The sequence below is a fragment of the Methylobacterium currus genome (assembly GCF_003058325.1).
Lineage (GTDB): Bacteria > Pseudomonadota > Alphaproteobacteria > Rhizobiales > Beijerinckiaceae > Methylobacterium > Methylobacterium currus.
In genome coordinates, this window is sequence record NZ_CP028844.1 from 57,672 (window position 1) to 114,297 (window position 56,626).

Sequence of the window (56,626 nt, forward strand, 5' to 3'; positions counted from 1 at the left end):
TGGGCGTGAAGCAGCCGGCTGACCGCGAGGTCGGCCTCGGTCAGGGCCTGCCCGAGATCGCCGTCCTTGTGCGTGACCGAGACGCCCTGGTCCCGATGGGTGAGCGCGAGAGCGCCGGCTTCCTCCGCGAAGGCGAGGAGACGCTTAAGGATGGGACAGGGGACGATCATCGGCGATCCAAGTTGGGGCTCCTCCACGGCAGGCTCTTCTGAGGTTGCGGCGCCGGCCGGTGCCCTCGTCGCCGGGACCAACGTCGTTCCGCGAGGCCGAGCGCTGGCGCCGGCCGAATGCGCCGTCAAGCTCCGCCGAGAGAGGGTGGCCCCGGCCCGGCGGCCGGGGAATGAGACCTCGTGGCGGCCATGGACGGGTGGGCCGCGATCTCGTCGGGCGACGAAGCCTCCCCGCCGCCCGACCCGCGCTTGCGCCACGGTTATGGCGGCAAGCCCGTATCCTGCGCCCGACCTGTCTTCGGACCGATCAGGCGAACCGCGTCACGCCTGCGCGCCGGCGAGCTTGTCCTGCGTCTTCGTGTCGAAGTCGCTCGCGTCGTGGCGCTCGTGAAGCTGGTCGGCCGGATCGCCGGTGAGGCGGTTGACCTTGCGCCCGCGCTGCACCGCCGGCCGCGCGAGGAGCTGGTCGGCCCAGCGCAGGACGTTGCGATAGCTCTGGACCTCGAGGAACTCGGCGGCGTCGTAGAGCCAGCCCTTCACCAGGCCGCCATACCAGGGCCAGATCGCCATGTCGGCGATCGTGTAGGCGTCGCCCGCGACGAATTCGTGCTCGGCCAGCCGCCGGTCGAGCACGTCGAGCTGGCGCTTCGACTCCATGGCGTAGCGGTTGATCGGGTATTCGAACTTCGTCGGGGCGTAGGCGTAGAAATGGCCGAAGCCGCCGCCGAGGAACGGCGCCGAGCCCATCTGCCAGAACAGCCAGGACAGGGTCTCGGCCCGCGCGGCCGGCTCGGTCGGCAGGAAGGCGCCGAATTTTTCCGCCAGGTAGGTCAGGATGGCGCCCGATTCGAAGACCCGGATCGGCGTCGGGCCGCTGCGGTCGACGAGGGCGGGAATCTTCGAGTTCGGGTTGGCCTCGACGAAGCCGGAGCCGAACTGGTCGCCGTCGCCGATGCGGATGAGCCAGGCGTCGTACTCGGCGCCCGTGTGCCCGAGCGCGAGCAGCTCCTCCAGCAGGATCGTGACCTTCTGCCCGTTCGGCGTGCCGAGCGAGTAGAGCTGGAGCGGATGCCGGCCGACCGGCAGCGCCTTCTCGTGCGTCGCCCCGGCGATCGGACGGTTGATGCTGGCGAAGCGGCCGCCGCTCTCCTTGTCCCAGGTCCAGACCTTCGGCGGCACGTAATCGGCTCGATCGCTCATGGGGCGCTCTCCGGTGTTGCGAGGCAACAGATAGGCGCGACGGGGGCCACGAGAAAAGAGCGTTGCCGCACCCGGAGCTTCGGCGCCGGTCACGAAAGCCGGGAGGAGGACCGCATGGCGGAACTCGCCGGGATGGTGCACGGGCGGCGCCGGATGATCCGGCGCCGCCGCTCGTCGGGGATCAGGCCGCCTTCGAGGTCGTCGCCTGCCGGGTCGTGTCCTCCATCTGGCGGCGCAGGGCCACCACGTCGAGATCGCTCGTGAGCTCGACGTCGTCCACGCTCACGACCCTGTCGCGGGCGACCGGGCGCTTGAGCTTGACGTTGTGGGCGAGCCCGATCGGCAGGGCGCCGAGCGCCAGGCTCTTCGAGGCCGGAATGGCGTTCGCCCACACCGCGTAGCCGCCCTCGCCGTCGAGCATCTCGCCGGCTTTCAGGTCGCGCTTGGCGGTCGCCACCGCGTCGCCGCGGAACTCCTTCGAGCAGCCGGTCGGCTCGTTGCGCAACACCGCCGACAGGACGCTGACGCTGGTCTCGAGCCCGATCATGTGGAAGGGGCGCCACATCGAGCCGTACCAGCCCGACGGGTCGGTGAGCAGGCCGTACTGCTTGAAGCAGGCCTTGGTGTATTCGCTCGTCGCCTTGAAGGTGACGAACACGCCGTAGCGGATGTTGTTGAACACCTCGCGCCCGTCCGGCTCCTGGCTCGCCGCGATGTCGACGAGGCCCGAGCGCGGCAGCCGCCCGCCGTCGCTCACCGGGCGGAAGACCCGGGCGAGGTCGTGCAGGCCGGTCGGCGGGAAGGCGAGACCGTCATCGGGGCAGTCGAGCCCGGTGCCGTTGGCCACCGCCGCCATCTCGATCGCCGCCTTCGTGCCGTCGGTGAACGAGTTGTACATCTTCGGGTTGAAGTCACCCTTCCGCACCTCCTCCTCGGACCAGCCGAAGAACCCCCACACGGTGTCGGGCGTGGAGTAGCGGTAGCGCGGCTCGAAGTTCATCCCCTTGCCGGCCGAGGTCAGCTCGAAGCCGCAGGAGCGGGCCCAGTCGACGAGCTCGCAGATGATCGCCGGCTGGTCGCCATAGGCCATCGAGTAGACGACGCCCTGGCGGCGCGCCCGCTCGGCGAGCAGCGGGCCGCACAGCACGTCGGCCTCGACATTGACCATCACGACGTGCTTGCGGGCATCGATCGCCTGGAGGGCGTGGCGGATGCCGGCGATCGGATGGCCGGTCGCCTCGATGATGCACTCGATCTCATCGCAGGTACTGAGCGCGCCGGCATCCTCGGTGACGAAGGTGCGGCCGCTCTTGACGGCATCGCCCATCGAGGTCGCGGCGTAGCGCTCCGCGGGCCAGCCGACCCGGGCGAGCGAGGCGCGGGCGCGGCCGACATCGAGGTCGGCGACGGCGACGACGTGCAGCCCCTCGATGCGCTGGGCCTGGGCCAGCACCATCGAGCCGAACTTGCCGGCGCCGATCAGCCCGACGCGGACCGGCCGGCCGGCCGAGGCACGGGCGACGAGCAGGGTGGAGAGATTCATCGGTTTCCTCCTGGGCCGACCGGGCTCTCGCCGCCGCATCTCGAAGGAAGGCGGGGCCGGTTTCGGCGAGATCCCGGCGCGGTCGTGAACCGCCCGGCGAGACCTGACGCCAGGACGCTAGAAGCGGGCTCCGTGAAGGACAATCCAGATTTCCAAAACCATCGTGTAGCCTGGCTAAAGGTTCGCGGCGGCCCGCTCCGCCGTCCAGGCGTCGCGCTCGCGGCGGATCCAGTCGACGAAGGCGCGCACCTTGCGGTGCCGCAGGTGATCGGGCGGGCAGGTCACCCATTGCGTCACCAGGGTGATCCGCGGCGGGGCGGCGAGCGGGCAGGCGAGGCGCCCGGCCCGCAGGTCGCCCCACAGCATCAGGTCGCTCTCGAGCGCGATGCCGAGGCCGCTTGCGGCCGCGTCGATCGCCATGTGGGTGCGGTCGAACAGCAGCCGGCGCCAGCGCGAGGCCGGCACGATTCCCGCGAGCTTGAACCAGTGCGCCCACTGCACCTGCGACTTCACCGAGTGGATCAGGAGGTGGCGCGGCAGATCCTCCGCCGCGAGGCTGCCGGGCGCGGCGAGCGACGGGGCGCAGACGGGGCGAAAACTCTCCTCCACCAGCCCCTCGGCGAACAGCCCGGGCCAGCCGCCGGTACCATGGCGGATCTCGACGTCGACGCTCTCCTTCTGGAACGCCGTCGGCTCGTTGGTGCCGTCGAGGCGCAACTCGATGTCGGGATGGGCGGTGATGAAGCCAGCGAGGCGCGGCAGCAGCCACTTCGTCGACAGGCTCGGGGTCGCCCGTACGGTCAGCGTCGTCACCGAGCGGAAGCCCTGGATGCGTTCCGTCGCCTCCATGATCCGGTCGATCTCGGCCCCGATCATCTCGAAGTAGCGCTCGCCGGCCTCGGTCAGCACGATGGCGCGGCCGGCCTTGCCGATCAGTGCCGTGCCGAGGGCCAGTTCGAGGGACTGGACCTGCTGACTCACCGCCGAGGGCGTGACGCCGAGATCCTCGGCCGCCCGGGTGATGCTGCCGGAGCGGGCGACGGCGTGGAAGACCGTGATGGCGCGAAGCGGGACCGACATCCCGACACTTTAGCGCCGCTACACGAATGTGCAATTAATCTGGATTGTCCTACACGGATGTGGCTCCTTAGTCTCTTGCCTCACGCGAGACGAGACGCCCCGGGTCAGGGGTGCCGGACACACGGAGGATGACGGGCGCGAGAAAAGCGCCTGCACGCCATCACGCCTCCCCGACGTCTCGACCCAAACGATGCCGCACCGCGGGCCCCGCGGATGACGGTGCGCCGGAGGAAACCCATGACGTCCACACCCGAGTCCGGACCTTCGCGCCGCCTGTTCCTGGCCGGCGCCGCCGCGTTTCCGCTCGTCGCGATCCGCACCCGACCGGCGCGGGCAGCGGAGTTCACATACAAGCTCGCCACCGGCCAATCCCTGACCCAGCCGATCAACGCCCGGCTCGACCAGGCCTGCCAGCGCATCCGCGAGGCGTCCGGCGGGCGGATGGAGCTGAAGTTCTTCCCGGCGAGCCAGCTCGGCTCCGACACCGATCTCATCACCCAGGTGCGCAGCGGGGGAATCGAGTTCCTCAACATCGCCGGCTCGGTGATCTCGACCGTGGCCTCCGGCGCGGCGATCACCAATGTGGGATTCGCCTTCTCCGACTACGACCACGTCTGGCGCGGGGTGGACGGGCCGATCGGCGAGTATGTCCGCACCCAGATCGAGAAGGCCGGCCTCATCGTCGCGGCCAAGGCGGCCGATAACGGCTTTCGCCAGATCACCTCGAACGCCAAGCCGATCCGGACGCCCGACGACCTCAAGGGCTACCGCATCCGCGTGCCGGTGGCGCCGATCTTCACCTCGCTGTTCTCGAGCCTCGGGGCGAGCCCGACCTCGATCAATTTCAACGAGCTTTACACCGCACTCCAGACCCGGCTGGTCGACGGCGAGGAGAACGGGCTGGTGACGATCGAAGCCGGCAAGCTCTACGAGGTGCAGAAGTACCTCACCGAGACCAACCATATCTGGGACCCGTTCTGGATCGTCGCCAACCGGCGCGCCTTCGGGCGGCTGCCCGGGCCGCTCCAGGAGATCGTCCGGCGCGAGCTCGACCGCGCCGCGATGGAGGAGCGCGAGGACGTCGTGCGCCTGACCGGCACGCTCAAGGGGCAGCTCACCGCCCGCGGCCTGACCTTCGAGACCGCCGACAAGGCCGCCTTCCGCAAGGGCCTGACCCAGGCCGGCTTCTACCGCGACTGGCGGGAGAAGTTCGGGCCCGAGGCGTGGAAGGCCCTCGAGGCCGTGACGGGGGACCTGGCATGAGCGCGCTCGCCGACGCCCCCGGGCAGCCAGCGGCCGCCCTTCCCACCGACTGGCTCGGCTCGGCCGAGCGAACCTTGCGCCTCGCCGTCGAGGTGCCGGCGGCGCTTCTGGTCGCCGCCGAGGCCCTGATCCTGTTCGCCGGCATCGTCTCGCGGGCGATCGGGCATTCGATCATCTGGAGCGACGAACTCGCCTCGATCCTGTTCCTGTGGCTCGCGATGCTCGGCAGCGTCGTGGCGGTGCAACGGGGCGAGCACATGCGGCTGACCTTCGTGGTCGGCTCGCTCTCGCCCCGCGCCCGGGCCTGGTGCGACGCGCTCGCCGTCGGCGCGGTCTTCGCCTTCCTGGCCCTGATGCTGCACGCGGCCTACGACTACACCGAGGACCAGTCCTTCGTGGAGACGCCGGCGCTCGGCTGGTCGGGCACGGTGCGGGCGCTCGCCGTGCCGGTCGGCTTCGTGCTGGCGCTCCTGTCCTGCGGCTTGCGCCTCGCCCGGCATCGCGTGGCGGACCTCCTCGGCGTCGGGGCGGTGCTCCTCGGCATCGTCGCGCTCCTCAGCCTGGCGGCACCGTGGTTATCCGGGATCGGCAATGCGGCGCTCCTGGTCTTCTTCGTCGGGCTCCTCGGCATCGGGATCCTGGCCGGCGTCCCGATCGCGTTCTCGTTCGCGCTCGCCACCTCGGCCTACCTGCTCACCACCACCGCGACGCCCCTCACCATCGTGGTCGGGCGGATGGACGAGGGGATGAGCAGCCTGATCCTGCTCGCGATTCCCCTCTTCGTGCTGCTCGGCCAGCTCGTCGACGCGACCGGGATGGCGCGGGTGATGGTGGCCTTCCTCGCCTCGCTGCTGGGCCACGTGCGGGCCGGCATGTCCTACGTGCTGCTCGGCGCGATGCTGCTCGTCTCGGGCATCTCCGGCTCGAAGACCGCCGACATGGCGGCGGTCGCCCCGGTGCTGTTTCCCGAGATGCGCCGGCGCGGCATGAAGGACGGCGAGCTCCTGTCGATCCTCGCCGCCTCGGGGGCGATGAGCGAGACGATCCCGCCCTCGATCGTGCTCATCGCCATCGCCTCGGCGACCGGAGTCTCGATCGCCGCCCTGTTCACCGCCGGGATCCTGCCGGCCCTGGTGCTCGCCCTCGTGCTGGCGGCGGTGGCGCGCTACCGCGCCGGCAAGGAGGAAGATGCGGTCGTCATTCCGCGCGCCCCGGCCTCGGTGGTGAAGAAGACCCTGCTGATCGCGTTGCCGGCCCTGCTGCTGCCCTTCCTGATCCGCACCGCGGTCGTCGAGGGCATCGCCACCGCCACGGAGGTCTCGACGATCGGCATCGTCTACTCGCTGGTGCTCGGCCTCGTGATCTATCGCGGCGGGCTGAAGGCCTCGGAGATCCTGCCGATGCTGGCGCGGACCGTCTCGCTGTCGGGGGCGATCCTGTTCATCGTCGGCGCGGCGAGCGCGATGGCCTGGGCGCTGACCCAGTCGGGCTTCTCGCACGACCTCGCCCGGGCGATGGCGGCGGTGCCGGGCGGCAAGACCGGCTTCCTGCTGATCTCGGTCGTCGCCTTCATCGTGCTCGGCAGCCTGCTCGAAGGCATTCCGGCGATCGTGCTGTTCGGCCCGCTGCTCTTCCCGATCGCGCACCAGTTCGGGATCCACGAGGTGCACTACAGCATGATCGTGATCCTGGCGATGGGACTGGGCCTCTTCGCCAGGGCAATCGGGTGAATGCGGGAGGTGACAAGGACCGGAAGCTCTGAATCGGTCGTCCGCCACGACGTGGTTTAGGAGGCGGGCGATGGACGAGGCGAGCGAGCCGGTAGCGGCGGTGTTCGAGGCGACGGTGTTTCTCGATCATTTCGCGGACCTGCCCGATCCGCGCCAGCCCGGCAAAGTCGCCTATCGCCTGGACGAGGTTCTGCTGCTGGCGTTGCTGGCCATCCTGGCGGGGGCTGAAGGCTTCACCGATATCGCCCGGTTCGGTCACACGAAACTCGACCTTCTGCGCCGATTTCTGCCGTTCCGGAACGGCACGCCGAGCCACGATCATCTCGGTGACATCTTCGCGGCGCTCGATCCCGTCGCATTTCGACGCTGCTTTGCGGCCTGGGCCGCGACGCTGACGCAAACGCCGCTCGACGTGATCGCGATCGACGGCAAGACCTCGCGGCGCTCGGGCCGGGCCGGTGCGCGAGATGCCCTTCACGTCGTCTCCGCCTTCGCCGCACGCCAGCGGTTGGTGCTGGCCCAGACCAAGGTGAGCGGAAAGTCCAACGAGATCGCGGTAATCCCGGCCCTGCTCGACCTCCTGTCGATCGAGGGGGCGATCGTCACCATCGATGCGATGGGCTGCCAGCGTGCCATCGCCCACAAGATCCTCGACAAGAAGGCCGACTATGTCCTGGCGCTCAAGGGCAACCAGGGCACGCTGCACGAGGACGTCACGCTCTTCGTCGAGGAACAGAAAGCTCGGGACTTTGCCGATTGCACCGTCAGCACGCACGAGACCGTCGAGGGCGATCACGGGCGGATCGAGACCCGGCGCGTGACTGTCATCCATCAGGTCGCCTGGCTCCAGGCGCGCCACGCCTGGCCGGGGTTGAAGAGCCTCATCGTCGTCGACAGCACCCGTGACTTGAGCACCCGTGACCCGGTAAACAGGATCGAGCGTGAGACGCGCTGCTATCTGACCTCGTCACCGCTCGGCGCCGACCGCCTCGGGCCTGCCGTCCGGCAGCATTGGGCGATCGAGAACGGCCTGCATTGGATCCTCGACGTCACCTTCCACGACGATCAGTCTCGCATCCGTACTGCTCATGCCCCCGAGAACATGCTGACGGTCCGCCACATCGCGGTGAACGTCGCAGCCCGCAAAAAGGGCAAGGATTCCATGCGCCTCGCCCTCAAAACCGCAGGCTGGGACGACGACTACCTCGTCAGGCTCGTCGCACCATGACCCTTCACCCGATTGCCCTGGCCTCTTCGCCCCGCCCTTCGGCCTCTGCTACTACGCCGCCTGCATCATCGGCGGGGTCGCGCCCGAATCCGGGATGCGCCGGATCTGGATCTATCTCGGCGCGCTGTTCCTCGGGCTGCTGGTCCTCACCTTCGTGCCGTGGTTCTCGATCGGATTCCTGTGACCGGGACTTCCGGGCGACGATGAGCATGAGGTCCGGAAGCGTGCTTCCGGACCTCTTTTTCCAGTCTCGGGAGCGTGCGGGGGGCCGCCTCAGTCCAGCGTCGCCCCCGACTGCTTCACCACTGCCCCCCACTTGGCGATCTCGTCGGCCATGAAGGCCCCGAAGGCGTCGGGTGCGAGCGGGCGGGAGGTGGCGCCGAGACCGGCGAACTTGGCCGCCACCGCCGGCTCCTGCAGCGCCCGGACCGTCTCGGCGTTGAGGCGCGCGACGATCTCCGCCGGCGTTCCCTTGGGCGCGACGAGGCCGTTCCACGCGATGGCGACGTAGCCGGGCAGGGCCGCCTCGGCGATGGTCGGGATGTCCTTGGCCAGAGGCAGCCGCTCGGCCGAGGTGATGCCGAGCGCCCGCACCCGGCCGCCTTCGACATGGGCGAGGACCGATTGCGTGGTGTCGAACATCAGGTCGCAGCGTCCGGCGATGACGTCGGTGATCGCCGGCGCGCTGCCGCGATAGGGGATGTGGGTGAGCTTGACCCCGGCCATCGAGGCGAACAATTCGGCGGCGAGATGCGTCGACTGGCCGATGCCGGACGAGGCGTAGTTCAGCGCACCCGGCTTCGCCTTGGCGGCGGCGATCAGGTCGGCGACCGAACGCGATGCCGATTGCGCCGGCACGACCAGCACCAAGGGGTTCTCGGTCAGCAGTGCCACCGGCGCGAAGCTCGTCCGCGTGTCGTAGTTGAGCTTGCGGAACAGCGTCATGTTGATGGCGTGCGCCGTGGTGGCGACGCCGAAGCTGTAGCCGTCCGCCGGTGCCCGGGCGACGATCTCGAGGCCGAGATTGCCGCCGGCTCCCGGCCGGTTGTCGATGACGAGGGGCTGGCCCAAAGCATGCGACAGCCGCTCGCCGGCGATGCGGGCGGTGATGTCGGTCGAGCCGCCGGGCGGGTAGGGCACCACGACGGAGATCGGCCGGGCCGGCCAGGCGGCGGCGCGGACGGGCCGGGCCCCGAGGCCGAGGGTGCCGGCGAGGCCAGCGACGACGTCGCGGCGGCGGATCATGGTGCGCTCCCTTCCTCGAACACGACGGCGTCGAGCGCCAGGCACTCGCCCGGCTCGGTGCCGACCAGCATCGGGTTGACGTCGAGGCTGGCGAGTCCCGGCTGCGTCGTCATCAGCTCGCCGACGGCCACCGCCGCGGCGAGGTAGGGCTCGATCGCCCAAGGCGCCTCGCCGCGCACGCCGTCGATCAGCAGTGCGATCCTGAGAGTCCGAAGCGCCCGCCGCACCTCGCTTTCCGTGAACGGCGGCAGCAGCAGGGCGATATCGGGCGTCGCCTCGACGTACTTGCCGCCGTCGCCCACCACCACCACCGGCCCGAAGAACGGGTCGCGATGCGCGCCGAGCACCAATTCGCGCCGTCCCCGCGCCATCGCGGCGACGATCACGCCGGAGAACTGATGACCGGCCTTCGCCAGCCCCGCCCGGCAGGCCTCGAAGGCGGCGCGGACCGCATCCGCGCCGCTGACCCCGAGATGGACGAGGCCGAGCTCGCTCTTGTGCGCCACCTCGGCCGAGCATCCCTTGACCGCGACCGGGCCGCCGATCTCGGCCGCCGCGGCGACAGCCTCCCCGGCCGTGCGGCAGAGGCGGTGGCGGACCACCGGCACGCCGGCCCTCGCCAGGACGGCCAGGCTCTCGGCCTCGTCGAGGAGGCGGGGCGGTGCCCCGCTCGGCGGGGGCGGGGCCGGATGGGGCGGCCTGTCCCCGACCGCCGCCATGCGCTCGTGGTGGGCGATGAACTGGTGCAGGGCCCGGACCGCCTCGCCCTCGCCGGAGAAGACCGGCAGGCCGCGGGAGCGGAACGGCGCCGCGACCAGCTCCTGGGGGGCGACGATCACCACCGGCTTGCCCGTCGCCGCGGCGAAGGCGGCGGTGTCGCGGCCGAAATCGTCGACGGCATAGGCTCGCCCCGCCACCGGCACCCCGACCAGGAAGGCGTCGGCGCTCGGATCCTCGGCGATCACAGGCAGGATCTGGCTGAACAGGGCGGAGTTCGTCATCAGCGCGGCCGTGATGTCGACCGGATTGCGGGTCGCGGCGAAGCTCGGCAGGATCGCCCGCAGGCGTCCCTGCGTGTCGTCGCTCAAGGGAGCAAGGTCGAGCCCCGCCTGCGAGGCCGCGTCCGCCGCCATCACGCAGGTCGCGCCCGAATTGCTGATCGCCACCATGCGCCGGCCTTCCGGGCGCCAGCCCTTCAGGTACAGCTCGGCCGCCGCCACGAGGTCGGTGGTATCGCGCGCCCGCCAGATCCCGTGCTGCTCCAGGAAGGCGTCGACCAGCCGGTCCTCGTTGGCGAGCGCCCCGGTATGCGACTGGGCCGCCGCCTGCCCGGCGGCGGTGCGGCCGGACTTGAGCGCCACGATCGGCAGGCCGCGGTCGCGGGCGACCGCGGCGGCTTCTGCCAGATGGTGCGGGTCGGGGATGCTCTCGAGGTAGAGGAGCAGGAGCTTGAGGGCCGGATCGGCCGCGACCGCGGCGGCGAGCTCGCACACCGTCACGTCGGCGTCGTTGCCGGTGGCATGGGTGTGGCGCACGCCGATGCCGCGGCCGCGCAGGAGCCCGTAGGGCACGACGCTCATCGCCCCGCTCTGGCTGACGATGCCGACCGGGCCATCCAGCGGCGGGACCTCCAGGAACATGCTGGAGAAGCTCGGCACCGCCCCGGTGCCGAAATTGGCCAATCCTTGCGAGTTCGGGCCGATCATCCTGAGGCCCCGGGCCCGGGCGCGCGCCACCATCGCCCGCTCGGCCGCCTGGGCCTTGGGGTCGGCGGTCTCGCCGAAGCCCGAGGCCATCATGATCGCGACCTTGACGCCGATCTCGGCGCACTCGTCGAGGGCCGCCACCGCCGCCTCGCCCGGCACCGCGATGATCGCGAGGTCGGGGGCCTGCGACAGGGCCGAGAGGCGCGGCACCGTGCGCCGGCCCTGGACCTCGTCGCGCCGCGGGTTGACCGGCCAGACCTCGCCGCGAAAGCCGAACTGCGTCAGGTAGAGGAGCGGCCGGCCGCCGATCTTGTCGGGATTCTCGGACGCGCCGATCACCGCGATCGATCGCGGGTCGAGCGCCGCCTGGAGGCTCGCGGTCATGATTGGCTCTCCGGGGTGACGAAGGGGACGAGGCCGGACCCGAAGGCGCGGAACGTCGTGTGCACGGGGTCGCCGATCGCCACGCCGTCAGGGGGGCAATGCGCCATGAAGCGGAAGCCCTCCTCTGCATCGACCAGCGCGAGGCCGTAGGGGGCGTGGGCGCTCAGCTCGGCGGACGGCGCGCGCGCCACGACCGTGACGGCGTAGACCGTGCCGCGCCCGGTGGCCGGTTCCACGCCCAGATCCTCGCTGCCGCATTCCGGGCAGAACGGGCGGCGGACATACTGGACGTGGCCGCAGGCCCGGCAGCGCGCGAGCGCGAGGCCTTCGGCCCCCGCCGTCCAGTCCGGAATCTCCGCGCTCATCGGCCGTTCTCCAGGACGAGGCTGACATGGGAGGAGAGCACGCCGCCGTCGCCGTGCAGCAGCGCCAGGCCTGGGGGCGCGACCTGCCGCGGGCCGGCCTGTCCCCGCATCTGCCGCACGGTCTCGGCGAGGTGGGCCATGGCACCGCCGACGCCGCAATGGCCGTAGCTGAGGAGGCCGCCATGGGTGTTGAGCGGCATCGCGCCCTCGGGCGAGAAGTGGCCCTCGCGGGCGAGCCGCCCGGCGGCGCCCCGCGGGGCCAGGCCGATCTCCTCCAGCAGGATCGCGAGCGTGATGGTGAAGCTGTCGTAGATCGCCGCGTAGCGGATATCGGCGAGCGCGACACCGGCTTGCGCCAGCGCCCGGCCGGCGCTGTCGCCGGCCCCGAAGGCGGTGAGCGAGGGGGCGGCGCTGACGTGCTGATGGGTGTGGGCCTGCGCGGCGCCCCGGATCCTCGGTCCCGGCCTCGCGGGATCGGCGCGCTCGATCACGAAGGCGCCGCCGCCATCCGAGACCGGGCAGCAATCGAGCAGGCGCAAGGGGGCGGCGATGGGCTTGGAGTCCCGCACCATCGCGGCGGTGATCGGCTCGGTGAGATGCGCGCCCGGCGTGCGGGCGGCGTTCGCCCGCATCAGCACCGCGAGTTCCGCGATCCCGTCGATGCCGTGCTCGTGGGCGTAGCGGGAGGCGACGAGGCCGTAATAGGCGGGGATGGTGGGCCCGAGCGGCACCTCGTAGGTCGGGTGGCCGACCTGGGCCAGCGTCTGGATCGCCGCGTCGCGGGTCTGGCCCGAGAGCCGGTTCTCGCCGGCCACCACCAGGATCCGCCGCGCCGCGCCCGCCTCGATCAGCAGATGGGCGAGCATCACCAGCGCGAAGCCGGTGGCGCCGCCGAGCTGCACCGCGTGGGCGTAGGATGGGTGCAGGCCGAAATGCTCGGCGAACACCGTCGAGAGCATCAGGTGCGGGTGGGTGGTCGAGTAGCCGGTGATCAACCCGTCGATCTCGCGCCGCTCCAGCCCGGCATCGCTCAGGGCATCGGCGGCGGCGCGGCTCATCAGGTCGAGGGTGGAGGCGCCGGACAGGCGCCCGAACGGGGTGAGGCCGATGCCGGTGACGAGGCTCATCGGGGATGCCCCGCGAGCCGGCAAGCATGGACGATCTTCCGCATGGCGGAACGGGGCATCGGGTGTCCTCCCGGTCGGACCGTCTCGGCTGGGGCGAGCATCCTCTGCCGGCGGCCTCTTGTCGGAATGTCGGAAGATGGTTGCCTTCCGCCGAATAGCCTGTCAACACTGTTCCATGCCGGGTAACGATCAAGGTCGTTCTCCGGCGGGGAGAGCCGATATCGACCGAAGTAGTTCCGCCATACGGAACACACCCACAAGGGCGGCGGTCTCGGGAACGCTTGTGAGAGGCGCCATGCACCGTCGGCTGTGCCTGGGTGTGCTCGCGTCGCTGGCCCTGCCGGGGGTGGCGCGCGCGGCCTATCCGGATCGGATCATCCGCATCGTCGTGCCGTTCCCGCCGGGCGGGACCACCGACATCCTGGCCCGCCTCGTCGCCGACCGGCTCGACAAGCGCTTCGGCCAGCACGCCATCATCGACAACCGGCCCGGCGCGTCGGGCAATATCGGCACCAAGGCGGTCGCGGGGGCGGCGCCCGACGGCTACACGCTGGTGATGGCGACGACGAACACCCACGGCATCAACGTCGCGGTGTTCAAGAGCCTGCCCTACGATCCGGTCCGCGACTTCGCCCCGGTCACGGTCGTCGCCTCGACCCCGAACGTGCTCCTGGTCAACCCGGCCTCGGGCATCGCCGACCTCGCCGCCCTGATCCGCCTCGCCAAGGAGAAGCCCGGGTCGCTCGTCTTCGGCTCGACCTCGACCGGCGGCTCGCCGCACATGTCCGGCGAGCTCCTGAAGGTGATGGCGGGGATCGAGATGACCCACGTGCCCTACCGGGGCGGCGGGCCGATGCTGAACGACCTCATCGCCGGCCACATCAAGATCGGCTTCGACAACCTGCCCTCGGCGATCGGCCATGTCCGGGCCGGGACCCTGCGGGCGCTGGCCGTCACCACCGCCGAGCGCTTCCCGACGCTTCCCGACGTGCCGACCATGGCGGAGGCCGGGGTGCCGGGCTTCGACGTGCCGGCCTGGTTCGGCCTCCTGGCGCCCGCCGGCACCCCGCGTCCCGTGATCGACCTGCTGCAATCGCGGATCGCCGCGGTGCTCGCCGAGCCCGAGACCCGGGCGCGGCTCCTCGAGCTCGGGGGAACGCCGGGCGGCATGAGCCCGGACGCCTTCGGGGAGATCGTGCGGCGCGAGGTGGCCCGCTGGCCGGCGGTGGTCGCCCGCACCGGTGTGGCAATCGAGTAGGGGAGAGACCGATGGCACTGCGGATCGGATCGGGCTCGGCCTGGTGGGGCGACCGGCTGGAGCCGGCGCAACGCAACGCCGAGCACGGCGACCTCGACTACCTGTGCTTCGAGACGATGGCCGAGGCGACGATCTCGGCCGCCCAGGTGCGCAAGCGCCGCGACCCGTCCTTCCCGGGCTACGACACCTATCTCGACGACCGGATGCAGCGGGTGCTGCCCGGCTGCCTCAAGCGCGGCACCAGGATCATCAGCAACCAGGGCTGGATCAACCCGGAGGGCGCGGCCGAGCGCATCGTCCACTGGCTGCGGGAATGCGGGGCGCCCAAGGGCACCAAGGTCGCGGCCATCTCCGGCAGCCTGATCACCGACCGCGTCCTCGACCTCACCGACACCCTGATGGAGGACGGGAGGCCGAGTGCGGCGCTCGCAGGCCAGATCGTCTCGGCCGAGGCCTATATGGGCGCCGAGCCGATCGTCCAGGCCCTGCGCGAGGGCGCGCAGATCGTCGTCACCGGCCGCGTCGCCGACCCGTCGATCTTCATGGCGCCGATGATGCACGAATTCGGCTGGGACGCCCTCGACCACGCCCGCCTCGGGCCCGGCAACGGCATCGGCCACGTGCTCGAATGCGGCGCGCAGGCCACCGGCGGCTATTTCTGCGATCCCGGCTTCAAGGACGTGCCCGACCCCTGGGACCTCGCCTTCCCGATCGCCGAGGTCGAGAGCGACGGCTCGGCCATCATCACCAAGGTCAGGAATTCCGGCGGCGCAGTGAATATCCGGACCCTCAAGGAGCAGCTGTTCTACGAGGTGCACGACCCGGGCAACTACATCACCCCGGACGTGGTGGTGGACTTCACCACGACCGAACTCGAGGAGGTCGGCCCCGACCGGGTGCGGGTCTCGCGCATCTCCGGCAAGCCGCGCACGCCCACCCTCAAGGTGTCGATCGCCTGCCAGGAAGGCTTCATCGGCGAGGACATGTTCTTCTATGCCGGGCCGGGCGCCTTGCGGCGGGCGGAGCTGGCCAAGCGCATCCTCGAGGAGCGGTTCCGCATCGTGGGCTTGCAGGCCGAGGAGTTCCGGATCGACTTCGTCGGGCTCAATGCCATCCATGGCGGCACCGTGTCGAAGGGGCCGAACGCTGCGAAGCAGCCAGAGCCCTACGAGATCGCCGTGCGGGTCGCGGCACGCACGAAGACCCGTGAGGAGGCCATGAAGGTCGGCCGCGAGGTCGACGGCATGGCGGTGTCCGGCGTCGGCATGACCGGCAAGCGCGTGCCGCACCAGGACCGCACCCGCGAGGTCATCGGCGTCTGGTCGTCGCTGGTGCCGCGCGAGGCCCTGCGCCCGGTGATCACGCTGTACGAGAGCTGACTCGAACGGGAGCCGATTCCATGCGCCTGATGCTGCAGCACGTGGCCCATGTCCGCTCCGGCGACAAGGGCAACACTTCGAACGTCACGGTGATCGCCTACGAGCCGGACCTGTATCCGTACCTCAAGGACCAGCTCACCGCCGAGAACTTCAAGGCGTTCTACGCCGGAATGGTGACCGGCCCCGTCACCCGCTACGCGGTCGACCACCTCGGCGTCCTCAACTTCGTCGCCGAGGGGGCGCTCGGCGGGGGCGTGTCGCGCTCGCTCTGCCTCGACAATTACGGCAAGGCGCTCTCGGCCGCGATCCTCGGCTTCGAGATCGAGGTGCCCGACAGCCTCGCCAACCTGCTCCGCAACTATCACCCGGAGGCGGTGTCGTGACGGCGACGCTCGTCAAGCGATATGCCGCCGGCGGGCTGATGGTGCTGTTCGGCCTCGCCGTCGTTCTCGAGGCCCGCACCTTCGGCCTCGGCAGCCTCACCCGCGTCGGGCCCGGGCTGTTCCCGATGATCGTCGGCAGCGCGCTCGGCCTCGTCGGCGTGCTGATCGCGGTGACGCCCGAGGCGGGACACGAGGCCGAGGAGGGCGGCCGGCCGGACTGGCGCGGCTGGGCCTGCATCGTCCTCGGGATCCTGCTGTTCGTCCTCCTCGGCGAGCATCTCGGCCTCGGCCCCGCGACCTTCGCCTGCGTGTTCGTCTCGGCGCTCGGCGACCGCCAGGGCAGCCCGCGCGCCGCGCTCCTGCTGGCCCTCGCGATGACGGTCGTGGCGGGACTGGTCTTCACGCTGGGGCTCAAGTTCCAGATGCCGTTCTGGCGCGGATGGTGACCCGATGGACAACACGCTCGCCAACCTCGTCCACGGCTTCGGAATCGCGCTGCAGCCGCACAACTTCCTGTTCAGCCTCGTCGGTGTCCTGATCGGCAACCTCATCGGCGTGCTGCCCGGAATGGGCATCATGGCGACGATCTCGATCCTCCTGCCGCTCACCTTCGGCATGCCGCCGGTCGCCGCGATCCTGATGCTCGCCGGCATCTATTACGGCGCGCAATATGGCGGCGCGATCTGCTCGATCCTGCTCAACCTGCCCTGCCACCCGTCCCACGCCGTCACCTGCCTCGACGGCTACCCGATGACCCGGCAGGGGCGGGGCGGCGTCGCGCTCGGCATCACCATGCTGGCGGCGTTCTTCGGGGCCGCCTTCGGCATCGTGCAGATGATCCTGTTCGCGCCGTTCCTGGTGCAGATCGCCTTCAAGTTCGGCCCGGCCGAGATCTGCACCCTGATGCTGCTCGGACTCTTGGCCGGCGCGACGCTCGCCCGCGGCTCGGCCCTCAAGGGCGTGGCGATGACGCTCGTCGGCATCGTGCTCGGCAGCGTCGGCAGCGACCTCGACACCGGCACCAGCCGGTTCACCTTCGGGTCGATGTCGCTCTACAACGGCATCGACCTCGTGGCGGTGGCGCTCGGCTTCTTCGGCATCGCCGAGTTCCTGAAGAGCATCAACACCATCTCGGTCGGCGACCTGTCGCGCGTGAAGGTCCGGATGCGCGACATGCGGCCGAGCCGGGCCGACCTGCGCGAGGCCGCGATGCCGATCCTGCGCGGGACTCTCGTCGGCAGCCTGTGCTCGCTCATCCCCGGCACCGGGCCGACCATCGCCTCGTTCATCGCCTACGCGGCCGAGAAGCGGGTGAGCCGCAACCCGGAAAAATTCGGGCGCGGCGCGATCGCCGGCGTGGCGAGCCCCGAGGCCTCGACCCATTCCTCGGTCCAGGGCGACTTCGTGCCGACGATGAGCCTCGGCATCCCGGGCGACGCCGTGATGGCGCTGATTCTCGGCGCGCTCATCATCCAGGGCATCACGCCGGGCCCGCAGCTGATGACCGAGCATCCGGACATGTTCTGGGGCCTGATCGCCAGCTTCTGGATCGGCAACATCCTGCTCGTCGTGCTCAACGTGCCGCTGATCGGGGTGTGGGTGAAGCTGTTGCGGATCCCGTTCCGCTACCTCTACCCGTGTGCCCTGTTCTTCATCTGCGTCGGCGTCTACTCGACCAACAACGAGATGGCGGGGGTGATCCAGACCCTGGTGATCGGCGTCGTCGGCTACGGGCTGATGCGGCTCGGCTTCCACCCGGCCCCGGTGCTGCTCGGTTTCGTGCTCGGGCCCCGCCTCGAGGAGAACTTCCGCCGGGCCCTGATGCTCTCGCGCGGCGACCTCACGACCTTCGTCGACAGCCCGATCAGCGCAACCTTCGTCGGGCTCGCGGTGGTGCTGGTGGCGGCGCAAGTCTACCTTGCCCGCAAGGCGCGGGTGCCGCGGATCGCGCCTCAGGTGGTCGCGGGCCGGCCGGCGGTGGTGCTGGAGGAGCCGTGAGGAATGGCTGGAGTGACCGCATGAGCCCGCCCGCTGCTGCTGACGACGCTCCGCCTCCGGCGCCCGCCGCGCCCGAACCGAATGCGGTCCAGAAGGTCTGCGCCGTGCTGCGGGCGCTCGCCGCCCCCGCGCCCCGGCGCCTCACCGAGCTGTCGGCCGAGACCGGGCTCAACAAGGTGACGGCCCTGCGCATCCTCGACACCCTGGCGCAGGAAGGCTTCGCCGCCCGCGCGGCCGACGGCCGGCGCTGGCGGCCCGGGCCGGAGCTGATGGCGCTCGCGGCGAGCGCCGGCCGGCCCGACGACCTGCGGGCGCTGGCGCGGCCGAGCCTCGTGCGGCTCGCCGAACTGTCCGGCGACACGGTGCTGCTCTCGGTGCGCAGCGGCGTCGAGGCGGTCTGCGTCGAGCGCGAGATCGGCTCCTACCCGATCCGGGCGAACTACCTCGATATCGGCAGCCGGCGCCCTCTCGGGGTCGGGGCCGGCGCCATGGCGCTGCTCGCCTGGCTGCCCGACCGGGAGGTCGACGCGATCCTCGGCATCGTGGTCCAGCGCCTCGGTCCCTATCCGCGCCTGAGCCAGGCCGAGATCCGCACCCGCGTGTCGGAATCCCGGACGCGCGGCTACGTCGTGCTCCTCGATCAGGTCGTCGACACGATGGGGGCGATCGGCGTGCCGGTGCGCGACGCGGCCGGCCGCACCGTCGCGGCGCTGAGCATCGCGGCGCTCACCACCCGCATCCGGGCGCGCGAGGCGGAACTGGCGGAGGCACTCCGACGCGAGGCCGACCTGATGGAGCGCGAGCGGATCCCCGTCGGGCCAGGTGGCGTGTCATGACACGGAGGCACGATTGAACATCGTCGACATCCAGTCCCAGATCGTCTCGCTGCCCTTCGATATGGGCGGCCCGCCCACCACCTTCGCCGGCAAGGCCTGGACCCATCTCGATATCCTGCTGGTGCGGGTCGAGACCGACGAGGGGCTGGTCGGCTGGGGCGAGGCCTTCGGGCACGCCGGCATCGGGGCCACCCGCGCCGCCCTCGACGGGATCGTGGCGCCGCTCGTCCTCGGACGATCGTCCGGCGACATCGCGGCGCTGACCCGCTCGGTGCTCCACGCCACGCACCTGCTCGGCCGCAATGGCGCGTTCGTCTTCGCCTTCTCAGGCGTCGAGACGGCCCTGTGGGACCTCGCCGGCAAGCGGGCGGGCCAGCCGGTCGCCCGCCTCCTCGGCGGCGTCCGCGAGCGGCTGCCGGCCTACGCCTCGCTGCTGGCCTACCACGACCCCGCGCTCGTGCGCCGCAACGTCGAGGCGGCGTGTGCTGCCGGCTACCGCCACATCAAGCTGCACGAGGTCACCGAGGAGGCGGTCGCCGCCGGTTCGGACGTGGCGCGGGCGCATGGGGCCGCCCTGATGGTCGACGTCAACTGCGCCTGGAGCGTCCAGGCGGCCCTCAGAATGGCCGACGCCTTCGCGCCCCACGATCTTTACTGGTTCGAGGAGCCGGTCTGGCCGCCGGAGGATACGCATGGTCTTGCCCAGGTGCGGGCCCGCGGCATCCCGATCGCCGCTGGCGAGAACACCGCCGGGCTGTTCGGCTTCAAGGCGCTGATCGAGGCCGGCGCGATCGACGTCGCCCAGCCGAGCGTGACCAAGATCGGCGGCGTCGGTGAGATGCTGCGGGTCATCACGCTCTGCGAGGCGCACGGGGTCCGGGCCGCCCCGCACAGCCCGTATTTCGGTCCCGGCCTGATCGCCACGATGCACGTCATCGCGGCGCGCGTCGAAGACCCGCTGGTCGAGGTGCTGTGGCTCGACATGGAAGCCAACCCGTTCGATCCTTGGGTCCGGGCCGAGAACGGCCACGTGCGGCTGCCCCCCGGCCCCGGCCTCGGCTGCGACCCGGATCCGGGCGTGCTGGACCGCTATCGGGTCGGGCAGGTCATCCGCACAGCATAGGGAAGGACACGCCATGAAGGTCGACCGCGTCGAGACGCGTCCCATCACCTTGCGCCCGGAGCGGCCGATCGGCTCGGCCCTCGGCCAGCTGCACAGCTTCGGCTGCATCCTGGTCACGGTGCGGGCCGACGGGCTCACCGGCGAGAACATCGTGTTCACGCTGAACGACCGGCGCACCAGGGTGCTGCGCGCGCTCATCGACGAGATGGCCGACCTGGTGGTCGGCCAGGATCCCGGCCACATCGCCGGCTTCTGGTCGCGGGCCTGGCGCGACGTGAATTTCATGGGCCACAAGGGCATGCCCGTCATGGGCATCTCGGCCCTCGACGGGGCCCTGTGGGACCTCGCGGCCAAGCGCGCCGGGCTGCCACTCTACCGGATGCTCGGCGGGGCGAGCGCCCGGGTGCCGGCCTACCATTCCGGCGGCCTGTGGCTCGACCGCTCGACCGACGAGCTCGTCGCGGAGGCGGAGAGCTTCAAGGCGGCGGGCTTCCGGATGATGAAGATGCGCCTCTCGGCCGGCGATCCGGACTGGAACGTCGCCCGGGTGCGGGCGGTCCGCGAGGCGATCGGCCCGGGCATCCGCCTGATGGCCGATGCCAACCAGGGGCTGACCGAGAACGACGCCATCCGGCTCGGGCGCCGGCTGGAAGAGTTCGACCTCACCTGGTTCGAGGAACCGCTGCCGGCCTGGGACGTCGAGGGGCTGGCCCGCGTCGCCGCCGCCCTCGACACGCCGATCGCCAGCGGCGAGACCGACTACACCCGCTACGGCTTCCGCCGGATGATCGAGCTGCGCTCGGCCGACATCCTGATGCCGGACCTCCAGCGGGTCGGCGGCGTCACCGAGTTCATGCGCGTCGGCCACCTCGCCGAGGCGCACGACCTGCCGGTCTCGAGCCACCTGTTCCCGGAGCAGAGCCTGAGCGTGCTCGGGGCGCTGGCGAACGCCCATTCCCTCGAAGTCATGCCGTGGTTCTCGAGCTTGTACTGCGAGAGACTGGACTTCGCCGACGGATACGCCATCGTACCGGAGCGGCCAGGCTTCGGCTTCACCTTCGACGAGGACCGGATCCGGCACCTGGAGCAGCAAGGCGCTTAAACAAAACCGCGCCGGCTGACGTGACAACGGGAGGAGGACGCCATGGTGACGACGAACCGTCGTGCGCTCGTGATGAATGCTGCCGGCCTCGCGGGGGCGGCGGCCCTCGGGTTTCCCCGGCCGGCCCTGGCGCAGGGAGAGCCCCTGCGCATCGGCTGGCTCGCGGCGATGACCGGTCCCAGCTCGGCCCCGACGGTCGGGTTCAACCGCGGCGTGGTCTTCGCAACCGAGGCGATCAACGGCGCCGGCGGCATCAAGGGCCGCAAGATCGAGATCGTCACCCGCGACTCGCAAGGCGACCCGACCAAGGCGGTCAACGCCGTGCAGGAGATGATCAGCCAGGCCAAGGTCCACGCCATCTGGGGTCCGACCAATTCCGGCGAGGCCCTGGCGACGACCCCGATCATGGCGCGGGCGAAGATGCCGAACATCCACCCCTGCGTGATCGATAGCCTGATCGATCCGGCGAAGTACCCCAACGCCTTCCGCATCGCCCCGTCGAACACCCAGTGGGACGATGCGGTGCGCAATTACTGCCTCAAGGTGCTGAAGGTGAAGCGCGTCGCGGTGATCGGCGACACCACCGGCTACGGGGTCACCGCCGCCAAGGCCTCGGCCGCGGCGTTCAAGCAGGACGGGGCCGAGGTGGTCTATCTCGGCAACATCGATTCGACCCAGCCCGACATGACTCCCGACATGCTGCGCGCCCGCAATGCCGGCGCCGAGACGCTGGTGGTGTGGAGCGTGTCGACCGGCATGGATGCCCGCCTGTTCAACACCCGCGCCCGGATGGGCTGGGACGTGCCGATCGTCGGCCACCCCTCGATGGCCTCGGGCGAGATCGGCGGGCTCCTGGAGAAGCCGGCGAACTGGGACAAGGTCTACGCGGTCGGCTACCGCAGCTGCTCCTACGACGAATCCGGCAAGCTCACCCCGCGCAGCGAGGAGTTCGTCGCCCGGCTGAAGGGCAAGGTCCCGCTCTCCGACACCCTGCTGTGGTGGGTGGCGGCCGGCTACGACGCGGTCAGCCTGATCGCCAAGGCGGTGGAGGAGACGGGGTCCAGCGCGCCCGACGCCATCGTCAAGCACTGGAACGGGCTGACGAAGTATCCGGGCATCTTCGGCGACTACACCTATACGGCAAAGGAGCATAACGGCTACCCGACCGAGGAGGTGGTGATGTCGGCGGCGAATTCCGGCCGCGACGGCAGCTTCCGGCTCGCCCCGGGCTATTCCTGACGAAGGGGGGAGGGAGCGCCGCCATGCTCGCCTCGATCCTGGCCTCGGGCCTCGCCGTCGGCGCGATCTACGCGCTGATCGGCATCACCTACAACACGATGTTCTCGACCTCCCGGGTGATGAGCTTCACCGCCGGCCAGCTCGGGATGCTCGGCGGCGTGCTCGGCTCGCTGTTCACGTTGCGCCTCGGGCTGCCCTGGCCGCTCGGGCTCCTGCTCACCCTTGCCTGCGGGGCGCTCGTCGGCATCGTCACCGAGTTCGTGGCGGTGCGCCCGGTGCTCAAAAGCCTCGACCAGCACCTCTACGTGCTCTCGACGCTCGCTCTGGCGCTGATGATCCAGCAGGTCACGGCGATCGGCTGGAGCACCGAGCCGCAGCCCTTCCCGCGGCTCCTCGGGGGCTTTGCGGAGAACATCCTCGACGAGAAGTTCTGGCTGCCGGTTGCCGCCTGCCTGATCGTGGTCCTGGGCCTCGAACTCCTCTACCGCCGCACGCTGCTCGGCCATGCCTTCCTGGCGGTGGCAGAGGACAACTTCGCGGCGCGCGCGCTCGGCCTGCCCGAGCGGCGCCTGCGGGTGATGAGCTACGCGCTGGCCGGCGGCATCGGGGCGCTCGCTGGCTATGCCGGCGGCGAGTTGCTGCTCGCCTTCTTCGCCAACGGGCCGCATCTCAACTTCTACGGCTTCATCCCGGTGGCGCTCGGGGGGCTGGGCAACAACCGCGGCGCGCTCGTCGGCGGCCTCGTCCTCGGGCTGTTTCAGCAGACCGCGAACTTCGTCGTCGGCGGCATCTTCGCGTCGGTGGCGGTCTTCACCCTGTTCATCGTCGTGCTGCTGGCCGCTCCCCAAGGGCTCCTCGGCTCGGGCCAAGCGAGGCGCGTATGAGTGTTCCTTCCGCCGTCGCGGCCTCGGAAAGCCCCGCCCGCGACCGTACGGGCGCGCGCCTCGCGGCGGCCGCGCCCTTCCTGCTCATCCTGGGCCTGGCGCTCGTCGTCCCGCTCTTCGGCAACGATTACTGGACGCTGATCGCCACGCGGGCGGCGATCTACTGGATCCTGGTCTCGGGCCTCAACCTCGTCGTCGGCTTCGCCGGGCAGCTCGCCATCGGGTACGTGGCCCTCCTGCTGGTCGGCGCCTACACCACCAGCGTGCTCGCGGCCGGCACCGTCCTGCCGGCCTTTCCGGTCGTCGTGGCGCTCGCCTGCGCTGGGCTGGTCGGGGCTCTGGTCGGGGTGATCGTCGGCCTGCCGGCCCTGCGGCTGCGCACCTTCTACTTCGCCATGACGACGTTGGGCTTCGCCACCATCGTCACGCAGATCGCTTTGGCCTGGCAGGACGTGACCGGCGGCGGCATCGGCATCACCGGGCCGGAGATGCCGGCGCCGTTCGATTCGCGTCTCGGCTTCTACGCCCTGTGCCTCGCGGGCGCGGTCTTATGCACCTGGATGACGCTGAACGTCGCGGGCAGCCGCTACGGCCGGGCCCTGGTGGCGGTCCGCGACGCCGAGGTGGCGGCCGAAGCCGTCGGCATCTCGAAGCCCCGCCTCCTCGTCGCGGTGTTCCTGTTCGCCGGCTGCGTCGCCGCGATCGCCGGGGGGCTGTTCGCCTCGCTCCAGACCTACATCACGCCGGACGCCTTCACGTTCGATCTCTCGCTCCTGTTCTTCATCGCGGTGCTGATCGGCGGGCGCGGCTCGGTGCTGGGCCCTCTGATCGGCACGGTTCTGCTCACCATCCTGCCGGAGGTGGCGGCTCCCCTCGCGGCCTGGTCGACCTTCCTCTACGCGTTCCTCCTCCTCGTCATCGTGGTGGCGCTGCCCGGCGGCATCGCCGACCTCCTCGACCGCAGCCAGCGCCGGCCGCTGCCGGCCGAGCGTCACATCGCCCCGCGCCAGGCCGCCCTCCAGGAGCTCGCGGCGGGCGCCGCGACGCGTGAGCCGATCACGCTCGCGGGCGTGCGCCTGAGCTTCGGCGCCGTGAAGGCGATCGACGGGCTCGACCTGACCCTGCGGCCCGGCGGCGTTCACGGCCTCATCGGCCCGAACGGCTCCGGGAAAACCACGACGCTGAACGTCATCTCAGGGTACTACCGGCCGCAACAGGGGCAGGTGATGCTGGGCAGCCGGTCGCTGCTCTCCGAGGCGCGGGAGGCGCGCGCGCTGCTTCGCATCGCCCGCACCTTCCAGACCCCGCGGATCGTGGCTGAGGCCACCGTCATCGAGAACGTCATGCTGGGCGGCAGCGTCGCGGGGCGCGCCACCCTGGCGGAGGCGTTGCTCTCGCTGAAGCGCCACCGCGAGGACGAGCGGTCCTTGCGGGACGCGGCCCGCCTCGCCCTCCGGGCGGTCGGGCTCGACGGCCTCGACGACGTGCGGGCCGGGCGGCTCCAGCACAGCGAGTTGCGCTTCCTCGAGATCGCCCGCGCGTTGATGCTGCGCCCGGCCTTCCTGCTCCTCGACGAGCCGGCGGCGGGCCTCTCGTCGATCGAGATCCAGCGCCTCGGCGGGCTGATCCGGGCGGTGGCGGATGCCGGGATCGGCGTGCTCCTCGTCGAGCACCACGCCGACCTCATCTTCGCGATCTGCGACGAGGTCACGGTGCTCAATCTCGGTCGAGTCCTGGCCTCGGGAACACCTGCGGAGATCCGCAGCCACAGGGAGGTGGTCAGTGCCTATCTCGGCGCATGATCCTGAGAATTCACCCCTTCTGCAGGTGCAGGGGCTGGAGGCGGGCTACGGCAAGATCCGGGTGCTGCACGGCGTCGACCTCGTGGTGAAGGCCGGCGAGGTCGTGACGCTGCTCGGCCCCAACGGCGCCGGCAAGTCGACGCTGCTGCGGGCGCTGTCGGGCCTGCTGCCGGTCCAGGCCGGCACCGTCCGGCTAGGGGGCGCGCTGCTCTCCGGCGCCGGGCCCCGCACGGCCGTGCGGGCCGGGCTGTCCCACGTCATCGAGGGTCACCGCGTCTTCACCGCGCAGACGGTGCGCGAGAACCTGCTGCTGGCCGCCTACGACCTGCCCCGGGGCGAGCGCGAGGCGCGCATCGCCGAGGCCCTGTCGCACTTCCCCGAGATCGCCGCGAAGAGCCACGACAAGGGCGCCTCGCTCTCGGGCGGCCAGCAGCAGATGCTGGCGGTGGCCCAAGGGCTGGTGCAGCGCCCGCGCCTGCTGATGCTCGACGAGCCCTCGGCCGGCCTCTCGCCGGTGCTGGTCGACCGGGTGCTCGAGGTGGTCACCCGCCTGCGCCGGCAGGGCACCGCGGTGCTGCTCGTCGAGCAGCTGGTCGAGAAGGCGCGCGCCGTCTCGGACCGGGTCTACGCCCTGGCCCAGGGACAGATCGTGCTGGCGGCCGAGGCCGGCGCGCCCGACCTGCCCGAGCGGCTGGAGCGGGCCTATTTCGGTGGCGGGGCGGCGCACGCCTGAGGGTTTTGGCAGGCGGACCGGCCTGCCGCCCCCGCCGTCATCGCCTCAATCCCGCAGGCGGTGCGAAGCTGAGGCGATGACGCGGGGTGCGGTCGGCATGTACGTCGGATCGACCGAACCCGCCGATCAGTCAGGCGCTCAGGCGGCATCCGGCCGGGCCGGCGCGTCGGCCGCCGCTGCCCCGGCGAGGTGGCGCCCGGCAATGTAGCCGAAGGTGAGCGCCGGCCCGAGCGTGATGCCGCCGCCCGGATAATTGCCGCCCATGATGCTCGCCATGTCGTTGCCGGCCGCGTAGAGGCCCGGGATCGGACGGCCCTGCCCGTCGAGGACGCGGGCATGGCCGTCGGACTTGAGACCCGCGAATGTGCCGAGGTCGCCCACCACCACCTCGACGGCGTAGAAGGGGCCGGTCGCGATCGGCGCGAGGCACGGATTGGGCGTGAATTCCGGGTCGCCGTTGAAGCGGTTATAGGCGGTCGAGCCCTTGCCGAAGGCCTTGTCCTCGCCGGTCCGGACGTCGCGGTTCCAGGCGGCGACCGTGTCCTCCAGCCCCGCCGGGTCGATCCCGGCGTTGCGGGCCAGCTCCGCGACGGTCCGGCCGGTCTTCAGGTAGCCGGAGCGGACGTTCGGCCCGACCGGCACCGGGAAGGGTTTGACGAAGCCGAGGCCGAAGCGCTTCAGGAACGGCTTGTCGACGACCAGGAAGGCACGGGCCGCCGCTCCCGGTGCCTTCGCGGCGAACAGGGCCTGCACGAAGTCGTGGTAGGAATTGGCCTCGTTCACGAAGCGCCGGCCGTTCGGCAAAACGGCGATCAGCCCGGGCTTGGCGCGGTCGATGAAGTGCGGAAAGACGCCGAAGCCGCCGCCCTTGCGCGGCACGCGCGACACCGGCACCCAGGCGGCGGCGTTGGGATAGCTGTCCTCGACGACGGCCCCGGCTTCCTCGCCGAGGCGCAGGCCGTCGCCGGTATTGCCGGCGGGCGCCGGCGAGACATGGCCGTCATCGTCCCGGTCATGCGGGAAGAAGGCCTGGCGGCGCGCCTTGTCCTGCGGGAAGCCGCCGGCGGCCAGCACGACGCCGCGCCGGGTGCGGACCGTCACGGTCCCGCCGTCCTTGCCGATCGTCGCGCCGCGGACCGCGCCGTCCTCGACGATCAGCCCGGTCGCCGGCGCCCTGGTCCAGACGTCGACGCCGAGATCGAGAGCGCTGCGGAAGAGGCGGGCCGCCAGCGCGTTGCCGTTCGTCAGCAGCATGCCGCGCCCGCTCTTGAGGAGGTCGCGGGCATGGGAGGCGAGGCGTCCGCCGACATAGAGGGCGGAGGCGAGCGAGCGCGTCACGTTGAAGAAGTGCTTCAGCTCGGGGCCGGAGCCGATCATCAGGCCGACGAAGGTCAGTTCCGGCAGCGGCGGGCGCAGCCGCTTCAGCTCGTCCCCGAGGTCCTCGCCGCGGAAGTTCCGCGCCTTGATCGAGCGCCCGCCGGAGCGCCCGCCCGGCGCCGTCGGATGGTAGTCGGAGAAGGCCGAGGCCGCCTCGAAGGTGACGGCCGTCCGGGTCTCGAAGAAGTCGACCGCCTCCGGGCCGTTCGCCAGGAAGGCGTCGACGCAGTCCGCGTTGAAGTGGTTGCCGGCCTCGTGGCGCAGGTAGGTGCGGGCCGCCTCGATGCTGTCCTGGATGCCGTCGCGCCGCGAGACGGAATTGTTGGGCACCCACAGGAAGCCGCCCGAATAGGCGGTGGTGCCGCCGACGAACTCCGCCTTCTCGGCCAGGATCACGGAGAGCCCGTGCGACGCGGCCGTGACCGCCGCCGCGAAGCCGCCGGCTCCGGAGCCGACGACGAGGACGTCGCATTCCACTGTCTTGCTCATCGTCCGCCTCATAGGGTCGTCGAAGGGGAGGGCGCGCGCAGGGCGCGGCGGCGGTCGCGCAGGAGCGGCCCCATCGCCTCGTCGCGCTTGGCCAGCCAGGCGCCGTGCCGGACCGGCCAGCCGGCATAGTTGGGGGGAAGGCCGAGATCCTCGGCGGCGCGGCGCGGCCAGTACGGGTCCGCGAGGGCGGCCCGCCCGACCGCCACGAGGTCGGCGGCGCCGGAACGCAGGATGTCCTCGGCCTGGGGACCGTCGACGATCATCCCGACGGCCTGGGTGACGACCCCCGCCTCCTGCCGGATCCGCCCGGCATACCCGACCTGGAAGCCGAGCCCGCGCGGCACCGTGATCCGCCGCGTCTCCTCGCTCAAGCCCCCCGACGAGACGTCGACCACGTCGACTCCCGCCGATGTCAGAGCGCGCGCGAGGGCGACGGAATCGTCGAGGTCCCAGCTGTCCGCGGCGCCGTCCACCGCCGAGATGCGGCAGAACAGCGGACGCGCCGCGGGCCACTCCGCCCGCACGCGCGCGGCGATGGCGAGCGGCAGCCGCATGCGGTTCTCGCGCGGGCCGCCGAAGGCGTCCCGGCGCCGGTTGGCCAGCGGCGAGAGGAAGCTCGTGGCGAGGTAGCCGTGCCCGAAATGCAGCTCGACGACGTCGAAGCCGGCCGCGACCGCCCGTCGTGTCGCCGCCGCGAAGTCCTCGATCACCGCGGCGATCCCGGCCTCGTCGAGGGCGTCTGGCACCGTCCATCCGGGCCCCGCCGCGACCGGGCTCGGCCCCAGCCTGCGCATTCCGTGGGCGTCGAGCTCGGCCTGGCTGAAGGCGTGGCCGCCCTCCCAGAGGGCGTGGCTTCCGGCCTTGCGGCCCGCATGGGCGAGCTGCACGCCGATCAGGCCGCCCTGGCCGTGGACGAAGTCGACGACCCGGGCGAGGGGGGCGACCTGGGCGTCGGACCAGAGCCCGAGATCCTTGAGCCCGATCCGGCCGTGCGGCGAGACCGCCGTGCCCTCGGTCAGGATCAGCCCGGCCCCGCCGAGGGCGAACTTGCCGAGATGGACGAGGTGCCAGTCGGTGGCACGGCCGTCCTCGGCGGCGTGCTGGCACATCGGCGAGATGACGACGCGGTTGGGCAGCACCAGGTCGCGCAGCCGCAGCGGCGAGAACAGCAGCGGCCGGTCCGGCTCGTTGGCGCCTCTCTGGGCGGGTTGCTGGGCAGGTTGCCGGGCGGGCTCGTCAGACAACGGCGTGGACCTCGACCAGGAATGGCGTGATCTCGGCAATGAAGCTTTGCGCATGCGCCTGCGAGCGCATGGCCGCCGCGTCGGCGAAGGAGGCCTGGAGCGCCGCCTCGTCGGCAAACCACATCTCGACGATGCCGTCGGCCGGGACGGCGTCGTAGCCCGCCGGGCGGCCGGGCGGGGCCTGGCGCGAGAGGATCAGGTTCTGCCGGTAGCCGAGCAGCGTCGGGAAGGCGCGCACGAGGTCGCCGTGGACCTCGAACCACGCGTGCCGGAACTGCTCCGGCGTGAGGTGCGCCGGCCGCGTCAGGAACGACATCCGCTTGATCCAGCGGGGCGTCGAGGGATCGAACGGCACGACACTCCGCTGCTCGACCGTGACGATCCGGGTCTCGGCCAGGAATGCGGCTTCGTCCGCCCGGGTCGGCGGGTAGGCGGGCGAGTCGATCGCCGCCCGCATGGCCGCCTCGGACTCGAACCAGAGTTCCGAGATGCCGTCGATGTCCCACCTGCCGCGGGCGTGGTCGATGCCGAGCTGGCGGCGGTCGACGACATGGTTCTGGTGATAGGCGACGAGGCCCGGAAGCCGGGCGGCGAGCGGACCGTGCACGTCCCGCCAGTGGCGGCGGAAGGCGTCGGGCGACAGGTCGGGCCGGCGCCGGAGCAGGCCCATGCGGACGAACATGCCGGGCCTCGCGTCAGAGGGCCAGATAGCCGCCGTCGACGACGAGCGTCGTCCCGGTGACGTAGCTGGACATGGACGAGGCCAGGAACACGACCGGGCCGACGAGTTCCTCCGGCTCGCCGTAGCGGCCCATCGGGATACGGGCGAGGAAGCGCTCCGAGCGCTCCGGGTTGAGGCGCGTCGCCTCGGTCATCGGCGTCGCGATGGTGCCGGGGGCGATGGCGTTGACCCGGATCCCCTCGGGCGCGAGCTCGTGCGCGAGGCTCTGGGTCAGGGCCCGCAGGCCCGCCTTCGAGACCGGGTAGCTCACCGAGGTCGCGGTCGAGACGAACGAGGCGATCGACGCGATGTTGACGACCGTTCCCTTGGTCCGGCGCAACGCGGCGAGGAACGCCACCGTGACGTTGAGCGCGCCGGTGAGGTTGACGTCGATCGCCGCCTGCCAGTGGCGTGCGAGATCCGGGCTGTCGATGGGGTGCCGCGGGCAGATCCCCGCATTGTTGACGATGATCGAGACGTCGCGCGCCGACGCGTCGAGCGAGGCCGCGAGGCGTTCGGCCGCCGCCTTGTCGGCGACGTCGAGGGCGTGGGCCTCGGCCCGGCCGCCGGCCTCGACGATCGCGCGGGCCGTCCTGTCGGCGGCGGCGTGGTCGATGTCGGTGCAGACGAGCGCGGCGCCCTCCTGCGCGAGGCCGCGGGCGATGGCCGCGCCATTGCCCTGTCCGGCGCCGGTCACCAGCGCGGTCCGTCCCTCCAGCAGCATGCGTCGCCTCCCTGCGTCGCCACGTCGGGCCCCTTCGAGGGAGCCTCGTCATGCCTTGCTATCGCATATGACGATCGCGTTCGCAAGAAACGAATTTGTTTCTTGCGTATCCGTTCGTGATCAGCTAACGTTTCCCCAATGGTTCGCTGCCCGGCCTGTGGTTCGGCGGCGGGCGACAAAAAGGGGCCGTGGCGGGGTGCGCCGCCTCGGCGGGACGGCTTGTCGGCCGCCTCATGCGCACCAGGGGAAGAAACATGACGCATTCCGGTCTCACCCGGCGTGGCCTGATGGGTGGCGCGCTCTCGCTCGGTCTGGCTGCTCCCCTGGTCGTCGGCGCGCCGCGCCGCGCCTGGAGCGCGGACGCGATCAAGATCGGCTTCAACGGCGATCTCTCGGCGTCGCCGTCGGCCCAGTCCGGGCGCGCCGCGGTCGTCGGCATCCAGGCCGCCCTGGAGGACCTGAACGGGAAGGGCGGGGTGCTCGGCCGCAAGATCGATCTGGTGATCCGCGACGACCTCTCGCAGCCGCCGAAGTCGATCCAGAACATGAGCGACCTCATCGACAACGAGAAGGTCGTCGCGGTGCTCGGCCCGACCAATTCGGGCAATGCGCTCGCCTGGAAGCAGATCCCCAACCAGAAGCGCATCCCGGTGATGGGCTGCATCGGCTCGGCGAGCGACATCACCAAGCCGATGAGCGCCCATGCGGACAACTACATGTTCCGCGTCGGCAGCGTCGACCGCTTCCAGGTCGTCGCCGTCGTCGCCTATGCCAGGAAGAACCCGGCCACGAAGAAGGTCGGGCTGCTCACCGAGACGACCGGCTACGGGCAGAGCGGCCTCAAGGACCTCGTGGAGGTCACGAAGATCCAGGGCATCGTGCCGGTGGCGAGCGAGAAGCTCGGGGTCAACGACACCGACATGACGTCGCAGCTCGCCAAGCTGAAGAATGCCGAGGTCGACACCGTGCTGCTCTGGGCGCAGGGCACGCCGATCGGGCAGGTGATGCGGAGCATGGACAAGATCGGCTACTTCCCGACCGTCCTGACGAGCTGGGCCGCCGACAACCTGAGCTTCCTCAATGCGGCCGGGCCGGCCCTGGCCGAGAAGCCGATCTTCCTGCGCACCGTCTCCGAGGCGCGCTCAGCCCGCCAGCAAGCCTTCTTCGACCGCATCCGGCCGAAGCTCGACGCCGATTCCGCCTTCTCCTTCGCGGTCCACGCCTATGACGGGACGATGCTGCTCGCCCGCGCCATGGCACAGGCCGGCGCGACCGACGGCGCGGCGTTGCGGAGCGCCCTCGAGGGGCTGAAGGAGCCTTACGAGGGCTACGCCAAGACCTACGCGCCGCCCTTCAGCAAGGAGAACCACGAAGGACTCGGCGCCGCCGACCAGCACTGGACCTGCTGGCGCGGGGGCAGGCTCGCCGCCTTCGAGGATGCCGTCGTCGCCTCGCTCAAGCCCGAAGACTTCAAGGGCTAGCCCAGGGAGTTCGCGCGCAGGGAGGTGCGGTGATGACGACCCTCATCCAGGTCCTGGTGAGCGGGCTCGCGATCGGCGGCGTCTACGCCCTGATCGCCATGAGCTTCAGCATCACCTTCACGACGACGAAGACGCTGAACTTCGCGCAGGGCGAGTTCGTCGCCGTGGGCGCGTTCCTCGGCGTCACGGTGCTCTACCTCCTGGCGCGGGCAGGCGGCGGGGAGGTCGGCTTCGCCTCCCTGCCGCCATGGGCCTCCGCCGGCCTGAACTACCCGGTGGCCGCCCTGGTCGCCGGCCTCGTGCTGGGGGCGCTGGGCCTGCTCCTGTTCGCGGTCGCGGTCCGTCCCTTCGCCGGCAAGGCGGGGATGAACTGGGTGATGAGCACGATCGGCTTCGGCATCATCGTGCAGAGCCTCGGCCTCGCGGTCTGGGGGCCGGCGCCGGTGAACGTGCCCTCGCCCTTCGGCGACGACGTGATCCGGATCGCCGGGGCCGGCATCCGGCCCCAGGAGATCCTGATCCTCGTCGTCGCCATCCTGCTGATGCTCGGGCTCGACCGGGCGATGCGCGGCACCCGGATCGGCAAGGCGATGCGGGCGGTGGCGGCCAATCCCCAGGCGGCCGCGCTGATGGGCATCAACGTGGCGGCGATGATGCTCGGGGCCTACGCGCTCTCGAGCCTGCTCGCCGGCATCGGCGGCCTCCTCGTCGCGCCGATCGCCTCGGCCTCGCTGTTCCTCGGCATGGGCATCGCGCTCAAGGCCTTCTCGGGCGCCATCGTGGGCGGCCTCGACAACCCGCGCGGCTGCATCGCCGGCGGCTTCGCACTGGGTCTCCTCGAATCCGGCGTCGCGCTGTGGAGCGCGGAGTGGCGCGAGATCGTGATCTTCCTCCTCATCATCGTCGTGCTGGCCGTGCGGCCGAACGGGCTCTTCGGGGCCCAGTCCCTCGACAAGGTCTGATCCCATGCGCGACATCCTCATCGCCGTCGCGCTGGCGGTCGCGGCCGCCGCGCTCACCGCCGCGCTCGACAACGACTTCTACCTGCGCATCCTGTTCTCGATCTGCGTCTATTTCCTGTGCGCGACCGGGATGAACGTCCTGCTCGGCTTCGCTGGCCAGAAGTCGCTCGGGCAGGCGGGCCTGTTCGCGGCGGGCGCCTACGCGGCGGCGCTCCTCACGACGGCGGCGGACCTCGATCCCTGGCTCTCGTTGGGCCTCGCGACCGTGATCTCGGCGGGATGCGGCGTGCTCATCGCGGCGCCCTCCTTGCGCGTGAAGGGGCCGAGCCTCGCCATGGTGACGCTCGCCTTCGGCATCGTGGTCGAGAAGCTCGTCACCGAGGTGAGCGACGTCTTCGGCGGCGCCATGGGCATCTACGCGATCAAGCCGCTCACCTTCGGGGGCGCGCCGCTGACGATGGCGGGCTGGGTCCTGTTCGCGATCGGCCTGTGCCTCGTCGTGCACCTCCTCGTGCGCAACCTCCTGGTCGGGCGCTTCGGGCGCGCCTTCCGGTCGATCCAGGCCGACGAGGTCGCGGCGGGCGCGGTCGGCGTCCCGGTGCTGCGCCTGAAGGTTCTCGCCTTCGTCATCGCGGCCGCCACCTGCGGCCTCGCCGGCGCCCTGGTGGCGCAGCAGAACCAGTACATCAATTCCGACTTCATCACCTTCAACCTCTCGGTCTTCATCCTGCTGACCGTGCTGTTCGGCGGCAGCGGGTCGCTCGCCGGTCCCCTGTTCGGCGCCGTCATCCTGACCGTCCTGTCGAGCGTGCTGGCGCGCTGGACGTGGATCGAGCACTTCGTCAACGGCGCGCTGCTGCTGTTCGCGCTCTACGCGATGCCGCGCGGGGTCGCGGGCGTCGTGACCGACCTGATCGAGCGCCTCGTGCCGGGTCCGCGCGGCGGGACGGAGAGTGGGGCGCCGCACGCCGTCGGATTGCCGACCCGGCCGGGCATCCGGGGAGACGGCGCGCCGCTCCTCCAGACCGTCTCGCTGTCGAAATCCTATGGCGGCGTGAAGCCGGCGCGGGACGTCAGCGTGACGCTGACGGGAGGGCACATCCATGCGCTGATCGGGCCGAACGGCGCCGGCAAGTCGACCCTCATCAACATGCTCTCGGGCATCGTCCGCCCGAGCGACGGCCGGATCCTGTTCCGGGGGCGCGACCTCGCGCGCCAGCCGGTCCACGCGATCTGCCGCCTCGGGATCGGCCGCACGTTCCAGAACCTCCGCCTGTTCCGCGACCTCACGGTCATGGAGAACGTGCTGCTCGGGAGCCACGACCGGATGCGGAACGGCGTCCTGCGCTCGCTCCTCGGGCTCGGCGGGCCCGAGGAGCGGGCGGCCCGGCGGCGCGCCGCCGACATCCTCGCCTTCGTGGGCCTGTCGCACCTCGCGTCGGCCAAGGCCGGGAGCCTCGCCTACGGCCTCCAGCGGCGGGTGGAGCTGGCGCGTGCGCTGGCCACCGAGCCCGCCCTCCTGCTCCTCGACGAGCCGGCGGCCGGCCTCAACCCGCAGGAGACCGACGCGCTCGGCGACCTCATCCTGCGCATCCGCGACCAGGGCATCACGATCCTGCTCGTCGAGCACCACATGGACATGGTGATGCGGATCTCCGACCACGTCGTCGTGCTCGATTACGGCGAGACGATCGCCGAAGGCACGCCCGCCGCGATCCAGCGCGACCCGCGTGTCACCGCCGCCTATCTGGGCAGCGACGACGTCAGCCTGACCCTCGCCCGCCCGGAGGCCCTGGCATCATGACCGTGCCGTCCATCGCCCCCTTCCGGAGCGCGGAGCAGCCCGCCCTCGAGGTCGAGGACGTCAGCCTCGCCTACGGGCCGATCGCGGCGGTGAGCGGCGTCTCGCTCCGCGTGCCGCGCGGCGCGGTCGTCGCCATCGTGGGCGCCAACGGCGCCGGCAAGACGACCCTGCTGAAGGCGATCTGCGGCTTGATGCCGGTCGCCTCCGGCCGGATCCGGTTCGAGGGCCGGGACATCACCGCCCTGCCGGCGCACCGGCGCGTGACGGCCGGCATCGCCCTGTCCCCGGAGGGCCGGCAGGTGTTTCCCGATCAGTCGGTCGCCGACAACCTGGAGCTGGGCGCCTATGCGCGCGGCCTCTCGGCGCAAGCGATGGCGGCCGCCATGGAGGAGCAGTTCGCCTTCTTCCCGCGGCTGAAGGAGCGCCGCAACCAAGCAGCCGTCACCCTGTCGGGCGGCGAGCAGCAGATGCTGGCGATCAGCCGCGCCCTGATGGCCGGCCCGCGGCTCCTGCTGCTCGATGAGCCGTCGCTCGGCCTCGCGCCGCTCATCATCAACGACATCTTCCGGGCCATCGCCCGCCTGCGGGACGGCGGCATGACCATCCTCCTCGTCGAGCAGATGGCGAACCTCGCGCTCGCCATCGCCGACACCGCCTACGTCCTCGAGACCGGCCGCGTGACCCTGTCGGGCCGGGGACGGGACCTCCTGCGCGATCCGCAGGTCCGGTCGGCCTATCTCGGCGCCGGGCATTGAGGCGGGCGGTCCCGCGGGCGCGGGTGATCGTCGTTGGGTCGAGAGATCCCTGGCAGCCGCAGGGCTGTTCGGTGACATGAAGAGGCGCGAGTCCCCCTCTCCCGTGTGGGAGAGGGGATCCCGCGCGTGGTTTTTTGGAGGGACTTCCCCAGACATCCTCCGGCTACCGGAAGGGAGGGCGAGATGCGCCGCGCGAGAAGGCAGGGCCCGTTGTGCGTTCGCGCGCGGACTCACTAATGGAGAGCGATCGGTCGCGTGGGAAAAACTCCCCGCCGCAAGGCCGCGACGCGAGCGTGAAGGGGAGCGCTTTCCTGATGAGCACGATCGAGGGACGCGGCGTTCAATCCGTCGAGGTCGGGGCGCGGATCCTCCACGCGATGGTCGAGATCGGCGCGGCGGCGATGCTCCGGGACATCGCGGCCCGGGCTGACATCGCATCGGCCCAGGCGCATGCCTACCTGGTCAGCTTCCGCAAGACGGGTCTCGTCGAGCAGGACCCGCAGAGCGGCCGCTACCGGCTCGGGCCCTTCGCGCTGCAGCTGGGACTGGCCCGCATGCGCCAGGTCGACACCCTGCGGGTCGCCGCGACCGCGGCGTCGGACCTGGCGACCGAGTTCGGCCTGATGGTCACGCTGTCGGTCTGGGGGACTCACGGCGCGACGATCGTGCAGGTGCAGGAGGCGGAGGTCCCCATCCACGTCAACCTGCGGGCGGGCGGCGTCTACACGCTGACCGGGACGGCGACGGGCCGCCTGTTCGCGGCCTATCTGCCGCCTCGCATCGTCGAGCCCCTGGTCGAGGCCGAGCTGCGCGCCGGGCCGCAGGGCCGCGGCATCGGCGTCCCGACTTCGCTGTCCGCCCTGGCGAAGGCCGCCGAGCGGATCAGGCACGAGGGCTGCTCGACCACCGCCGGGAGCCCGGTTCCGGGCATCAACGCCATCGCGGTTCCGATCTTCGATCACACCGGCCAGCTGCAATGCGCCCTGACGCTGATCGGCCCCGAGAGCGTGGTCGATATCGGCGAGGCGAGCCCGGCCGTGGCGCGGGCCCGCGCCTTTGCGCAGGATATCTCGGCGAAGCTCGGCTACGCCGCCGACAGGATCGAGGCCGAGGCCGAGCCCCCCGGCCCGGGCGGCGCCCGGCCGCGCCGGGCCGCCCGGGCCGAGGGCTGATCGCCCGGACTACTCGGCGTCGGGCTGGCGCGACGGATGCGCGGCCTGGAAGGCCGGATGCGCCTCGGCGAGCGTCGTGGCGCGGACGATCCGCGGGAACGGCTCCAGCGGCACGGCGAAGCGTCGGGCGGCGTAGACCTGCGGCACCAGGTAGACGTCGGCGAGCCCCGGCTCGGGCCCGAAACAGTGGCCGTCCTCGCCGATCAGCGCCTCGATCGCCGCGAAGCTGTCGGAGATCCAGTGCCCGATCCAGGCCGCGACCGCCTCCTCCGGCTGGCCCAGGTCGCGCCGCAGGTGGTTGAGCGGCCCGACATTGTGCAGCGGATGGATGTCGCAGCCGACGATCGCCGCCACTGCCCGCACCCGGGCCCGCGCGACCGGATCCGCCGGCAAAAGCGGCGGATCGGGATAGACCTCTTCCAGGTACTCGATGATCGCCGGGGACTGGATCAGCACGCTGCCGTCGTCGAGGACGAGGCTCGGCACGCGCCCCTGCGGGTTGATCCGCCGATAGGCCTCGCTCCGGTGCTCGCCGCCGTTGCGCACGAGGTGCACCGGCGCCTGCTCGGGCGTCAGGCCTTTCAGCGCCAGGGCGATGCGCAGGCGGTAGGACGAGGTCGAGCGCCAGTAGCCGTAGAGGGTCATGCTCATGCGACGGCTCCGAGAATGACCGCCCGGCACTCGCCGAACCCGATCGTCGCGAAGCCCTCGCGGATTCCGCGGGCCCGCAGGATGATCTCGTCGCCGTCCTCCAGGAACCGGCGCTCCTCGCCCGAGGCGAGGCGGATCGGCTCCTTGCCCCCGAGGGTCGCCTCGACGAGGCTGCCGCAGGCGTCGCGCTCCGGCCCGGAGATCGTCCCGGTGCCGAGCAGGTCGCCCGGCTGGAGGTTGCAGCCGCCGCTGGTGTGATGGGCCACCATCTGCGCCATGGTCCAGTACATGTGCCGCGTGTTCGAGGCCGAGATCCGGTGCGGGGGATGGCCCGCCTCGCGCAAGCGAGGCGTCACCAGGAACACGTCGAGCCGCAGATCGAAGGCGCCGCCGCTCTGGTCGGATTCGTCGAGCAGGTAGGGCAGGGGCGTCGGGTCGCCCGCCGGACGGGCCGCCTGGGCGATGCGGAACGGTGCCAGCGCCTCGGGCGTGACGATCCAGGGCGAGATCGTCGAGGCGAAGTTCTTGGCGAGGAAGGGGCCGAGCGGCTGATATTCCCAGGCCTGAATGTCCCGGGCCGACCAGTCGTTGAGCAGGCAGTAGCCGGCGATGTGCGCCGGGGCCACGCCGATCGGGATCGGCGTGCCGAGCTCGTTGCCGGGGCCGATCCACACCCCGAGCTCGAGTTCGAGGTCGAGCCGGCGCGACGGTCCGAAGGACGGCTCGGCCGCGTCCGGCGCCTTGGACTGCCCGCGCGGCCGGCGCACCGGCGTGCCAGAGGGCCGGATCGAGGAGGCGCGGCCGTGATAGCCGATCGGCACGTGCTTGTAGTTCGGCAGCAGCGGGTTGTCCGGCCGGAACTGCTTGCCGATGTTCTCGGCGTGGTGGATGCCGACGTAGAAGTCGGTGTAGTCGCCGATGGCCGCCGGCAGGTGCAGCGTGCAGGTGGCTGCGTCGTGCAGGAGCGGTGCGACCCGGTCGCGCTCGGGCGACCCCGCGCGGAGCAGCTCCGACAGGCGCGCCCGCAGGGCGCGGCGCGGCCCCGCCCCGAGGGCGAGGAGCGAGTTGAGGGCCGTTCCCCCGGCGGCCTCGGCGGCAAGGGCCTCCTCGCCCTGGAGCAGGCCGGTGCCGAGCAGGGCCGTCAGGTCGAGGATCTGGTCGCCGATGGCGATGCCCGGCCGCATCACACCGTCGGCGGGCGAGAACACCCCGAGCGGCAGGTTCTGGATCGGGAAGTCGGGATGCCCGTCGGCTCCCTTCACCCAGGAGCGCAGGGCCGCGTCGTGCGTCTGGTCGAGACTCGTCATCAGCGTGCCTCCGGCCGGCTCGGGTCGAAATGCTTCGCCAGCTTGCGCCCGTAAGTCCCGTAATCGGCCTGCAGGGCGGGGGTCTCGGCGGCGAAGCGGCTGACCTTCTGGGGGAACCGCGTCTCGAACATGAAGGCCAGCGTCCCCTCCAGCTTGTGCGGCTTGAGGTCGACGGTCGAGGCCTTCTCGAAGGCGTCGACGTCCGGCCCGTGCGGCAGGAGCGTGTTGTGCAGCGAAGCGCCGCCCGGCTGGAAGCCGCCGCCGGTCTTGGCGTCGTAGACCCCGTAGACCAGCCCCATGAACTCGCTCATCACGTTGAGGTGGTACCAGGGCGGCCGGAAGGTGTTCTCCGCCACCAGCCAGCGGTCGGAGAAGATCACGAAATCGATATTGGCGGTGCCGGGCGTCTCGGAGGGCGAGGTCAGCACCGTGAAGATCGACGGGTCGGCGTGATCGAACAGGATCGGGCCGACCGGCGAGAATTTTCTCAGGTCGTACTTGTAGGGCGCGTAGTTGCCGTGCCAGGCGACGACGTCGAGGGGCGAGTGGGCGATGTCGGCGGCCCAGAGAGTGCCGCCCCACTTCACCAGCATCGTGCCGGGGGCGTCGCGATCCTCGTAGGCGGCCACCGGCGTGAGGAAATCGCGCTGGTTGGCCAGGCAATTGGCGCCGATCGGGCCGCGCTCCGGCAGGGTGAAGGCGCCGCCGTAATTCTCGCACAGATAGCCCCGGGCCGGTCCGCCGAGCAGCTCGACCGCGATCTTCACGCCGCGCGGGATCACCACGATCTCGCCGGGCGCGACGTCGATGACGCCGAACTCGGTGCGGAAGCGGAGCGCGCCCTCCTGCGGCACGACCAGCATCTCGCCGTCGGCGTTGTAGAAGTACTCGTCCTGCATCGAGCGGGTGGCGACGAAGAGATGCGCCCCCATGCCGGCCTGGGATCCGGCATCGCCGGCCGTCGTCATGGTGCGGATGCCCTCGACGAAGGACAGCGGCTCGGCCGGGATCGGGACGGGATCCCAGCGCAGGGGTGCGGGCGGCAGGTCGGCGGCCTCGGCGGGCGCGGTGAGCCAGAGGCGGGAATCGACCTTCCGGAAGGCGCCCCAATGCATGACGGTGGGGCGGATGCGGTAGAGCCAGGAGCGCTCGTTGGTGGTGCGGGGTGCGGTGAAGGGCGAGCCGGAGATCTGCTCGGCGTAGAGGCCGTAGGGGCATTTCTGCGGCGAGTTGCGGCCGACCGGCAGCGCGCCGGGCAGGGCCTCGCTCTCGAAGCCGTTGCCGAATCCCGACAGGTAGCCCGGGTGGATCGGTCGCGCGGCGGGTTCGCCGGCGGGAAGGGGGCGGGTCTGCTGGTTCATGGGGAGATCTCCCGTGCCGTCAGGTGGTTCAACGCGCGAGCGTGCAGCCGCTCTCGCCCTCGGACCGGAACGCCTCGGCGGCCGGGATCGTGGCGAGCGGCTTGTAGTAATCGTAAGGCGCCTTGCTCTCGGCAGGAGCCTTCACCTCGTAGAGGGTCAGGTCGTAGAGCACGCGCCCATCGGCCCGGATCGAAGCGGGATGCCCGAAATAATCGACCGGCATCTCGCGCATCGTCCGGTTGACGGGGCCGGCCTCGTCGGTGCCGGTGGCGTCCACGGCCTTCAGGTACTGGGTCACGGACGCGTAGACGGAGGCCTGCTGCTTCGTCGGCATCCGGCCGGTCTTGGCGAAGAAGCGCTTGCCGAAGGCGCGCGCCGCCTCGTTCTGGTCCCAGTAGAAGCCGGTCGAGACGAGGAGCCCCTTGGCCACCGGAAGCCCGACGCTGTGCACGTCGCTGAGGAAGACCAGGAACCCGGCGACCCGCTGCCCGCTGCCGGCGATGCCGAACTCGGCGGCCTGCTTGATCGCGTTGATGGTGTCGCCGCCGGCGCTCGCGAGCCCGATCACCTGCGCCTGCGAGGCCTGGGCCTGAAGCAGGTAGGACGAGAAGTCGGGCGTCGCGAGCGGGTGGCGCACATGGCCCTTCACGGTCCCGCCCGCCGCCGTCACGGCCGCCGTCGCGTCGCGCTCCATCGCCTGCCCGAAGGCGTAATCCGCCGTGATGAAGAACCAGGATGCCTCGCCGGCCTTCGTGACCGCCTTGGCGGTGCCGCTCGCCAAAGCGGTGCTGTCATCGGCCCAGTGGGTCGAGGTGGGCGAGCAGAACCGTCCGGTGAGGTCCGATGCCGCCGCCCCGGCGATGAGGGCGGTCCGCTTCTTCTCGCGGGTGATCTCCAGCACCGCGAGCGCCACCGAGGTCACCGGCAGGTCGGCGACGGCATCGATCCCGTCGCGGTCGAACCAGGCCCGGGCGATGGACGAGCCGACATCCGGCTTGTTCTGATGGTCGGCCGAGACGATCTGGATCGGCTTGCCCTTCACCGTGCCGCCGAAATCCTGCGCCGCCATCTCGGCAGCCAGCACCGAGCCCTTGCCGCCGATGTCGCTGAAGGGGCCGGACATGTCGGTGAGGACGCCGATCCTGACGGCGTCGCCGGAGATCTGCGCGGCGGCCCGCCCGGCCGGCAGAGCGAGGCTCAGGGCGGCTGCCGCGCAGAGGAGCAGGGAAGACCTCTTGGAAGACCTCTTGGAAGACCTCTTGAGCCTGGCCTTGGGCATGGACACGTCTCTCCCGTCGCGGCGCCGCGTTCGTCGGGCGGGCCGGCTCGTTGCTTGTCGGTTCGTCCTTCGATGCGGTCGCCGCGCGGGGCGGTCCCGGCCTCGCGTCAGGGTTGGTTGTGATCCGGGCGGGCGTGGTCCAGGCTCGCCGGGCGCAGCGAAGCCCGGGCGAGCGCGATCGCCTCCGCCAGCACCCCGGGATCGCCGACCTCGTGGGCGAGGATCAGCACGAGCCGCGCGTTGAGCGCCGCGCTCTCCTCATCGCTCAAGGCGTGATGCGCGCGGATCAGGCTCTCGTAGACCTCGTCCGCCCGCCCGGCGAAGCCGTCTCCCTGTCTGAGCAAGGCCGTCATCACGCCGCCTCCCGAACCGCAGTGCCGGATCGTCCGCTCGCCCGGGCGAGCGCCGCAGCCACCTGCTCCGCGTCGATCTCCGCGAAGCGGGCCGCGACATGCGCGTCGGGCCGGATCAGGTAGGCCGCACCCGGCTTGGCGCCGTAGCGCAGCCCGGCGATGCCCTCGGCGTCGAGCAGCACCTCGGCCCCCGGCACCGCCAGCGGGCGCTCGGCGACGACGACGCTGCGCAACGAGGCCACGAGGCCCTGAAGCCGGCCGAGATCCGGCGCCTCGGCGCCAGCGAAGACCAGCAGCGTGAACGGCCCGCCGAGCTGGTCGAGCAGCCATCCGGCACGGCCGGAGGCGTCGACGACCGGCGCGTCGATGCAGGGATCGCCGGGATGGAGGCCCTCGGCCTGCGGGTCAGGATCCGGGGTCTGGAGCGACATCCCGGCGAGGCGGCACGGCCGCGACAGGCGGCCGGCATTGAGGAGCGAGCGGGCGAAGGGCGACGCGGCGGCGAGATCCAGCACCCCGTCGCGAAAATGCCGCTCGGCCTTGGTCTTCGGCGTCATGAAGTTGGTGGTGCGGCTCGAATTCAGGATGTTCTCGTCAGCAGCATGACCGCGCTCCTCGTCATAGGTCGCGATCAGGCTCTCCGGCGCATCGCCGCGCAGCACCAGTGCCAGCTTCCAGCACAGGTTGTCGGCGTCCTGGATGCCGCCATTGCCGCCCCGCGCCCCGAAGGGGCTGACCACGTGGGCGCTGTCGCCGACGAACACCACGCGGTCGTGCACGAAGCGCTCGAGCCGGGCGCAGCGGAACGAGTAGACCGAGCACCATTCGAGGCTGACCGGCGTGTCCTCGCCGATGACGGCCCTGACGCGGGGCATCACCCGTTCCGGCTGCCGCTCCAGCTCCGGGTCGGCCTCGGGGCCGAGCTGGAAATCGATGCGGAAGACGTCGTCGGGCTGGCGGTGCAGGAGCGCGCTCTGCCCGGCATGGAAGGTCGGCTCAAACCAGAACAGGCGCTCGGTCGGGAAGTCCGCCTTCATCTTGACGTCGGCGATGAGGAAACGCTCCTCGAAGCGCTGGCCGGGGAAAGGCAGCCCCATCCGGGTCCTGATGGCTGAGCGCGCCCCGTCGGCGGCGATCACCCATTCCGCGTCGAGGCGGTAGGCGCCGTCCGGCGTCGCGACGTCGAGGCGCACGCCTTCCGCGTCCTGCGTCAGGCCCGTGACCTCGTTCTTCCAGCGCAGCTCGATCAGCTCCGGAAAATCCGCCGCCCGCGCGATCAGGTAATCCTCGACGTAGTATTGCTGCAGGTTGATGAAGGCCGGGCGGCGGTGGCCGCTCTCGGGCAGCAGATCGAACCGGTAGAGTTCCTGGTCGCGGCGGAAGACGCGGCCCACGCTCCAGGTGACGCCCTTGTCGACCATGCGCTGGCCGAGTCCGAGCCGGTCCCAGATCTCCAGGGTGCGCTTGGCCCAGCAGATCGCCCGGCTGCCGGTCGCCACGGTGTCGTCGTCGTCGAGCACCACCACCGGCACGCCGCGGGTCGCCAGGTCGATGGCGCAGGTGAGGCCGACCGGCCCGGCACCGATCACCACGACCGGGCGGCGGCGGCCCGGCTCGGCCGCCTCGGGCGGTGGCGTGTAGGCGAAGCGAGGATGAGCGGTCATGAGCGCGTCCTGGGCGTTTCCTCAAGCGGGACGGTGCGCCCGGTGGATCCGGGCGTCGTTCGTCTGTGGGCGAGGCTGAGCAGATTTCGCAAAAGCGGCAGCCGGGTTTGCGACGAGACTCTGCGGCAAGACAAGGATCCAAGCGGACGAAGCATTGGCTTGCCGACGCAAGTCGGCTTGGGCGTCAGCCTTCCAGCGCCCGCCACATCTCGATGTCGCGTTCGGCAGTCCAGATCCGGGGCGTATCGATCCCCTTCGCCTCGTCGTAGGCGCGGCTCACGTCGAACGGCATGCAGTGCTCGAAGATGACCCAGTGCCCGTATGTCGGCCGCATCTCGCTCATCGCCCGGTCGTAGACGGCCTTCAGGTCGTGCCCGGCGGCCACGCCCTCGCGGGCGATGGCGTAGAGGTCGCGCAGGAAGGCGCGGGTGCCCTCGATCCCCTCGCGGATCCGGTCGGGCGTCGTCAGCGCCTCGCCGCGGCCCGGCACCAGGGCGACGGGACCCAAGGCCTCCAGGCGGTCGAGGGTGGCGGGCCAGTCCTGGAAATGCGCGTCGCCGCAATAGGGCGTGGCGCCGTACTCGACGAGGTCGCCGGAAAACAGCACCTTTTCCTTCGGCAGCCACGCGATGGTGTCGCCGGCGGTGTGGCCGCGCCCGGCATGGATGATCCGCACCTCGCGCGAGCCGAGCCACAGGGTCATCTCGCCGTGGAAGGTCAGGGTCGGCCAGGTCAGGCCCGGGATCTCCTCGCGCCCGCGGAAGAGCCGCGGGAAGCGCTGGATCTCCGAATCCATGTCCTGCTGCCCGCGCTCGACGATCATCGCCCGGGCGACGTCGCTGGCGATCACGTTGACCCGGTCCGGATAGCCGGCGACGCCGAGCACCCGCACGGCGTGGTAGTGGGTGAGCAGCACGTGACGGATCGGCTTGTCGGTGACCTCGCGGACGCGCCGCACCAGGTCGCCGGCCATGCGCGGGGTGGCGCGGGCATCGATCACCAGCACCGAATCGTCGCCGATCACGATGCCGGAATTCGGGTCGCCCTCGGCGGTCAGCGCATAGACGCCCGGCGCCAGCTCCGAGAAGGTCTCCTGCTTCTCGACGAGGTCGGCCTGGCTGGCGAAACCCTTGCTCATCTGGTTCTCCTCCCTCGTCATCCTGCCACGTGGCCGCCGCCGCTCGTGCCGCAAGCCCGATCAAGCCATGAGGAGCATGGTCCCGGCCATGCATGTCGGCGTTGCAATGTCGCGGCGGCTGTGCTTGTTGCGAGTGCAACCATTCCTAATCAGTTGCGACTGCAACTGTCAAGCGGGGTGGACCCTCGTTCCGAAGCCGCGCCATCGCGACCGAGACATGTCATGGACCGTTTGGATCTGGACCGATTGGATTTGTTGAGCTTCGTGCCGTTCCGGCTCAATCGCCTCGCGGCCGAGTTCAGCAACGCCCTGGCGGCCGACTACGCGCGCTTCGGCATCGACATCCCGGAATGGCGGGTCATGGCGACCTTGGGGATGCATGACGGGCCGCGCAGCGCCAATTACGTCGTGCGCTGCACCCGCACGCACAAATCCCGTATCAGCCGGGCGGTGGGCCAGCTCACGGAACTCGGTTTCGTCGAGAAGCTGGAAAGTGACGACGACCGCCGCGAGATCATGCTTCAGCTCACGCCGAAGGGCCGGGAAGTCTACGCGGAGTTGCTGCCGCTTCTCCTCGCCCGCGAGGAGAAGCTTCTGTCCTGCCTGAGCAAGGAGCAGGTGAAGGCGTTTGGCGATATCCTGCTCAACCTAGAGCAATCGCTGGGCCTGATGAACTGCCAGCAATGATACGAACATGGCCGTGACCATGTGTCGAGCGGATACCTGGTCCCATATCAGGTGCAACGGTAGCGGATCACACACGAAGTTGGATCGAAAAAGACACCCCTGGCCATCGGCCAGGGGCCGGGTTCAAGACTTCGATCGCGCCAAAGGGTGGCGCGTGTTTCGGTTTTCTGCGCCACGTCTTTCCATCCACCGATTTATCGTTGCGGCGTCTGACGGTATGACGCTCAAGAGGCGGACCTCATGGTGCTTGCCAATCAAGGACACCCTCGCTGTGCTCAAACAGGTTTAATGCAGCCGGACGATCATCGCTGACGTGACGAGGCGGGAGCGCTCCGCAGATCGGTACGGGCCGGTCAGGCCTTGGCGATCGCGATAGTGCTGTCGTCCATGGCGAGGAAGCGGATACCGGAGCGCCGGAGCGCCGGAGCGCCGCGATGGCGCTGTGATGCGATCGATGCCCTTGCGGGCCCGCATTCTCTTCCAGGCGCTTGACCGTCGACAGCGACAATCCGCTGGCCTGGGCGAGCGTCGTCATCGACCAGCCGAGCATGGCGCGGGCTGCTCGCAGGTGATGGGCCCGCACCCCCTGTTCGAGCCCGTCGCGCAGCGTGCCGACGATCGGGGGCGAGCCCATGTCCGACCGGTAGGACAGGCCAGCTCGGCCGACGATCACTCCGCGCTCGTCGCGGACGGGCACCGACAGGATCCTGAATGGCTGCGGGCCGTGGCGGCGTAGGTGCACCTTCGCCATCACCTGGAACATGGATCCAGCTTGATGCTGCTGAATGGCATGCTCGATGAACATGGTGCGATCCTCGGGGATGATCCTCACCGTGGCGTCCGCGTTGATCTCCTCGAGGCTTCGTCCGAAGGCGAGCGCCGCTTCCGGCGGGAAGTCGAACTTCATATCGAGGCTGATCGGCGTGTAGAGGAACCCGCTATGCGTGAACAGCGCTCCGCGGTGCCTCCGCTCGATGAGGTGCGCCCGGGCGAGGGCGTGAGGGTTCGTAATGTCGATGACCACGCCATCCGCCATGCGGGGCCGTCCGTCCGGCGTCCAGCGAATCTCCGTTCGACTATCGAGAGTCCGGATCGTGCCATCGGGCCGGATGATTCGGATCCTGGCATTGGGCAGGGCTACGCCGTGCCGTATCTCGCTCGCTGTCGCGAGCGCCGCTCGATCCTCCGGGTGGATGAGGCTGGCGAAGGAGCCGTAATGTGGCTTCGTCGTCCGCCGGTTCAGCCCGAGCAGTCGAAACAATCCGTTCGACCAGACTTGCGTCTCGGTTGTGAAGTCCCATCGCCAGCTGCCGAGCAGGTCGAGATCATTGATCAATCGATCGAAATCCGGAGAAAAGAAGTTAAGCTCGGAAACTGTCACTGAGGTCCCAATATACTGTGTCTCGCACGCGAGCATTGATAGTGGAATAAATTTCACTAATCAAGTGGCCGCGAGCTGGCAAATAAGTCTGTTAGCTCATGCGCTGGGTCGTCCTGATCGAGGCCGTGCGGTCGCCCCGCGCCTGCATCCGGGTGTCCGCCCCTCGACATTGCCGTGCATGTAATTGGCAAACTGGTTCGGCAATGGCCGGATAGATCCAATAATATAAGTAGAAATAGACGTTTTGTCCTATAATTTTAATAAATATACAAAAATAGTAATAAATATACACACGGATAATAAATTTCTGAAATATTATTTATTATAGTAATCAATCTTGCAAATCATGATTTATATAACAAGACACTCATCGGCTCTCTCGTATGGAAATCTTATTCCATATTTGAGATTGAAATTTCGCCGCACATTCCAATAGACGGATATTTAATCCATTGGACTATGCTCTTGATCATGATGGCCGCGGCAATCCCTCATCGTGCTCGGAAGGCATGGCGGGCGCCGTGCGTGGAGAGGCGCGCGAGACCGTCCGTGACTGCGGCGACGAAGACCGGATTCGCCGGCAGGTCGGTCCCGAAGACCTCGCGGACGGCGAGCAGAGCCGGGGCGAGGCGTTCCGGCACCGGCCCGGCCTCCTCGGCGATGGCGCGCAGCCGGGCGCTCAGCGGATCGCGCACGTCGATCGCGCCCCCGCGCTCGTCGCGGCCGGTGACGTAGCGCATCCAGGCCGCCACCGCGAGGGCGAGGCGGGGGAACGGCGCGCCGGCGGCGAGGCGGTCGCGCACGGTGCCGAGCAGGCGCTGCGGCAGCTTCTGCGAGCCGTCCATGGCGATCTGCCAGGTGCGGTGGCGCAGGGCCGGGTTGGCGAAGCGCGCAAGCAGCGCGCGTTCGTAGGCCGGGAGATCGACGCTCCCCGGCATGCGCAGGGTCGGCCGCACCTCCTCGCGCATCAGCGCCGCGGCAAAGCGCGCGCAATCCGGCTCGGCCACGACCTCCGCGATGGTCTCGAACCCGGCGAGGTAGCCGAGATAGGCGAGCGCCGAGTGGCTGGCATTGAGAAGCCTGAGCTTCATCAGCTCGTAGGGCGCCACGTCGGCGACGAGCTCGGCGCCCGCCTCCTCGAAGCGGGGGCGCCCGGCGGGGAAGCGGTCCTCGATCACCCATTGCGAGAACGGCTCGGCCATCACCGGCCAGGCATCATGCAGCCCGAGGGCGGCCGAGACCTCGGCCCGGTCGGAATCGGTGGTGGCCGGCACGATGCGGTCGACCATGGTCGACGGGCAGGCGACCTCCCCGGCGAGGTAGGCCGCGAGGTCCGGATCGCGCAACCGGGCGAAACCCGCCAGCACGCCCGCGACGGTGTGGCCGTTCGCCGGTAGGTTGTCGCAGGACAGGACCGTGAACGGCGCGAGGCCGGCCCGGCGGCGGCGCGCGATCGCCTCGACGAGGAAGCCCGGCAAGCTGCGCGGGGCGTGCGGATCGCGAAGGTCGGCCAGGATGTCGGGGTGGTCCTCCCGGAGCGCAGCCGTGGCCGGGTCGTGGCAATAGCCCTTCTCGGTCACCGTCAGGCTGACGATCCGGGCCGCCGGGTCCGTGAGGGCCGCAAGCACCGCCTCGGGCTCGCGCGGGGCGACGAGGAGCCGGCGCACCGCGCCGACGACCCGCAGCCGCTCGCCCGCGCCGGAGCGGGTCGCCACGGTGTAGAGCCCGTCCTGGGGTGCGAGCGCCGCTGCGGTGTCGGGGGAGCGCAGGCTGACGCCGCAGACGCCCCAGCCGGTCTCGCCGGCGGCGAGGCGGTCGTCGATGCAGACGGCCTGGTGGGCGCGGTGGAAGGCGCCGATGCCCAGATGCACGATGCCGATGGTCGTCGCGGCGACATCGTAGGCCGGCCGGGCGACGGAGGCGGGCAGCCGGTCGAGGGTCGCGCGGGAGAGGCGGGGCGGGGTCACAGCGGCCAGCCCCTTGAGGAGGCGAGCGCCGTCATCACGCCGCGCAGCTCCGCCAGGCCCTTCAGGCGGCCGACGGCGGTATAGCCCGGGAAGGACGTCTGGCCGAGGTCGCCGAGGAGCGCGTGGCCGTGGTCCGGGCGCATCGGGATGCGCCAGCGCGGATCGCCGGCCTCGCGCCGCCGCGCCTCCTCGGCGAGGAGCACGTCGACGAGCGCCACCATGTCGGTGTCGCCGCCGAGATGGTCGGCCTCCATGAACGAGCCGTCCGCCTCCTTCGCAACGTTGCGCAGATGCGCGAAGTGGATGCGGCCGGCGAAGCGGCGCGCCAGAGCCGGCACGTCGTTCTGCGGACCGGCCCCGAGGGAGCCGGAGCACAGCGTGATCCCGTTCTCCTCCGCATCGATAGCGCCGGTGACGAAGGCGAGGTCGTCGCCATCCTTGACGATGCGGGGCAGGCCCATCAGCGGCCGCGGCGGGTCGTCGGGATGGATCGCCATGCGGATGCCGACCTCCTGCGCGGTCGGAATCACGGCGCGCAGGAACGCCGCGAGGTTGTCCCGCAGGGTCGCCGCATCGATGCCGCGGTAGCGGTCGAGCATGCGGCGCAGCCCCGCGATGTCGTAGCGGTCGAAGGCGCCCGGCAGGCCCGCCATGATGGTGGCGAGCAGCCTGTCCCGGTCGGCCTCGGTGCTGGCCTGGAACCAGGCCCGGCCGCGCGCCACCACGTCGGCCGGGTGGTCGGCCTCGGCCCCGGGCCGGTCCAGCATGAAGCAGTCGAAGGCCGCGAATTCGTGCGCGTTGAAGCGGAGCGCCGTGCCGCCGCCCGGGAGCGGGTGGGCGAGCTCGGTCCGGGTCCAGTCGATGACCGGCATGAAGTTGTAGCAGATCGTGGTGATCCCGCAGGCCGCGAGGTTGCGCAAGGAGGCGCGGTAATTCGCGAAGAGCGGTTCGAGGTCGCCCTCGCCGAGCTTGATGCGCTCGTGCACCGGCAGGCTCTCGACCACGCTCCAGCGCAGGCCGAGGCTCGGATCGCCGGTGATCTCGGCCCGGCGGCGCTCGATCTCGGCGACGGGCCAGATCTCGCCGTAGGGGATGTGGTGCAGGGCCGTGACGATGCCGGCGGCGCCCGCCTGGCGGGCCTCCCGAAGGCCGACGGCGTCGTCGGGCCCGAACCAGCGCCAAGTCTGTTCCATGTCGCCTGTGGTGCTCCGCTGTCGCCGCTCCCTGCCGAGGTGGCTAGAGGTCGGCCTGGATGAGGTCGGGGTGGCGCGCGGCGAGGTCGCGGGCGACCTTGAGCACCTCCGCCATGTGGCTGCGCATCGCCGCCTCGGCCGCCGCGGGATCGCGAGCGAGCACCGCCGACAGGATGGCGCGGTGCTGGCCGATGAGGACGTCGACCGGGGTGACGGCCGGCAGGCTGAGGTAGCGGACCCGGTCGAACTGGGCCTTCTCGCGCTCGATGATCGCCCAGACGCCGGACAGGCCGGTGGCCTCCGCGAAGGCGCGGTGGAAGCGGTCGTCGCAGAGGGTGAACCGCTCGGGATCGTCGCGGCACTCGGCCTGCTCGGCGAGCAGCGCCTCGGCCAGGGCAGGCAGGCCGGGCGGCACGCCGCGCTCCGCGGCGCGACGCACGATGGCGATTTCGAGCGCCTCGCGCACGAAGCGCGCCCGCTCCATGTCGGACAGCGAGATCCGGCCGACGAAGCTGCCGCGTTGCGGCAGGACCTCGATCAGCCCGTCCTCGATCAGTCGGATCAGCGCCTCGCGGACCGGCGCCCGGCTGGTGCCGAAGCGGGCGGCGAGCTCGTTCTCCGACAGCTTCTCGCCCGGGCGCAGCCGGAGCGCGATGATGTCCCGGCGCAGGGTCTCGTGGATCGTGCGCCGGTCCGGCGGTCCGGCCGGCTCGTCGCGGGCGGTCCGGTCCGCCGCCCGGCTGCTCGCGCGCATCGCCAAGGTCCTCTCTCGCAAGATCCCCTCCCTCACAGGAACCCGATGGAGATCCAGGGTATCAGCGTGATCAGCATCAAGGCCACGAACAGCGCTGCCAGGTGCGGCCAGGCCCGCTTGATCGCCACGTCCGGCGAGACCCGGCCGATGGCGCAGGCGAGGTAGAACCCGACGCCGAAGGGCGGGGTGAACAGGCCGAAGCCCATCGCGAAGACCGCGATCATCGCGTAATGGACCTCGTTCACCCCCATCTGCCGGGCGATCGGGAAGAGCAGGGGCCCGAACAGCACGATCGCCGGCACACCTTCGAGCACGCTGCCCAGAACGATGAAGGCGAGGGCCGAGACGACCAGGAAGCCGGCCTGACCGCCCGGCACCAGGCCCATGAGGGCGACGAGCTGCTGCGAGAAGCCGGACTGGGTCAGCGCCCAGGCTATGGCGGTGGCGGCCCCCACGACGAGCAGGATCGCGCCCGACAACGAGGCGGTGTCGACCAGGACCGGGTAGACGCGCCGCCACTCGAACCGGCGATAGACGAACACGCCGACCAGCACCGCGTAGACGACGCCGATGGTCGAGACCTCGGTGGCGGTCGCCACGCCCTCGACCACGGCGGTGCGGATCACCACCGGCAGGCCGAGGCCCGGCAGGGCGACCAGCAGGAGCCGGCCCTTCTCGCCCCAGGTGAAGCGGCGGGCGGAAGCGAGGTCCTCGCCCCGGCTCTGCCACCAGACGACGGCGCAAAGGGCCAGCATGCCGACCAAGGCCGGCATCAGGCCGCCGGTGAACAGGGCGGCGATTGACACGCCGGTGACCGAGCCGACCGTGATCAGCACGATCGAGGGCGGGATCGTCTCCGACATCACCGCGGAGGCCGAGAGCAGCGAGGTCAGGTCGCCCTCGTGGTTGCCGCGCTTCTTCATCTCCGGGAACAGGGCCGGGGCCACCGCCGCCATGTCGGCCGCCTTCGCGCCCGAGATGCCGGAGACGAGGTACATCGCCCCGAGGAGCACGTATTGCAGGCCGCCGCGCCGATGCCCGATCAGCGAGACCAGGAAGGCGATCATGCCCTGGGCCAGCCCGGAGATCTCCATCAAGGCGCCGAGCAGCACGAAGAGCGGCACCGCGAGCAGGATCAGGTGGCTCATCCCCTCCTCCATCCGGCTCGGCACGATCGAGAGCGGGATGGTGGTCGAGAAGGCGATGTAGCAGACGGTGCCGACCAGGAACGCGAAGGCGATCGGCATCCCGATCGCCATGGCGGCGATGACGAACAGGACGAAGAAGATCGCGAGGCTGCCGTTGCCGAGATCCTCGAACCACGGCGCCAGCCACAGGAGCAGCCCGTAGGCGGCGGCCACCGCCGCCAGCGCCGCGCCGATCTGGATCCAGGTCGCGTGCTGGATCAGCCGGTCGATCGCGGTGAGCAGCATCAGCCCGGCGCCGACCAGCATCGCGGCGCTGCGCCAGCCCTCGCTCACCTGCAGCACCGGGGTGAGGCCCACCACCCGTTCCTCGTAATGCTCGAGGCTCGGCATCACCAGCCCGAGCAGCAGGGCGGCGACCAGCATGAGGGCCAGCGCATCGAGCCAGGCGCGGCGCTCCGGGCTCAAGCCCCGGATGAAGGCGGTGAGCCGCATGTGCTCGCCGCGCCGCAGGGCGATCACCGCGCCGAGCATGGCGAGCCACAGGAAGAGGATCGCCGCGAGCTCGTCCGACCAGGCGAAGGGGTGGGCGAACAGGTAGCGGGACGCCGTGCTGGTCCCGAGCAGCGCCACCTCGGCGAGCACCAGCAGGGCGGCCGCCGCCTCGGTCGCCCGGGCGATGCCGCGATCCGCCGCCCGGAACAGCCGCGTGCCGGCATGGACCGGCTGCGCCGGCCCGGATGCGGCGGCGTCGGCCCGGCCGAACTCGGAGATCTCGATCTGCATGGCGTGTCCTTCCCAGGCCCGAACGTGCCGTGCCGCTCAGAGCGGGCCGGCATAGGTCTCGAGGAGCGCCCAGGGCTCCGGCCCGAACTTGCCCTTCCAGTCGGCATAGAACCCGGCCTTGCGCAGGACCTCGCGGAAGGGCTGCTTGTCGGGCCGGCCGAAGGCGACGCCCGCCTTGGTGATCGTGGCGACCAGCTCCTCGTTGAGGCGCAGGATGTCCTCCCGCTCCTTCAGGGCCGCGTCCGACAGCGCCTGCGTGACCGCGGCGCGGATCGGCTCCGGCATCGCGGCCCAGCGCTTGGCGTTGGTGAAGATGTGGTGCCCGTCCCAGATGTGGCCGGTCAGCGCGACGTGCTTCTGCACCTCGTAGAGCTTGGCGCTGGAGATCAGCGCCAGCGGGTTCTCCTGCCCGTCGACGATCCGCGTCTGGAGCGCCGCGTAGAGCTCGCCGAAGTTGATCGGCGTCGGGGCGGCGCCGAGCGCGCCGAACATCGTCACCCAGAGCTGGTGGCCCGGCACGCGGATCTTGAGGCCCTTGAGGTCGTCGGGACCGGTGACGGCCTTCGTGGCCGTGGTGATGTTGCGAAAACCGTTGTCCAGCATCCGGTCGAAGACGTGCAGGCCGACCTTGGCGAACTGCGCCCGGACATGGGCGCCGAGCGCGCCGTCCATCGCGGCCCAGACCTTGGCGTAGTCGTCGAACGCGAAGGCGACCGCGTTGATGCCGCCGACCGGCACGATGGTCTGGTTCACGCCCGAGGTCGACATGAAGTCGAGGGCGCCGGAGCGCACCTGCGAAAACATGTCGGCCTCGCCGCCGAGCTGGCTGTTGGGATAGACTTGGAGGTCGACCTCGCCGTTCGTGGCCTTGGCGATCGCCTCCGCCGCCTCGCGGATCCGCACCGCGCCCGGATGATCGGCCGGGAAGGCCGTGCCGTAGCGCAGGCGGTACTTCGCCCGCTGCGCCCGGGCCGGCGCGGCCGCACCCCCGGCGAGACCCGCCGCCGCCAGCCCGGCCGTGAAGCTCCGGCGCGAGACCGCTCCCCGCATCGTCATCCGTTCCTCCCTCGATTCCAGGCCCGCCCCTCTCCCGGGGCGCGGTGCCGACAAGTCTGCTTCCGCGCTACTGCGTGAAGTCGAGCTGCACCTTGAGGGTGCGCTCGGGGTGCCGCTCGACGAGGTCGAAGGCCGCTCGTGCCTCCCTGGCCGGGAAGGTCTGGGTGATCATCGCGGCAGGCGTCAGCCGGCCCTCGGCGAGCCAGGTGATCACCTGCGGCATCAGGCGCCGGTTGAGCCTCGAGCCGACCAGGGTCAGCTCCTTGCGGACGATCTCCTGCTGGCTCACCGGGCTCGGCGCGGGCGAGAAGCCGAGGAGGCCGATCCGCCCGGCGGGGCTGACGATCCGGCACGCCTCGTCCAGGAGGGCCGGCACCCCGGCCCCGTCGACGATCAGCGTCGGCCCGAGGCCGTCATTCTCAGCTGCGACCCTCTCCGGCACGCTCTCGGCGCCGGCCTGGATGACCGCGTCGGCCCCGAACGCTTCCGCGACCGCGAGCCGCGCCGGATCGAGATCGGCCAGGATGCAGCGGGCGCCGTGCAGCTTGGCGACCTGCAGCACCGTGATGCCGACGGTGCCGGCGCCGTAGACCAGCACCGTGTCGTCGGCCGAGATCCCCGTCCGGGACAGCACGTTGGCGGCGACCGAGAGCGGCTCGGCCAGCGCCGCGATCTCCGGGGCGAGGTCGTCCGGCACCGCGAGGCAGTTGATCGCCGGGACGGTCAGGGAATCGCGAAACCCGCCGTCGCGGTGGACGCCGAAGACCTGGAGGTTGGCGCAGACGTTCGGGCGGCCGATCCGGCATGGATAGCAGTTGCTGCAGGCCACGACGGGATCGACCACCACCCGCTGCCCGACTTTCAGCCCGGCGACGCCGGCGCCGAGCGCCTCGATCCGCCCGGCGAATTCGTGCCCGATCACCCTCGGATAGCGGGCGAAGGGGTTCGAGCCGTGCAGGATGTGGAGGTCCGAGCCGCAGATGCCGGCGCGCTCGACCCGCAGCAGCACCTCGCCCGCCGCCGGGGCGCCCGGCTCCGACCGGTCGGAGACCGTCAGGGCGTGCGGCGCCTGAACCGAGATCGCGACCAACCGCTCCTCCCGCCTCTCTTGTTGACTAGTCGACAAGTATTGCGCGGACGATGCGGCGTCAATCGGGCATCACGCGGGGGCGGTCGGATCGTGCCGGGTCGGTGCGGCTTGCTCAGCACAGGCGGATCGGCCGCCATGCACCCATCGCTTGCCGAGGTTGCGAACGCGCAGGGCCCGATCGTCGCGAAGCCTGTTCGATACCGCACCGCCTTCGAGCGGACTTGCCCGAAGGCGGTGGCCAAGCCCGAATGGGCGCCGGCGCTGATGCGCCGGACGCCTTGCCATCGACGCGTCGATGGCAAGGCGCGCTGGTATGACAGATCGAAATCCCTTCCCGCTCACGACCTCATCCTGAGGTGTCAGTCGATCGGAAACCGGCTGGCCTCGCTGGAGGGCTCCAGAGTTCGCAGAGATGTCTGGAGACTTCCTTCGGCGCCGCTGCGAGCGGCGGCACTCGAGGATCAGGTCGCGGGTTGGAGAGGGACGTTTCGCAACACGATGATCGTGAATCAGGCAGGCTCTGGACGACCCGCTCGACGACAGGGCCGCTCCGCGCCGTCAGCGGACCAGGAAGTCCTTGCGCAGCATGCAATGGACGCCCTTGTGCTGGTTGACCGTCTGCGTCACCCGCAGGTCGGCGGCGATGCTGCACAGGGCGTAGGCCTCGTCGCGGGTGATGCCGGTTCGGGCGACCACCAGGTCGATCATCTCCCGCAAGGCCCGCTCGGCGCAGCGGTCGAGGTCGGGGTCGAGGCCCATCGTGATCACGTGGGTCGGCGTCTCGGCCTGAGGGGTGGTCAGGTGCAGGTCCTGGCGCAGCACGAACTCGAACGTGCCGGAGAGCGCCGTCTCGATCGCCGTGACGTTGACCTCGCCGTCGCCCTGCGCGCCGTGGCCGTCGCCGCAGGAGAACAGGGCGCCCTCCGCGAAAACCGGCAGGAAGAGCGTGGTGCCGGCGACGAGCTCCTTGTTGTCGAGGTTGCCGCCGAACGCGCGCGGGATGATCGAGGTGCAGCGGCCCCAGGCCGGCGGCGGGGCGACCGCCATCACGCCGAAGAAGGGCGAGAGCGGCAGCTCCAGCCCCCAGGGCATCCGGGCGGTCCGGCGCTCCCGGTCGAGGGGGATGTTCATGTGGTGGAAGACGGGAAACTCGTCCGGCAGGGTGCCGGCGAGCGGCCGGTGGCGGTTGTAGCCCCAGTCCTGGCGCAAGGAGACGTCGAGGATCCGCACCTCGAGCACGTCGCCGGGACGCGCGCCTGCGATCGCCACCGGCCCGGTCAGGATGTGGCCGGAGGGGACGCCCGTCTCCGCGGCGTGAATCGCGCGCAGCTCCGGCGGCACGTGGAACCCCTCAGGCGGCAGGGCGTCGGGTCCGCCGGACACCGTCTCGATCGTGACCCGCTCGCCGCTGCGGATCGCCAGGACCGGCGGTACGCCCGCGTCGAGGTAGCCCCAGCGGCAGGTCTCGGGCGAGGCGGTCAGGCGATGCGTCATGCGGGGAGATCCAGGATCGGCCGGCGCGGTGTCGCCCGCCTGCCAGCATCGCCCGCCGAGCCCGGCGCGTCGAGGGCGGCGGCGCCGGAACCGGGCCGGCGCGCTATCGGCGTCCCGCCCAATACTCGTCGCGCAGGAGGCGCTTGAGGAGCTTGCCCGTCGGCGTGCGCGGCAGCTCGCTGCGGAAGTCGATGCTGCGCGGCACCTTGTAGTGGGACAGGCGCGCGCGGCACCAGGCGATGATCTCCCGCGCCGTCTCGGGCGTGCCGTCGATGCCGGCGCGCAGCTGAACGACGGCCTTGACCTCCTCGCCCATCTCCTCGTTCGGCACGCCGAAGACCGCCACGTCCTCGATCGCGGGATGCGAGACGAGCAGGTCCTCGGTCTCCTGCGGGTAGATGTTCACCCCGCCCGAGATGATCATGTACGCCTTGCGGTCGGCCAGGAAGAGGAAACCCTCCTCGTTGACGTGGCCGATATCGCCGAAGGTGGCGCAGCCGGGGCGGAGATAGGCGGCGGCGGTCTTCTCCGGGTCGTTGCGGTACTCGAACTGCACGCCGCTGTCGAAGTAGACGGCGCCAATCTCGCCGGGGGGCAGCTCTTGGCCGGCCTCGTCCGCGATGACGATCGGACCGGTCAGCGAGCGTCCGACCGTGCCGGGAAACCGTTGCCACTCCTGCGAGGTGGCGAGCGTGACCCCGTTCGCCTCGGAACTCGCATAGTACTCGACCAGGATCGGCCCCCACCACTCGATCATCGCCGCCTTCACGTCGCGCGGGCACGGGGCGGCGGCGTGGTAGACGACGCGCAAGG

49 protein-coding genes and 1 pseudogene (2 of these 50 only partly in view) are annotated in these 56,626 nt (G+C 70.7%); 22 read left to right on the forward strand and 28 right to left on the reverse strand.

Translation table 11 applies throughout. The annotated features are described in order from the left end of the window. From DA075_RS30360 to DA075_RS30375, 4 genes are all read right to left on the reverse strand, one after another. Nucleotides 1–170, reverse strand: the start of a protein-coding gene (locus tag DA075_RS30360; protein WP_099956910.1) for an inositol monophosphatase family protein. The gene continues 718 nt to the left of window position 1, outside the view; 170 of the gene's 888 nt are visible here — the first part of the coding sequence; the start codon lies at nt 168–170; its stop codon lies beyond the left edge, outside the window. A gap of 321 nt (nt 171–491) precedes the next feature. Next, nucleotides 492–1,370 (reverse strand): glutathione-dependent disulfide-bond oxidoreductase, encoded by an 879-nt coding sequence (yghU, locus tag DA075_RS30365; protein ID WP_099956911.1) that lies wholly within the window; start codon nt 1,368–1,370, stop codon nt 492–494. A 181-nt stretch (nt 1,371–1,551) separates the two neighbouring features. Then, a complete protein-coding gene (locus tag DA075_RS30370; RefSeq protein ID WP_099956912.1) occupies nt 1,552–2,913 on the reverse strand; it encodes an NAD(P)H-dependent oxidoreductase in 1,362 nt (453 codons plus the stop codon). A gap of 174 nt (nt 2,914–3,087) precedes the next feature. Further along, on the reverse strand, nt 3,088–3,993 hold the full coding sequence (locus DA075_RS30375) for a LysR substrate-binding domain-containing protein (protein WP_099956913.1): 906 nt from the start codon (nt 3,991–3,993) through the stop codon (nt 3,088–3,090). A 237-nt stretch (nt 3,994–4,230) separates the two neighbouring features. Between DA075_RS30375 and DA075_RS30380 the strand changes: the two genes are divergently transcribed. From DA075_RS30380 to DA075_RS38455, 4 genes and pseudogenes are all read left to right on the forward strand, one after another. Continuing rightward, nucleotides 4,231–5,256, forward strand: coding sequence for a TRAP transporter substrate-binding protein (locus DA075_RS30380; RefSeq protein WP_099956914.1), 1,026 nt, complete (start codon nt 4,231–4,233; stop codon nt 5,254–5,256). Continuing rightward, a complete protein-coding gene (locus DA075_RS30385) occupies nt 5,253–6,986 on the forward strand; it encodes a TRAP transporter large permease (protein ID WP_099956915.1) in 1,734 nt (577 codons plus the stop codon). The genes DA075_RS30380 and DA075_RS30385 overlap by 4 nt, the downstream gene beginning before the upstream one ends. A 70-nt stretch (nt 6,987–7,056) precedes the next feature. After that, nucleotides 7,057–8,214, forward strand: a complete 1,158-nt coding sequence (locus tag DA075_RS30390) for an ISAs1 family transposase (RefSeq protein ID WP_167456062.1) — start codon at nt 7,057–7,059, stop codon at nt 8,212–8,214. Between the two features lie 19 nt (nt 8,215–8,233). Beyond that, nucleotides 8,234–8,398 (forward strand): annotated as a pseudogene (locus DA075_RS38455) (TRAP transporter large permease subunit); the annotation flags it as partial. Between the two features lie 89 nt (nt 8,399–8,487). Here DA075_RS38455 and DA075_RS30400 read toward each other — a convergent pair. Genes DA075_RS30400 through DA075_RS30415 form a run of 4 tightly spaced genes read right to left on the reverse strand, consistent with a single transcriptional unit; the run spans nt 8,488 to nt 13,041 of the window. After that, the gene (locus DA075_RS30400) at nt 8,488–9,459 is read right to left on the reverse strand and encodes a Bug family tripartite tricarboxylate transporter substrate binding protein (RefSeq protein WP_099956916.1); all 972 of its coding nucleotides are present in this window, start codon (nt 9,457–9,459) and stop codon (nt 8,488–8,490) included. Then, nucleotides 9,456–11,549 (reverse strand): acetate--CoA ligase family protein, encoded by a 2,094-nt coding sequence (locus tag DA075_RS30405; RefSeq protein ID WP_099956917.1) that lies wholly within the window; start codon nt 11,547–11,549, stop codon nt 9,456–9,458. Before DA075_RS30405 ends, DA075_RS30400 begins: the two co-directional genes overlap by 4 nt. Continuing rightward, nucleotides 11,546–11,914, reverse strand: a complete 369-nt coding sequence (locus DA075_RS30410; RefSeq protein ID WP_099956918.1) for a Zn-ribbon domain-containing OB-fold protein — start codon at nt 11,912–11,914, stop codon at nt 11,546–11,548. The genes DA075_RS30405 and DA075_RS30410 overlap by 4 nt, the downstream gene beginning before the upstream one ends. Continuing rightward, nucleotides 11,911–13,041: a thiolase family protein gene (locus tag DA075_RS30415; RefSeq protein ID WP_099956919.1), complete on the reverse strand. Its 1,131-nt coding sequence runs from the start codon at nt 13,039–13,041 to the stop codon at nt 11,911–11,913. Before DA075_RS30415 ends, DA075_RS30410 begins: the two co-directional genes overlap by 4 nt. 295 nt (nt 13,042–13,336) lie before the next feature. On the opposite strand from DA075_RS30415, the gene DA075_RS30420 reads away from it, so the two are divergent. Genes DA075_RS30420 through DA075_RS30475 form a run of 12 tightly spaced genes read left to right on the forward strand, consistent with a single transcriptional unit; the run spans nt 13,337 to nt 25,778 of the window. Beyond that, nucleotides 13,337–14,299: a Bug family tripartite tricarboxylate transporter substrate binding protein gene (locus tag DA075_RS30420; RefSeq protein WP_099956920.1), complete on the forward strand. Its 963-nt coding sequence runs from the start codon at nt 13,337–13,339 to the stop codon at nt 14,297–14,299. Between the two features lie 11 nt (nt 14,300–14,310). Then, nucleotides 14,311–15,678, forward strand: a complete 1,368-nt coding sequence (locus DA075_RS30425; RefSeq protein WP_099956921.1) for an acyclic terpene utilization AtuA family protein — start codon at nt 14,311–14,313, stop codon at nt 15,676–15,678. A gap of 20 nt (nt 15,679–15,698) precedes the next feature. Beyond that, entirely contained in the window at nt 15,699–16,061 is a 363-nt protein-coding gene (locus tag DA075_RS30430; protein ID WP_099956922.1) for an AtuA-related protein, read from the forward strand. Further along, nucleotides 16,058–16,507 (forward strand): tripartite tricarboxylate transporter TctB family protein, encoded by a 450-nt coding sequence (locus tag DA075_RS30435; RefSeq protein WP_210207082.1) that lies wholly within the window; start codon nt 16,058–16,060, stop codon nt 16,505–16,507. The genes DA075_RS30430 and DA075_RS30435 overlap by 4 nt, the downstream gene beginning before the upstream one ends. A gap of 4 nt (nt 16,508–16,511) precedes the next feature. After that, nucleotides 16,512–18,059, forward strand: a complete 1,548-nt coding sequence (locus DA075_RS30440; protein ID WP_099956923.1) for a tripartite tricarboxylate transporter permease — start codon at nt 16,512–16,514, stop codon at nt 18,057–18,059. A gap of 20 nt (nt 18,060–18,079) precedes the next feature. Further along, complete coding sequence (locus tag DA075_RS30445) at nt 18,080–18,895, forward strand: IclR family transcriptional regulator (RefSeq protein ID WP_099956924.1); 816 nt, start codon at nt 18,080–18,082, stop codon at nt 18,893–18,895. A 13-nt stretch (nt 18,896–18,908) separates the two neighbouring features. Next, on the forward strand, nt 18,909–20,018 hold the full coding sequence (locus DA075_RS30450; protein ID WP_099956925.1) for a mandelate racemase/muconate lactonizing enzyme family protein: 1,110 nt from the start codon (nt 18,909–18,911) through the stop codon (nt 20,016–20,018). 13 nt (nt 20,019–20,031) lie between these two features. After that, nucleotides 20,032–21,120: a mandelate racemase/muconate lactonizing enzyme family protein gene (locus DA075_RS30455; RefSeq protein WP_099956926.1), complete on the forward strand. Its 1,089-nt coding sequence runs from the start codon at nt 20,032–20,034 to the stop codon at nt 21,118–21,120. Between the two features lie 42 nt (nt 21,121–21,162). Then, nucleotides 21,163–22,359, forward strand: coding sequence for an ABC transporter substrate-binding protein (locus DA075_RS30460; RefSeq protein WP_232388931.1), 1,197 nt, complete (start codon nt 21,163–21,165; stop codon nt 22,357–22,359). 23 nt (nt 22,360–22,382) lie between these two features. Beyond that, nucleotides 22,383–23,243: a branched-chain amino acid ABC transporter permease gene (locus tag DA075_RS30465; RefSeq protein ID WP_099956927.1), complete on the forward strand. Its 861-nt coding sequence runs from the start codon at nt 22,383–22,385 to the stop codon at nt 23,241–23,243. Beyond that, nucleotides 23,240–25,045 carry a branched-chain amino acid ABC transporter ATP-binding protein/permease gene (locus DA075_RS30470; protein ID WP_099956928.1) on the forward strand — a complete coding sequence of 602 codons (1,806 nt, stop codon included), beginning with the start codon at nt 23,240–23,242 and terminating at the stop codon, nt 25,043–25,045. The genes DA075_RS30465 and DA075_RS30470 overlap by 4 nt, the downstream gene beginning before the upstream one ends. Further along, entirely contained in the window at nt 25,026–25,778 is a 753-nt protein-coding gene (locus DA075_RS30475) for an ABC transporter ATP-binding protein (RefSeq protein WP_210207083.1), read from the forward strand. Before DA075_RS30470 ends, DA075_RS30475 begins: the two co-directional genes overlap by 20 nt. A 138-nt stretch (nt 25,779–25,916) precedes the next feature. On the opposite strand, the gene DA075_RS30480 is transcribed toward DA075_RS30475, so the two are convergent. From DA075_RS30480 to DA075_RS30495, 4 genes are read right to left on the reverse strand one after another with little or no spacing between them, the layout of a single operon-like run. Then, nucleotides 25,917–27,644 (reverse strand): FAD-dependent oxidoreductase, encoded by a 1,728-nt coding sequence (locus DA075_RS30480; RefSeq protein WP_244936682.1) that lies wholly within the window; start codon nt 27,642–27,644, stop codon nt 25,917–25,919. A gap of 8 nt (nt 27,645–27,652) precedes the next feature. Beyond that, complete coding sequence (locus tag DA075_RS30485) at nt 27,653–28,888, reverse strand: NADH:flavin oxidoreductase/NADH oxidase (protein ID WP_244936683.1); 1,236 nt, start codon at nt 28,886–28,888, stop codon at nt 27,653–27,655. Further along, nucleotides 28,881–29,570 carry an EthD domain-containing protein gene (locus DA075_RS30490; RefSeq protein WP_099956931.1) on the reverse strand — a complete coding sequence of 230 codons (690 nt, stop codon included), beginning with the start codon at nt 29,568–29,570 and terminating at the stop codon, nt 28,881–28,883. Before DA075_RS30490 ends, DA075_RS30485 begins: the two co-directional genes overlap by 8 nt. 13 nt (nt 29,571–29,583) lie before the next feature. Then, nucleotides 29,584–30,333, reverse strand: coding sequence for an SDR family NAD(P)-dependent oxidoreductase (locus DA075_RS30495; RefSeq protein ID WP_099956932.1), 750 nt, complete (start codon nt 30,331–30,333; stop codon nt 29,584–29,586). Nucleotides 30,334–30,587: 254 nt separating this feature from the next. On the opposite strand from DA075_RS30495, the gene DA075_RS30500 reads away from it, so the two are divergent. The 5 genes from DA075_RS30500 to DA075_RS30520 all read left to right on the forward strand — a co-directional run bounded on the left by DA075_RS30500 (nt 30,588) and on the right by DA075_RS30520 (nt 36,507). Continuing rightward, nucleotides 30,588–31,814, forward strand: a complete 1,227-nt coding sequence (locus DA075_RS30500; RefSeq protein WP_232388937.1) for an ABC transporter substrate-binding protein — start codon at nt 30,588–30,590, stop codon at nt 31,812–31,814. Nucleotides 31,815–31,846: 32 nt separating this feature from the next. Beyond that, nucleotides 31,847–32,776, forward strand: a complete 930-nt coding sequence (locus DA075_RS30505) for a branched-chain amino acid ABC transporter permease (RefSeq protein ID WP_232388938.1) — start codon at nt 31,847–31,849, stop codon at nt 32,774–32,776. Between the two features lie 4 nt (nt 32,777–32,780). After that, a complete protein-coding gene (locus tag DA075_RS30510) occupies nt 32,781–34,580 on the forward strand; it encodes a branched-chain amino acid ABC transporter ATP-binding protein/permease (RefSeq protein WP_099956934.1) in 1,800 nt (599 codons plus the stop codon). Then, entirely contained in the window at nt 34,577–35,335 is a 759-nt protein-coding gene (locus DA075_RS30515) for an ABC transporter ATP-binding protein (RefSeq protein ID WP_099956935.1), read from the forward strand. The genes DA075_RS30510 and DA075_RS30515 overlap by 4 nt, the downstream gene beginning before the upstream one ends. 314 nt (nt 35,336–35,649) lie before the next feature. Continuing rightward, nucleotides 35,650–36,507, forward strand: coding sequence for an IclR family transcriptional regulator (locus tag DA075_RS30520; protein WP_164712567.1), 858 nt, complete (start codon nt 35,650–35,652; stop codon nt 36,505–36,507). Nucleotides 36,508–36,516: 9 nt separating this feature from the next. On the opposite strand, the gene maiA is transcribed toward DA075_RS30520, so the two are convergent. From maiA to DA075_RS30555, 7 genes are all read right to left on the reverse strand, one after another. Beyond that, the gene (maiA, locus tag DA075_RS30525) at nt 36,517–37,152 is read right to left on the reverse strand and encodes a maleylacetoacetate isomerase (RefSeq protein ID WP_099957532.1); all 636 of its coding nucleotides are present in this window, start codon (nt 37,150–37,152) and stop codon (nt 36,517–36,519) included. 2 nt (nt 37,153–37,154) lie between these two features. Further along, the gene (gene fahA, locus DA075_RS30530; protein WP_099956937.1) at nt 37,155–38,465 is read right to left on the reverse strand and encodes a fumarylacetoacetase; all 1,311 of its coding nucleotides are present in this window, start codon (nt 38,463–38,465) and stop codon (nt 37,155–37,157) included. Continuing rightward, entirely contained in the window at nt 38,465–39,826 is a 1,362-nt protein-coding gene (gene hmgA, locus DA075_RS30535) for a homogentisate 1,2-dioxygenase (protein WP_099956938.1), read from the reverse strand. The genes fahA and hmgA overlap by 1 nt, the downstream gene beginning before the upstream one ends. A 28-nt stretch (nt 39,827–39,854) precedes the next feature. Continuing rightward, the gene (locus tag DA075_RS30540) at nt 39,855–41,105 is read right to left on the reverse strand and encodes an ABC transporter substrate-binding protein (RefSeq protein WP_099956939.1); all 1,251 of its coding nucleotides are present in this window, start codon (nt 41,103–41,105) and stop codon (nt 39,855–39,857) included. Between the two features lie 107 nt (nt 41,106–41,212). Continuing rightward, nucleotides 41,213–41,458, reverse strand: coding sequence for a DUF2783 domain-containing protein (locus tag DA075_RS30545; protein ID WP_099956940.1), 246 nt, complete (start codon nt 41,456–41,458; stop codon nt 41,213–41,215). Continuing rightward, nucleotides 41,458–43,122 (reverse strand): FAD-dependent oxidoreductase, encoded by a 1,665-nt coding sequence (locus DA075_RS30550; protein WP_099956941.1) that lies wholly within the window; start codon nt 43,120–43,122, stop codon nt 41,458–41,460. Before DA075_RS30550 ends, DA075_RS30545 begins: the two co-directional genes overlap by 1 nt. 184 nt (nt 43,123–43,306) lie before the next feature. Beyond that, entirely contained in the window at nt 43,307–44,260 is a 954-nt protein-coding gene (locus DA075_RS30555; RefSeq protein ID WP_099956942.1) for an MBL fold metallo-hydrolase, read from the reverse strand. Nucleotides 44,261–44,482: 222 nt separating this feature from the next. Here DA075_RS30555 and DA075_RS30560 point away from each other — a divergent pair, with 222 nt between their 5' ends. Continuing rightward, entirely contained in the window at nt 44,483–44,947 is a 465-nt protein-coding gene (locus DA075_RS30560; protein ID WP_099956943.1) for a MarR family winged helix-turn-helix transcriptional regulator, read from the forward strand. Between the two features lie 238 nt (nt 44,948–45,185). On the opposite strand, the gene DA075_RS30565 is transcribed toward DA075_RS30560, so the two are convergent. The 9 genes from DA075_RS30565 to DA075_RS30605 form a co-directional block, all read right to left on the reverse strand. After that, the gene (locus DA075_RS30565; RefSeq protein WP_164712568.1) at nt 45,186–46,328 is read right to left on the reverse strand and encodes a PAS domain-containing protein; all 1,143 of its coding nucleotides are present in this window, start codon (nt 46,326–46,328) and stop codon (nt 45,186–45,188) included. Between the two features lie 491 nt (nt 46,329–46,819). Next, nucleotides 46,820–48,304 carry a mannitol dehydrogenase family protein gene (locus tag DA075_RS30570; RefSeq protein WP_099957533.1) on the reverse strand — a complete coding sequence of 495 codons (1,485 nt, stop codon included), beginning with the start codon at nt 48,302–48,304 and terminating at the stop codon, nt 46,820–46,822. Next, nucleotides 48,292–49,488, reverse strand: a complete 1,197-nt coding sequence (gene uxuA / locus DA075_RS30575; RefSeq protein ID WP_099956945.1) for a mannonate dehydratase — start codon at nt 49,486–49,488, stop codon at nt 48,292–48,294. The genes DA075_RS30570 and uxuA overlap by 13 nt, the downstream gene beginning before the upstream one ends. A gap of 43 nt (nt 49,489–49,531) precedes the next feature. Then, nucleotides 49,532–50,242: a GntR family transcriptional regulator gene (locus tag DA075_RS30580; RefSeq protein ID WP_123834518.1), complete on the reverse strand. Its 711-nt coding sequence runs from the start codon at nt 50,240–50,242 to the stop codon at nt 49,532–49,534. Between the two features lie 32 nt (nt 50,243–50,274). Further along, nucleotides 50,275–52,173, reverse strand: coding sequence for a TRAP transporter large permease (locus tag DA075_RS30585; RefSeq protein ID WP_099956947.1), 1,899 nt, complete (start codon nt 52,171–52,173; stop codon nt 50,275–50,277). Between the two features lie 36 nt (nt 52,174–52,209). Next, on the reverse strand, nt 52,210–53,229 hold the full coding sequence (locus DA075_RS30590) for a TRAP transporter substrate-binding protein (RefSeq protein ID WP_099956948.1): 1,020 nt from the start codon (nt 53,227–53,229) through the stop codon (nt 52,210–52,212). 67 nt (nt 53,230–53,296) lie between these two features. Continuing rightward, on the reverse strand, nt 53,297–54,319 hold the full coding sequence (locus tag DA075_RS30595; RefSeq protein WP_099956949.1) for a Zn-dependent oxidoreductase: 1,023 nt from the start codon (nt 54,317–54,319) through the stop codon (nt 53,297–53,299). A gap of 558 nt (nt 54,320–54,877) precedes the next feature. After that, entirely contained in the window at nt 54,878–55,813 is a 936-nt protein-coding gene (locus tag DA075_RS30600) for an acetamidase/formamidase family protein (protein ID WP_099956950.1), read from the reverse strand. Nucleotides 55,814–55,916: 103 nt separating this feature from the next. After that, nucleotides 55,917–56,626 carry the final stretch of an acyl-CoA synthetase gene (locus DA075_RS30605; RefSeq protein ID WP_099956951.1) on the reverse strand. It continues 826 nt past the right edge of the window, so 710 of the gene's 1,536 nt are visible here — the last part of the coding sequence; its start codon lies beyond the right edge, outside the window — the gene reads right to left on this strand; the stop codon is at nt 55,917–55,919.

Excerpts from the sequence above, each read along its gene's own strand:
- yghU (WP_099956911.1), bottom strand. The coding sequence starts at position 1,370 with ATGAGCGATCGAGCCGATTACGTGCCGCCGAAGGTCTGGACCTGGGAC.
- DA075_RS30370 (WP_099956912.1), bottom strand. The coding sequence starts at position 2,913 with ATGAATCTCTCCACCCTGCTCGTCGCCCGTGCCTCGGCCGGCCGGCCG.
- DA075_RS30375 (WP_099956913.1), bottom strand. The coding sequence starts at position 3,993 with ATGTCGGTCCCGCTTCGCGCCATCACGGTCTTCCACGCCGTCGCCCGC.
- DA075_RS30380 (WP_099956914.1), top strand. The coding sequence starts at position 4,231 with ATGACGTCCACACCCGAGTCCGGACCTTCGCGCCGCCTGTTCCTGGCC.
- DA075_RS30385 (WP_099956915.1), top strand. The coding sequence starts at position 5,253 with ATGAGCGCGCTCGCCGACGCCCCCGGGCAGCCAGCGGCCGCCCTTCCC.
- DA075_RS30390 (WP_167456062.1), top strand. The coding sequence starts at position 7,057 with ATGGACGAGGCGAGCGAGCCGGTAGCGGCGGTGTTCGAGGCGACGGTG.
- DA075_RS30400 (WP_099956916.1), bottom strand. The coding sequence starts at position 9,459 with ATGATCCGCCGCCGCGACGTCGTCGCTGGCCTCGCCGGCACCCTCGGC.
- DA075_RS30405 (WP_099956917.1), bottom strand. The coding sequence starts at position 11,549 with ATGACCGCGAGCCTCCAGGCGGCGCTCGACCCGCGATCGATCGCGGTG.
- DA075_RS30410 (WP_099956918.1), bottom strand. The coding sequence starts at position 11,914 with ATGAGCGCGGAGATTCCGGACTGGACGGCGGGGGCCGAAGGCCTCGCG.
- DA075_RS30415 (WP_099956919.1), bottom strand. The coding sequence starts at position 13,041 with ATGAGCCTCGTCACCGGCATCGGCCTCACCCCGTTCGGGCGCCTGTCC.
- DA075_RS30420 (WP_099956920.1), top strand. The coding sequence starts at position 13,337 with ATGCACCGTCGGCTGTGCCTGGGTGTGCTCGCGTCGCTGGCCCTGCCG.
- DA075_RS30425 (WP_099956921.1), top strand. The coding sequence starts at position 14,311 with ATGGCACTGCGGATCGGATCGGGCTCGGCCTGGTGGGGCGACCGGCTG.
- DA075_RS30430 (WP_099956922.1), top strand. The coding sequence starts at position 15,699 with ATGCGCCTGATGCTGCAGCACGTGGCCCATGTCCGCTCCGGCGACAAG.
- DA075_RS30440 (WP_099956923.1), top strand. The coding sequence starts at position 16,512 with ATGGACAACACGCTCGCCAACCTCGTCCACGGCTTCGGAATCGCGCTG.
- DA075_RS30445 (WP_099956924.1), top strand. The coding sequence starts at position 18,080 with ATGAGCCCGCCCGCTGCTGCTGACGACGCTCCGCCTCCGGCGCCCGCC.
- DA075_RS30455 (WP_099956926.1), top strand. The coding sequence starts at position 20,032 with ATGAAGGTCGACCGCGTCGAGACGCGTCCCATCACCTTGCGCCCGGAG.
- DA075_RS30460 (WP_232388931.1), top strand. The coding sequence starts at position 21,163 with ATGGTGACGACGAACCGTCGTGCGCTCGTGATGAATGCTGCCGGCCTC.
- DA075_RS30465 (WP_099956927.1), top strand. The coding sequence starts at position 22,383 with ATGCTCGCCTCGATCCTGGCCTCGGGCCTCGCCGTCGGCGCGATCTAC.
- DA075_RS30470 (WP_099956928.1), top strand. The coding sequence starts at position 23,240 with ATGAGTGTTCCTTCCGCCGTCGCGGCCTCGGAAAGCCCCGCCCGCGAC.
- DA075_RS30480 (WP_244936682.1), bottom strand. The coding sequence starts at position 27,644 with ATGAGCAAGACAGTGGAATGCGACGTCCTCGTCGTCGGCTCCGGAGCC.
- DA075_RS30490 (WP_099956931.1), bottom strand. The coding sequence starts at position 29,570 with ATGTTCGTCCGCATGGGCCTGCTCCGGCGCCGGCCCGACCTGTCGCCC.
- DA075_RS30495 (WP_099956932.1), bottom strand. The coding sequence starts at position 30,333 with ATGCTGCTGGAGGGACGGACCGCGCTGGTGACCGGCGCCGGACAGGGC.
- DA075_RS30500 (WP_232388937.1), top strand. The coding sequence starts at position 30,588 with ATGACGCATTCCGGTCTCACCCGGCGTGGCCTGATGGGTGGCGCGCTC.
- DA075_RS30505 (WP_232388938.1), top strand. The coding sequence starts at position 31,847 with ATGACGACCCTCATCCAGGTCCTGGTGAGCGGGCTCGCGATCGGCGGC.
- DA075_RS30510 (WP_099956934.1), top strand. The coding sequence starts at position 32,781 with ATGCGCGACATCCTCATCGCCGTCGCGCTGGCGGTCGCGGCCGCCGCG.
- DA075_RS30515 (WP_099956935.1), top strand. The coding sequence starts at position 34,577 with ATGACCGTGCCGTCCATCGCCCCCTTCCGGAGCGCGGAGCAGCCCGCC.
- DA075_RS30520 (WP_164712567.1), top strand. The coding sequence starts at position 35,650 with ATGAGCACGATCGAGGGACGCGGCGTTCAATCCGTCGAGGTCGGGGCG.
- maiA (WP_099957532.1), bottom strand. The coding sequence starts at position 37,152 with ATGACCCTCTACGGCTACTGGCGCTCGACCTCGTCCTACCGCCTGCGC.
- fahA (WP_099956937.1), bottom strand. The coding sequence starts at position 38,465 with ATGACGAGTCTCGACCAGACGCACGACGCGGCCCTGCGCTCCTGGGTG.
- hmgA (WP_099956938.1), bottom strand. The coding sequence starts at position 39,826 with ATGAACCAGCAGACCCGCCCCCTTCCCGCCGGCGAACCCGCCGCGCGA.
- DA075_RS30540 (WP_099956939.1), bottom strand. The coding sequence starts at position 41,105 with ATGCCCAAGGCCAGGCTCAAGAGGTCTTCCAAGAGGTCTTCCAAGAGG.
- DA075_RS30545 (WP_099956940.1), bottom strand. The coding sequence starts at position 41,458 with ATGACGGCCTTGCTCAGACAGGGAGACGGCTTCGCCGGGCGGGCGGAC.
- DA075_RS30550 (WP_099956941.1), bottom strand. The coding sequence starts at position 43,122 with ATGACCGCTCATCCTCGCTTCGCCTACACGCCACCGCCCGAGGCGGCC.
- DA075_RS30555 (WP_099956942.1), bottom strand. The coding sequence starts at position 44,260 with ATGAGCAAGGGTTTCGCCAGCCAGGCCGACCTCGTCGAGAAGCAGGAG.
- DA075_RS30560 (WP_099956943.1), top strand. The coding sequence starts at position 44,483 with ATGGACCGTTTGGATCTGGACCGATTGGATTTGTTGAGCTTCGTGCCG.
- uxuA (WP_099956945.1), bottom strand. The coding sequence starts at position 49,488 with ATGGAACAGACTTGGCGCTGGTTCGGGCCCGACGACGCCGTCGGCCTT.
- DA075_RS30580 (WP_123834518.1), bottom strand. The coding sequence starts at position 50,242 with ATGCGCGCGAGCAGCCGGGCGGCGGACCGGACCGCCCGCGACGAGCCG.
- DA075_RS30585 (WP_099956947.1), bottom strand. The coding sequence starts at position 52,173 with ATGCAGATCGAGATCTCCGAGTTCGGCCGGGCCGACGCCGCCGCATCC.
- DA075_RS30590 (WP_099956948.1), bottom strand. The coding sequence starts at position 53,229 with ATGACGATGCGGGGAGCGGTCTCGCGCCGGAGCTTCACGGCCGGGCTG.
- DA075_RS30600 (WP_099956950.1), bottom strand. The coding sequence starts at position 55,813 with ATGACGCATCGCCTGACCGCCTCGCCCGAGACCTGCCGCTGGGGCTAC.